Here is a 57,486-nt window from a genome sequence, read left to right on the forward strand (position 1 = left end):
GATCCAGCCACAAAAACATTAGCTCCTGCTCTGGCACAATCGACAATTGTTTTTTCATTGATGCCGCCATCGATTTCGATATCGATATCAAGACCTTTTTCTTTAATGATTTTAGCAAGCTGTTCAACTTTCGGCAGAACTGAAGCGATAAATTTCTGTCCGCCAAAGCCAGGGTTGACTGTCATGAACAACACTAAATCAATATCTTCCAAAATCGGCAGAATCGCCTCCACAGGAGTGTGCGGATTTAAGACGACACCCGGTTTCACACCAAATGAACGGATCAATTGGATGGTCCTGTGCAGATGCGGGCTTGCCTCCACATGAACAGTGATGTAATCCGCTCCCGCTTTAGCAAAATCTTCTATATAACGGTCAGCGTTTTCAATCATCAAATGGACATCGAACGGCAATTTCGTCAGCGGGCGTACCGCTCCCATAACGGCTGCGCCAAATGAAATATTCGGCACAAAATGACCATCCATCACATCGATGTGAATCCAGTCTGCTCCAGCTTTTTCAACTTCCAACACTTCTTGGCCCAGCTTCGAAAAGTCTGCGGCCAATATCGACGGTGCAATTTTAATCATTGGAATACCTCGGCTTTCTCGTCATGATTTCTTCCAGGAATTTCAGATAATGCTTATAACGGTATTCCGGAATTTCTCCGGAATCAACTGCTGCCTTGATGGCGCATTTGGGTTCATTCAGATGCAGGCATTCCCTGAACTTGCAGGCGTTCGACCTTTCCACCATTTCAGGGAAGCAGCCTGACAACTCTTCTTTTTCAATCGTATCAAAATCGAAAGAACTGAAACCGGGCGTGTCCGCCAGCAAGCCGCTGTTAACTTCAATCAATTCAACATGGCGGGTCGTGTGTTTACCACGGTTCAATGCTTTGGAAATGTCATCCGTCTTTAATTCCAGCGACGGCAGAATCGTGTTCAGCATGGTCGATTTGCCGACACCGGATTGACCGGCCAGCACACTGGTTCTGCCTTCCAATACCGGCATGAGCCGCTGCTGAAGATCTGGATCATCGATGAAAGTCGGAATGACTTCATAGCCGATTTTCTCATAATCCGCTACGTAATCCATAATCGCCGATCTTTCCTCTTCATTCACCAAATCCATTTTGGTCAGGCAAATGACCGGCTGAATATCGTGAGATTCGATGGCAGTTAAAAACCGGTCCAATAATAATGGATGGAAATCCGGTTGTTTTGCCGAAAAAACAAGAATTGCCTGGTCGATATTTGCTATCGGCGGACGGACAAGTTCGTTTTTGCGCTCATATACGTGCAAAATCGTCCCTTCCAAATCATTGTCCGCTTTATAATCCACAAAATCTCCCACCAACGGCGAGATTTGCCTATTGCGGAATACTCCGCGGCCACGACATTGGATGTAACGCTTTCCGTCCTCGTCCAATACATAATAAAACCCGCTAAGCGCTTTTCTTATTTGACCTTTCGGCATACGTTTCCTCCTTCTTACTCCACATTATTGTATTCAATCGTTTCTTCGATAATCACTCTTTCATCTCGCACAATACGGTAAACCGCCCGATTGCCTTCAGCGATCTGCAATTGGATCCGCCGCTCGGCATCTTCGGTGATTGTAAATTCTTCGACAGGTTCAGCCATTGTCCGCGTTTCATCCTGGATATAAATCTGAACTGTCTGCTCTACTGGTTCTTCGCCTTCTTCCGCTGGCGTTTCAGGTTCATACGGAATGCGGACAGTATGGATATAAGTTTTTTGCGGCAATGCCGGCGGCCCTGATGACAACACTACATCAATTGCACCGCCTGCTTCCAGTTCACTCTCAGGCGCCGGCGTCTGTGACAGCACCGTTCCAGCTGCAACGTCACTTGACGGTTCATCGCCTACAATATTGATATGGAAACCTGTAGAACGCGCATATTCACTGAGCGCCGCTTCATCGTAGCCTGACAAATCATCGACTGAACGCATGTCTTTTCCTTTACTTACCGTAAACTCAATTTCAGTTTCACTTGGAATGATTTCACTTCCGGCTTCAGGACTCTGTTCCAAAATTTCTCCAGCTGGCCGATCCGAAAATTCTTCTGTTGGCGTGACGGAAAGAAAATCACGCGAATTAAGAAGTTCCATTGTCTGGTCGATATTACGGCCGACATAATCCGCCATTTCAGCAGATTCTTTGCCCAGACTTAAATACAATTGAATTTCTGATTCCACGCTTCTCATTTTACCGGCTTCCGGAATAGTGCGTATTACTGCGCCTTCTTCAACATCCTCGGAATAACGTTCCCGTTCTTCACCAATAACGAAACCATAAGATTCCAGTTCCTCTATCGCTTCTTCCCGTTCCATACCGGAAACATCCGGAACAGCTGCCTGTTGTGGACCGAAAAGATCCGGGAATGCCAAAGCGACAGATAAACCGGCTATGACGAGAAAGAGCAATATGCCGATAACCCATGGCAATTTCTTTTTCTTTTCTTTCTTGGGCGGTGCTTGTTTTTTATTCGCCTTGGTCCCTTTTGCTTTAACAGGGCCGTTGGTGATCGTTTCTTCCGCGTTGACATAAGGCGACGAATCTTTAATGGCCGGCATCGCGCGTGTTGCGTCTTCATCAATAGGAACCGCGAACTTAGGTTCATTCAAACGCTCAGGCAATAAAACAGTAGACAGATCCTCGTCCATTTCATCCGCTGACTGATAACGATGCTGCGCATTTTTCGCTGTAGCTTTCAATACGACATTTTCAAGGCTTTGCGGAATCGTAGGTACGATTTCGCGAAGTGACGGTGTTTCAGTCTGAAGATGCTTCAGAGCGATGGAAACAGCTGATTCCCCTGAAAACGGCAGTCTGCCAGTCAGCAATTCATACATCACAATACCCAGGGAATAAATATCCGATTTTTTTGTAGCGTTGCCGCCGCGCGCCTGTTCAGGTGAAAGATAGTGGACAGTGCCCAGCACCGAATTGGTTTGCGTATAAGAGGTTGCACTAAGAGCCATCGCAATACCGAAATCGGAAATCTTCACATTGCCTTCTTCGTCCATCAGAATGTTCTGCGGCTTTATATCGCGATGGACAATTTGGTTATGATGGGCATGTGCCAAAGCGGACGCCAATTGTTTCATAATCTTCACTGCGCGCTCCGGCGCAATCGGTGAATGTTCGATTATGTATTCTTTTAATGTTTTTCCTGGAACGTATTCCATGACCAAATATGGAATTGCACCATCTTCCCCTACATCGAAGATATTTACGATATTCGGATGGGCAAGGCTCGTAGTCGATAAAGCTTCCCGCTGGAATCTTCTGCGGAGCTCTTCTTCATTTGAAAAATCATAGCGCAGCATTTTAATGGCGATGTCGCGGTCCAAAATCATATCATGGGCCAGATAGACATTCGACATGCCGCCTCCGCCGATCAATTCCTTTATCTTATAACGGCCATTGATATTTCTGCCGATTAACATACTTACACCTCCCCAGCTTTCGAGGCAAGAAGAACAAACGAAATATTGTCTTCTCCTCCCTTATCATTGGCGAGATCAACGAGGTCTTTCCCTTTTTGCGATAAAGCTGAACGGGAACTGATTATTTCCGCTATTTCTTCTTTAGAGACTTTATTGCTGAGCCCGTCTGAACAGATCAGCAGGTAGGAAGAATCGCTGAGTTCCAGCTCGATCATCTCCCCTTCGATGCCTGCTTCTGTGCCAAGCGCGCGCACAATCCAATTCTTTTTCGGATGGTCTTCCGCTTCTTCTTCACTGATTTCACCATTATCAACCAGCACATTGACATAGGAATGGTCCCGCGTAACCTGCTCGGCTTTGCCATTGAACGTATACACACGGCTGTCTCCGATATGGCAGATTATACAAAAACTTTCTTCTATCAAAGCGGCAATCAGTGTTGTTCCCATCCCTTTGCATTCGGGATGGTCCCCGGCGTAATTGTAGACTTCACTGTTAATGAAACGGATTTTTTCATCAAGCCAGCTTTTTTTGCTCGCTGAAGAAACGAAATTTTCGCTGTCCGCTTCCAAAAACAATTCACTCAAAGCAGCCACAGTCATTTCACTGGCGACATCACCTGCGTTATGGCCGCCCATTCCATCAGCAACCAGCGCCAGCAGCAGCCCATCAGGCCTTTTGAGGACCGCGACACGGTCCTCATTCACTTCCCGCTTTTTTCCTGTATCACTTTCCATGACATATTGAAACAACAATTTCTACACCTCATCCCACGTCAATTCGATTTGCTGACTATTCAACAGTTCCAGTTTTCCGGAAAGCGGCGATGAAAAATCCGTCGCTTCCGAAATCCTGCGGAAATACCTGGACGAAACCGCTATGTTTTACGCCAAGTGCTTCCGGCAATGACACTTGGATTTTCTCCATGTTCTGATGCTCTTTCAGGAATCTCTCGGCTGTTCCGCGATTTTCCATATTGTCTACTGTACATGTACTGTAAACCAGAATACCGCCGGGTTTCAGCAATTGAGCCGCCTGGTCAAGCAGTTCTATCTGGATTTCCTGCAATCTGCTGAAATCCTCTTCTCTTTTTGTATATTTAATATCAGGTTTCCGTTTTATGACGCCAAGGCCACTGCAGGGCGCATCCACCAGCACACGGTCGAATTGCTCTGTGCCAAAGCGTTCAACACTTTTTTTACCGTCTCCCACATCCGTTTCTATAACAGTATGGCCAAGACGGTCAGCGGATTCCTTTATCAATTTCACTTTATGCGGATGTAAATCCATCGAATAGAGGACACCTTTATTGTTCAGTTTTTCAGCGATATGAGTTGATTTCCCTCCGGGTGCGGCACACATATCCAATACTTTCATACCCGGTTCAAGCTGCAATGCATATGAAGGCAGCATTGAACTTTCATCTTGAATCGTGATGAACCCTTTTTCAAAAGTGGTTGTTCTGGCGGGTTGGCCGCCTGTTACGACAAGACATTCCGGGATGATTTTACTTGGAACCGCTTCAAGCCCTTCGGATTCGAGCATTTCAATTGCTTCATCCACAGTTGCACGGACGGTGTTTACCCGCACTGTCTGTGATGGTATTTTATTGTTTTCCAGAGCCATTTCACGCGTTTTTTCCAATCCGAACTGTTCGGACCAGCGTTTGATCATCCACGCCGGATGGCTCGTCTCGATGGAGATTTTCTCGATCGGATCGGAAATCACGTTAAATGACCGGACACCGGAACGCTGCACGGACCGGAGAACACCGTTCACTAAAGAAGCGACTCCTCCATGCCCGCGCCGTTTGGCGATTTCGACCGCTTCATGGACGACTGCGTGGGAGGGGATGCGGTCCAGGTAAACAATCTGATACAGCGACATCCGCAATAAGGTTTTGACCCAGGGCTCGACTTTACCTTTTAAATACGGTTCCAGATAATAATCCAATGTCATCTGATGCTGCAATGTGCCATAAGTGATTTCTGTCAGCAAGCCGCGGTTTTTTGCTGAAATGCCGTAGCTTTCAATTGTTTGATGCAGCAAAAGGTTGCTGTAGGCTTGCTTGTTTTCAACTGCCCAAAGAATCGAAAATGCAGCGTCGCGGACATTGCCGTGTAATTTTTTATTTTTCATTCAAATAAATCTCCTGCCTGAATTTTAGGTCCGGTTAAATAATCCTTAGCCGACATCCGTTTTTTGCCTGCCGGCTGTAATTCCGTTATTGCCAGAATTCCCTTGCCGGTCTGGACATGGACAGCGTCTTCAGTCACTCTGACCACTTCGCCCGGAGTTCCTGTTTTGGATTCTTCGGCTATTTCGGACCACCAGATTTTCATGTTGTCCTGTTTAAAACTTGTATAGGCAACCGGCCACGGGTGAAGCCCGCGCACCTGGTTGTAGATGTCTTCTGCTGAGCGATTCCAGTCAATCCGCTCCTGCTCTCGTGAAATATTGCGCGCAAACGTGACGAGCGATTCGTCCTGCGGAATGCGCTTGTTCGTTCCATCTAGAATAGAAGGCAAAGTCTCTTTCAGCAATTCCATTCCAGCTGCGCTGAGTTTATCGAACATGCTGCCGGTATGGTCGTGCTTTTCAATCGGCACAACTGTCTGGGAAATGATATCTCCCGCATCCAGCCGGTCCACCATATACATGATGGTGACGCCAGTTTCTTTCTGTCCATCGATAATCGCCTGATGGATAGGTGCGCCTCCGCGGTACGCAGGCAATAAAGAAGCGTGTACATTGATGGCACCGAGTTTCGGGGTTTCCAATATTTCAGATGGCAGAATCTGACCGAACGCCGCGGTTACGACTAAATCCGCTTCCAAATCCAATACGGCTTGCAGTTCTTCCGGGTTTTTCAGTTTTTGCGGCTGATAAACCGGCAGCCCCAGACGCAGCGCCTCTTCTTTTACGGGCGTCGGTGTCAGCACTTTTTTACGTCCAACAGGGCGATCCGGCTGTGTCACTACAGAAATGACATTGTAGCCTTCTTCAACCAGCATGCGGAGAATCGGTACAGAAAAAGCCGGGGTTCCCATAAATACGATTTTGGTCAAGCCTGTTCCTCCTCTTCTTCCTGCAAACGGATCATTTCATCCAGTTCTTCCTGAGTCACATATTTAGTGATTTTGCTGGTGAATAAAACGCCGTCCAGATGATCCATTTCGTGCAGAATCGCGCGGGCTTCATAGCCTTCCGCTTCAAGTTCATACCACGAACCATCCCGTTCCTGCGCTTTTATCTTGATATGGTCATATCGTTCCACTTCACCGAATACACCCGGGAAACTCAAACATCCTTCGATATCGGTATCAGACCCTTCATATAATACGAGTTCGGGATTGATCATTTCGATCGGATCCTGGCCTTCACGGAAATCGACGATGGCGGCGCGGACCGCCGTCCCTACCTGGGGAGCCGCAATTCCAACGCCATCCGCTTCGATCATCGTTTCGTACATATCATCCAATAGAACAGCCAGATTTTTGTCGAATGTTGTTATAGTTTCACAAGATTTTTCCAGCACATCGCTGGGGTGTTTTACGATAGGTCGTATAGCCATTTTCAGTTCCTCTTTTCTTTTACATCACCGAAGTCGGATTCATATCGATTGCCAATGTGGCGCCTTTTTTCAGCCAATCGGAACGATAGATTTTGATCAATTGCTGCATCACTTCTGTCAGTTTCGGTTCTTTTTTGTATTTTATCAAACATTGATATCTATATCTATTGTTGACGCGGGCGATCAGCGAGGCTGAAGGGCCGATGATGATCGTCCCTTCCGACAATTGTTCTCGTAAATATTCAACTGTCTGCCCGGCATATTCCGCCACTGTCATCAAATCTTCATGGGTGAACTGGATATTCACGACATAATAATAAGGCGGATATCCGCTTGCCCTGCGCATGGCCATTTCCTGATCGTAGAACGGTTCATATAATTGATCCTTCGCCAAGGTAATTGCATAATGCTCAGGCGTATACGATTGCACAAAAACGGTTCCCGGCAACACGTCACGCCCTGCACGGCCGCTGACCTGCGTCAGCAATTGATACGTTTTTTCGGCTGCGCGGAAATCCGGCAAATGCAATGTTGTATCAGCGGACAGCACACCAACCAAGGTAATGTTAGGGAAATCAAGTCCTTTGGCAATCATTTGTGTGCCCAGCAGAATGTCGGCTTTGCCTTCCCCGAAGGAATTAAGGATTTTTTCATGCGCGCCTTTATTGCGCGTCGTATCAACATCCATCCGCAAAACCCTTGCTTCCGGCACGAGCTTCGCCAATTCTTCTTCCACTTTTTGTGTGCCTGTTCCAAAGAAACGGATATGCTCGCTTTCACATTCCGGACAAGTATGCGGCACCCGCTCATCATATCCGCAATAATGGCATTTCATCATTTCGCTCGACCGGTGATAGGTCAATGAAATATCGCAATTCGGACATTGCATGACAGTCCCGCAGTCCCGGCAAAGAACAAACGAAGAATAGCCCCGCTTATTCAGGAATAAAACCGTTTGTTCCTTCTTCGCCAATCGATCCCGTATTGCATCCGCCAATTGAATTGAGAACATCGACCGGTTGCCGGTTCTCAGCTCTTCGCGCATATCGACGATGTGGACTGCAGGCAAAGGTTGATTTCTTGCTCGTTTTTCAAGCACCAGCAATTCATAAACCCCTTTTTGCGCGCGTGCATACGATTCGAGCGAAGGCGTCGCACTTCCCAATATGACCGGGCAGCTATGATATTCTCCGCGCCAGATCGCGATGTCGCGAGCATGATAACGAGGAGAGTCATCCTGTTTATAACTGGATTCATGCTCTTCATCGAGAATGATCAATCCCAGGTTTTCAAACGGCGCAAAAATCGCCGATCTCGCGCCGACTGCCACTTTCACTTCGCCGCGTTGGATTTTACGCCATTCATCGTATTTTTCACCGGCAGATAAGCCGCTGTGAAGCACGGCGACCATATCACCGAATCGTTCCTTGAAGCGCAAAGTCATTTGAGGGGTCAATGAAATCTCGGGAACCAGCATAATCGCTTCTTTCCCTTCCTTCAGGACCTGATCAATGGTCTGCAGATAGATTTCCGTCTTGCCGCTTCCCGTTATACCGTGTAAAAGGAATGTTCTGGGTGTATTTAACGACTTATCGATCGCATCAAAGGCTCTCTGTTGTGCTTCTGTCAACACTAGGTTGTCTTTTTTCTCGATTTCCGTCAGCATTTTCGGATCCCGGTACGTTTCCACATTCGATAAATCAGCTGCGCCTCTTTCGGCCAGACTGTAGATTGTCGGCAGCGTAACGCCCGCTATTTTTTGCAGTTCGGAAGATTCAATAGAGAGTCCCAGATTTTTTTTCATGAAATCCATCAGCTTCAGCTGTTGTTTGGCATTGCCGCGGATATCAATGGAGTCTAGTTTCTCAACAGAATCTGAAATATGGATCATCCGTACTTTTTTCACAGCGGTCTGCTGTTGAATATTGGTATCTGCAATGATTGTCCCTTTATCCATCTCTTTTTTAATCAACCCGAATACATCCTCAGCCTCTTGGCTGCGGATGAAAGGCTTGTTTCCGAAATAAGGATGAAGCCGTGAGTCGATTTCCTCCAGCCCGCTTGCCAGCACAAAACGTTTTTCATATTTAGCCCGCAAGGCGGCCGGCACCATCACTTGCAATGCATCAATTTCAAAACAAACCGTATGTTCTTTCATCCAAGCCGCCATTTCCAGCAGCTCTTTATTCAGAACCGGAACAACGTCCATCAATTCATGAATGGGTTTCATTCGTCCTGGATCAAAATCGGATGTTTCTTTGATATTGGTGATGAACCCAAGCACTTTTCTGTTCCCAAAAGGCACTTTCACCCGCATGCCCGGCTCAGCCAAAGCTTCCAATTTTTCAGGAATCAAATAGTCGAACGGCCGGTCAATGGGATGCGCAGCAACATCAACAATAACTTCAGCGATCATTTCGCATTTCCCTTTCAACAATCAGCTTCAGCAATTGGCGCGCCAATTCCTGTTTCGGAAGAAGTTCGAAAGATTTCTCGAAATTCTCTTTTCCATAAATCGTCACTTTATTGGTATCCGATTCAAATCCCGCCTGTGACTCAGTCACATCGTTGGCAATAATATAATCGGCATTTTTTCTTTCAAGTTTGCTTTTCGCATAATGGCTTACGTCATTTGTTTCAGCCGCAAAACCGATCAAAACTTGTCCGCCTTTTTCAGACCCGAGGTAATGGAGGATATCTGTCGTACGCTCAAGTTCAAGCGAAGCGTCACCTTCCTGCTTCTTCATCTTTTGACCATGCAGAGTTTTCGGCCGGTAATCGGCGACTGCCGCTGTTTTGATGACAAAATCTGAATTCGCATATTCCGCTTTTACCGCCTGCAGCATATCTTCAGCACTTTCCACAGAAATTCGTTTCACGCCTGACGGTGCCGGCAATGACACCGGACCGCTGATCAGGATGGTTTCCGCTCCAAGTTCAGCTGCCGCCTGCGCCATGGCATATCCCATCTTGCCGCTCGAAAAGTTCGTCAAAAAGCGGACCGGATCGATGCGTTCCCGTGTCGGTCCTGCTGTCACCACCACTTTTTTGCCTTTCAGCAGCATTTCACGGCTAAAAAAACCATTCACCAATTCCGTGATCTTTTCAGGTTCCTCGAGACGCCCTTTGCCTACATAACCGCAGGCCAGGAATCCTTCCGACGGTTCGATAAAACGGATGCCGTCGTCATGCAGCCGCTGGATATTCCGCTTAACTGCCGGATGGTCATACATATGCACATTCATCGCCGGTGCGATCCAGATCGGAGCAGTCGCAGCAAGCAATGTTGTCGTCACCATATCATCGCCGATGCCGTTCGCCAGCTTGCCGATGACATTGGCAGTCGCCGGAGCCACAATAACGAGATCCGCCCAATCCGCCAGATCGATATGGGCAATGACAGAAGAATCCTTTTCATCGAATGTATCGTAAAAGACATCGTTCCGGGACATGACCTGGAATGTCAGCGGCTGAACAAATTGCCGCGCCGATTCCGTCATGATGACTTTTACATCCGCTCCTGCCTGAGATAATTTACTGACAAGTGCAACCGCTTTATAAACAGCGATTCCTCCGCTCACGCACAATAAAATCCTACGATTCGCCAACAACGCAAACACCCTTTCTAAACAACAAACTCCCAAAGAACAAATTTGCTCTGGGAGTCGTAGGTTGTGATTAATGGTTAAATTTCGTCTTCATAGATAGCAGCTTCGTCCTGGCGCACTTGCGTCAAAACACCTTCTGCAATTTCTTCAAGCGCTTTGCCTACCGGTTTAGCGGATGTGTATTTAGAAAGTTTCTCATCGCCATTTTCGTGCAATTGGCGTGCCCGTTTGGAAGCAAGAGCCACCAAAGAGTATTTCGAATCGATACGGCTTTTTAATTTATCAACGGATGGGTATAACATCATGCATTCTCCTTTAGCATATCAAAGTATCTTTTTTCTACACGTTCGCGCTTGCAATGTTCAGCAATAATAATGGCGTTGATGCGGTCACAGGCGTTTTCCACTTCATCGTTTTCAACTACATAATCATACAGATTCATCATTTCCAGTTCCTGTCTTGCCGCCCCTAACCGAGAAGCGATCACTTCATCGGATTCGGTTCCGCGGCCGACCAGCCGTTCCTCAAGTTCGGAAAGACTTGGCGGCGCCAAAAAGATGAACAGGCCATCCGGCACCTTGTCCCGCACCTGTGCAGCTCCCTGCACTTCGATTTCAAGGAACACATCACGTCCCGCGTCACGCATCTTATTGACGTATTCGAGCGGAGTGCCGTAATAATTTCCGACAAACTCTGCGTATTCAAGCAATTGACCCTGTTCGATCAATTCCTCGAACTCGTTGCGCGTCTTGAAAAAGTAATCGACTTCATCCACTTCGCCTTCACGGGGCGACCGCGTCGTCATCGATATGGAGTATTCATAATTCGTATCCGGCTGTGAGAACAGCTCTTTTCTGACTGTGCCTTTGCCGACCCCGGAAGGCCCTGATAACACGATCAGCAGTCCGCGTTGTTTTCTCATTTCATTTACCACCTTAACCACCGCCATTACATCCGGTCTATATTCTTCGTTTTGTAACTAACTGTCTTATTATATCATAATACACGCCAGAAATGATAAGATGGAACAAAACGATTTGAAAGAGGGATTTTCATGGCATTTGATGGATTATTTACAAAAGCGATGACCAGTGAACTGCAACAGCTGGTCAGCGGAAGAATTTCAAAAGTTCATCAGCCTAATCAGCTTGAACTGCTGCTCCACATCCGCTCACAAGGAAGCAACCATAAATTATTGATCTCGATCCATCCTTCGTATTCCAGGATTCATTTAAGTAAACAAGCGAACACCAACCCTTCTGAACCCCCGATGTTCTGCATGCTTCTCCGCAAGCATATCGAAGGCGGCGTCATCACAGAAATTTCCCAGCACGGAATGGACCGGCTTATCATTTTGAAAATCAAGGCGAAAAATGAAATCGGCGACGACATCGAACGGGAACTTCATGTCGAAATGATGGGACGGCATTCGAATGTCATCCTGGTCGACTCGGAACGAATGATGATTCTCGACAGCCTCAAGCACCTGCCGCCGAGCGTCAACTCTTTCCGTACAATTTTACCGGGACAGCCTTATATCTTCCCGCCGTCCCAGGACAAAAGGGATCCGTTCACTAATGCGGACGCGTTGGTAAATCTGGATGAAAAGGAATTGGTCCAGCAGTATGCCGGATTTTCTCCGCTGACTGCGCGTGAATTGCATCACCGAATGACAACGGCAGGCGACAAGGAATCGGCCGCTGAAAAATTTCTAGAAGATTTCAGCCAAGAGGATCCTGTCGGCTATTATGTCGAGCAGGACAGCAAAAGCTACTTCTCCGCGACTCCTTTAGAACATTTGGATGCCCAGGGTCTGAGCTTTCCAAATCTCGGTGAATTACTCGACCGTATGTATTACGCTAAAGCGGAGCGCGACCGCGTCAAACAGCAGGCAGGCGATTTGGAGCGCTGGCTGCAAAACGAAATTTCAAAACTGAAACTGAAATTAAAGAAATTGAAAAAAGAGCAGGATCAGGCGGAAAAGCGTGACCTTCTCCAATTGAACGGCGAACTGATCATGGCTAATCTCCACCGCATCCAAAAAGGCATGAAGGAAATCGAAGTGGACAATTATTATAATGAAGAAAAAGTTTTGATTCCCCTCGACCCGCGGAAGACGCCTATCGAAAACTCCCAGAAGTTTTATTCGCGTTACCAGAAAGCCAAAACCGCTGTGATCAAGACCCAGGAACAAATCGAAAAAACCGAGGACGACATCGCTTATTTCGAAACATTGATGTCACAGGTGCAGCAAGCCGGCATTTCCGATATTGAAGAAATCCGCGAAGAGCTGGCCGAACAGGGTTATATGAAGGCGCAGAAGTCGAAGAAGAAGAAAAAGCCGACAAAACCGTCTGTCGAGCCTTATGTTTCAAGTACCGGCATTCCGATCTCGGTAGGCAAAAACAATAAGCAGAACGATTACGTCACGTTCAAAGTGGCTTCCAAATCCGATACTTGGCTCCACACGAAGGATATTCCAGGTTCACACGTCATCATCCACGATGCGGAGCCGGACGAAGAAACGATTCTTGAAGCTGCCACGATTGCTGCCTATTTCAGCAAGGCGCGGGAATCATCATCGGTACCCGTGGACTACACAGAAGTTCGGCAAGTAAAAAAGCCGAACGGTGCAAAACCAGGATTCGTGATCTACTTCGAACAAAAAACAGTTTTCGTCACACCGGATGAAGAACTCGTCATCAAACTGAAAAAATGATTTTTGGAAACAGCCGTCAGCATTTTGGAGACGGCTGTTTCTTGTTTACATAAGAATATTATTTAGATTAAGTTGCAGGAATCTTCTGTGTTTTAAAATTCAGTATCTATGTTATTGCCCTCTTACACGCTTAATGCTATGTTTTTAAAGGACTATAAAATATGGAGGTTATTTATATGGCGAAAATGAAAAAAATGTTCTTTGCCCCTGCTCTATTGGCAGCTTCAGCGCTGGTTTTAGCTGCATGCGGCGGAGATGAAGATACCGCAACTGAAGAGAAAACTGCATGGGATGAAATTCAGGAAGAAGGCACATTGACTGTTGCGACTTCCGGAACTTTATTGGCAACATCATTCCGCGACGCGGAATCTGATGAACTTACCGGTTTTGAAGTGGAAGTTGCCCGTGAAGTGGCCGAACGCCTCGAACTTGATATCGAATTCAAGGAAATGGGCTTTGATGAAATGCTGACAAGTGTGCAGACTGGCCAAGTTGATATCGCAGCCAATGACATCGAAATTACAGAAGACCGCGCTGAAGAGTTCACCTTCTCGACTCCTGTAAAATATTCATATGGTACAGCAGTAGTTCGCGAAGACGATCTTTCAGGAATTTCCTCACTGGAAGATCTTGAAGGCAAAAAAGCGGCAGGCGCTTCCACTTCCATCTACATGGAAATCGCCCGCAGTTACGGCGCTGAAGAAGTTACTTATGACAACGCGTCAAACGAAGTCTACTTGCGCGACGTTTCAATCGGTCGCACAGACGTCATCCTGAACGACTACTACCTTTCAACTTTCGGTGTAGCTGCATTCCCGGAACTCAATATCACAATCCACCCGGACATCAAATACGCTCCATCTGAAGTTGGCCTTGTCATGAATCAAGACAACGAAGAACTGGCTGAAAACGTAAACCGCGTTCTGGATGAAATGCTTGAAGACGGCACCATCACTGAAATTTCCGAGGAATTCTTCGGCGGTGCTGATGTATCGGTTAAGCCTGATATTGAGGAGTAGAGAAAAGCGACGGCGCCCGTTAAGCTCTGAAAGGCATAAGACGGATTAGCGGAGCGGCGCTCTTTGCCGCATAGCTAAGCTGGCTTATGACCCGAAGAGCTGGGCGGTTGGAGTCTAGACACTAAGAAACAAGATGAAACAAATGGAGGGGTTCGATGAATGAAATTGAATGGGGATTGTTATTCGATCCGGTTTTGGCGATCGAATCCCTCCCCTATGTGCTTGAAGGCATATGGTATACATTACTCATTTCGGTCGTCAGCATGCTCTGCGGATTGATCATCGGATTTTTCCTCTCGCTTGCCCGGACATCTCCGGTCAAGCTCATGCAATATCCGGCGAGGCTTTACATCTCCTTTATGCGCGGCGTGCCGATACTCGTGATTTTATTTCTTCTGTATTTTGCATTGCCCGTCATCGGCATCGAATTTACAGCGGTACAGGCCGCATTGATCGGCTTCAGCATCAACAGCGCAGCTTATATCGCGGAAGTATTCCGGTCTTCACTCGCGTCAGTCGACAAAGGCCAATGGGAATCTTCCACCGCGCTCGGGCTCACTTACTGGCAGACAATGCGGCGCATCATCCTTCCGCAATCTGTGCGGATTGCCGTGCCGCCGCTGTCCAACGTCTACCTGGACCTGATCAAAGCGTCTTCTTTAGCCGCGATGATCACCGTGCCGGAAATCTTCCAGAAGGCGCGGACAGTCGGCGCCCGTGAATACGATTTGCTGACGCTGCTGATCCTGGTCGCATTGATCTACTGGGCAATCTGTTCAGTCATGACGGTGCTGCAGAATTATCTCGAGAAACGCTATGCGGATTATTTGTAGAATAAATGAGGCGGTCGCGTGAATTCGCGGGCGTCTTTTTTATTTGGTGATAAATTGTTTTTGAGATTGAATAAAAACTCCTGACATTCTCCTATAATTTCCAATATTATTTATGCGGTGGCGTTGGTTTGAGACATTTAAATTTTATCAGCGATTTTCTGGAGTTTATCGGCGATTTCTGGAGGTTTATCAGCGATTTTTTTTAGTTTATCAGCGATTTCTCAACGTTTATCAGCGATTCTTTAAATTCAGCATTAAAAAGACATAGAGAAAAGTTCTCTACATCACCTCCGTCAAATAGAGAACTTTTTCTGTTAAATAATGGCTTGGGCTTTTTTAATAGTCCCTTATATGTGAAAAAGTTCTGGCTAAATCTCAATATTTTCCATTAATAATTTCTGAATCATAATCTTCAATAACTGCTGCGATTTATCGTCGATTTTCGAATGTTTATCGTCGATTTCCCGAAGTTTATCGTCGATTCTCAACCGTTTATCGTCGATTCCTCAATTCCAGCAATAAAAACACAACAAAAACAGCACTCGAAATATCGAGTGCTGTCCTTTTATTTCACTATGATTTTAGCTTAATGCCTGTTCAAGATCTTCGATTAAATCTTCTACTCGCTCTTACCAAAAATCCCATCCCACTCAAAACCCTCACCCATAAAACTCATCATCACCCTCATCTTCATTTTCCGGCATATACATGACTTCCCATAAATGTCCGTCGATGTCTTCGAAACTCCAACCGTACATGAATTCGTTATCCATTTTATCGTTGGAGGCAGAACCGCCGGCCGCCAGCGCATTTTGAACGATTTCGTCAACGCCCGCTCGGCTGTCCGCCGTGATCGAGACGATCACCTCCGTGCTGGCGGCTGAGTCGCATAACTCTTTGCCGGTGAAGCTTTTGAAATAATCTTCAACCAGCAGCATCACAAATATATTGCGGCCGACTATCATGCACGCAGCGTTTTTATCCGTCATCTGTTCGTTGAATTCAAATCCGATATCACCAAAAAACTGCATTGATCTGTCCAGGTCTTTTACTGGCAAATTAATAAAAATATGATTGGATTGAATCGCCATGGTTTTCTCCTTTCATTTTCAGCTATTGCCTATAGTATTCGAGGGAAAGCGAAAGTGTCCTGCATAAGCCGGCAAATTTTACATTTCGTTCGGCGCCTGGATACCGAGCAAACGGAGGCTTTCCTTCAGCACCACAGTAACGGCAAAAACCAAAGCCAGTCTTCCTTCCAGCTGCCCATCATCTTCCAATACTTTCACGTGGCTATAGTATTTATTGAAATCCTGTGCCAGTTCGATTGCGTATCTTGCAATAACGGAAGGTTCGCTTTGCTCAAAGCTTTTCAAAATCACCTCCGGAAATGCCATCAAATCCTTGATGACTTCCCAACTGTAGCTGTCGTCCAGTCCAACAGCCTTAATCTCATCCACCGAAATTCCTGATTTCCGCAAAATCGAGCAGGCTCTGGCGTGGGTGTACTGGACGTAAGGTCCCGTTGCACCTTCAAAACGCAGCATTGCCTCCAGTGAAAACTCGACGTTATTCTGCCGCTCCGTTTTCAAATCGTGGAAAATCACTGCACCGACGCCCACCATTTGTGCGGTTTCCGTTTTATTCGCCAGTGCCGGATTCCGCTCTTCGATATTTTTTTCCGCCAGCTGGATTACGTCTTTTAACACCTGATCCAATAAAACCACTTTCCCTTTACGGGTCGACATCTTTTTCCCGTCTTTCAATATGAATCCGAACGGAATGTGTTCCATATCATCCGACCAGTCATATCCCATCTTTTTCAGCACCAATTTCAATTGCCTGAAATGCAGCGTCTGTTCTTGCCCAACCACGTAAAGCGATTTTGCAAAGTGATAATTCACTTTTCTGTATAAAGCGGCCGTCAGATCCCGTGTGCCGTAAAGCGTTGCGCCGTCACTTTTCCTGATCAGAAACGGCGGCAGCCCTTCTTCAGTCAAATCCACCACTTCCGCGCCTTGGGACTCCGTAAGCAAATCTTTCGACCTCAGCAATTCGATAGTCGCAGCCATCTTATCGTTATAAAAGGCTTCACCGGCATACGAGTCGAAATCCACTTCCAGCAGTTCATAAATTTTGCTGAATTCCTTCAGCGATTCATCTTTAAACCATGTCCATAATTCTTCCGCTTCCACGTCGCCATTCTCCAGTTGCCAAAACCACTTTCTGGCCTCGTCTTCCAGGCCAGGGTCACCTTCAGCTTCCTCATGGAATTTAATATACAGCGACAATAATTCCGGTATCGGATTTTCCTTCACCGCCGCTTCATCGCCCCATTTTTTATATGCGACGATCAATTTTCCGAACTGCGTGCCCCAGTCTCCCAGATGATTGATCCCCACTGCTTTATATCCAACCTTTTCAACGATTTTCGCCAATGAATTCCCGATCACCGTCGACCTCAGATGTCCCATCGAAAAAGGTTTTGCAATATTGGGGGATGAAAAGTCGATGGTGATATTTTTGCCTTGACCGAGCCCGCTCCCGCCATATGCCGCCTTTTCTTCCACGATCGTTTGCAGCAACTCTTTACTGACGGCTGATTTTTTCAAGAAGCAGTTTACATATGGTCCTGCAGCAACGACATCCTCGAACACAGGATGTTTTATCCGCTCCGCTAACTCCACTGCAATCAAATGCGGTGCCTTGCCTTGGATCTTCGCCAATGAAAAACAGGGAAACGCCAAATCACCCTGGCCATCAAACTTCGGTTTTTCAACTAAACCCATTATCTTCCCTAAATCCATTCCACCATCCAGATTTTTCTCGATTTCCTCTGCAAACAATTTGTTATAATCCATCGTTCCACTCCTCCTGTTTCCCGGTAAAAAAGAAAAAACCCCGTCTCTAATATGAATTAGAGACGGGGTTCCCGCGGTACCACTCTGATTGCCCGATCATCGGACCTGCTTAAAGCGGTAACGGCGCCAGCCGACCTGCCCTACTCGAGTTCAGGCGGTTTCTCAGATATGCGGTTCGGTATACTTCGGCCGCCAGGCTTCCACCATCCCCGGCTCGCTTCGACACTCCATATACCTACTCTTATCTTCCCAGAATTTAATGTATTTTTGTTATCTTACCGATTTCCATAATTTGTGTCAATGCTTGATTCGACTTTTTCATATTTAAGGAGAAATGGCAGGCCTGTTGAAACCAGGGCAATCACAGCCACAATCGGCAACATGACTCTTCCCAGCTCCAGATTCTGCATAAAAATCGAAATATAAATCACAGGCACCAGCAGCAATAAAACCGCCAATAGCCGAGAGGCACTGGCTACTTTATGCACTGTACCGCATTTCCGGCAACTAACCGGCCGAAAAGCGAGCCATAACGATTGATAAAGCTGGTTCCATTTGAAAGCTTGCTTACAGTTTTCGCATCTCTGCATTCTTCCGGCTCCTTCTAGCTAAAAAACGATCTTTTATTCGCGTAAATTTTTGCCTCTTTCGTACATCGCCTGCATATTTTCCTCAGGCACCAAGGCGCCGCCGGTAGACCAGGCAATGTGTACAGCCTTATCTGGATCCACACCGCGCGTGGACAGATATTCCTCTTGACTCAATTTAACCGGTCCGAGTAAAGATGAAGCTGCAGATGGCTCGACAAAAATGTCATCGCCATCGGCCAGAATTGCCAATAACCGGTATAGTTCTTCGTCTTCAAGTGTATAAATGCCGCTGATCAATTTTTCACTGATTGACGAAGCGAAACTCGATGGCCTGCCGACTGCAAGGCCGTCGCCTTCAGTCAAATTATCGATTCCGAAATCCTGGACGCAGACTTTTTCTTTCTGCCCCGTCATCAAACCGATCAGGACAGACGGCGAATGCGTCGGTTCCACAAAGAAGCAATGGACGGCATCGCCATAAATCTGTTTGAGCCCGAACGTGATGCCGCCCGGCGACCCGCCAACACCGCATGGCAAATAAACGACCAGAGGATGTTCCGCATCAATAGTCATATCCAGATCATCCAATTGTTTTTTCAGGCGGAAAGCTGCAGTGCTGTAGCCAAGAAACAGATGCTTCGAATTTTCATCATCGACAAAATAAGCCATTGGGTTCTCTTTGGTCTGTTGACGTCCCTCCAGAATGGCTTCACCGAAATCGCCTTCAAATTCATGGACGATGGCGCCTTTAGCGCGCAGCAAGTCCTTCTTCCACGCTTTTGCATCAGCCGACATATAGACGGAAACGGAAAAGCCGAGCTCCGCACTGATAATACCGATGCTTAGTCCCAAATTGCCTGTCGAACCCACGCCGATTGAATATTGGCCGAAGAAATCCTTGAACTCCTTGGATGCAAACTTGCTGTAATCATCGCCATCAGTGATCATGCCACTCTCCAGCGCCAATTGCTCCGCATGATGCAGCACTTCATAAAAGCCGCCGCGCGCTTTGATCGATCCCGCGACCGCGAGTTCATTGTCACATTTCAGGAACAGTCTGCCGGGAATTTTTGTGCTGTAAGTGGTTTCTAAAATGTCTTTAGTTGAGGAAATTTCTTTCAATGGTGACTCGATGATTCCTCCAGCTTCTGCCGTTTCAGGAAACGCTATCGCCAAAAAAGGCGCAAAGCGCTGCCATAGCTCCTCCGCTCCTTGCATATCCTCTTTCGTTACCGCCAGTTGTCCGAGATCCGAAGTCTTCGTTTCATTCGGATTCAGCCATAACACCGGCCGAAAATCCATCACGTCGGATAATAAAGGGTACTTCTGCTGCCAATCGTTGAGTTGCTGTTGCGTAACTGCCATTGGAATCATCCTTTCTGCTGAGTGACTGCTTCTCTCCTCATCATACATGAAATAGTTGATGATTTCAGTTTCTGATCTGAATGCATTTCGGGGAATCCATATTTAGATTTAAAATGCAGCTTGCCCCATCTTTAACTCTCTGTATAGTTCAACATTTCCCGATGCCCTTACCCCATTCCTCAAAACCAATGTATCCTCCAGGCCGATTCGCACTCCGTAATCTTGGGACAGGGCATTATCAATTACCCCCCATGTATTTATCCCTTCTCCCTGATGCACCTGTTCCAATGAATGATTATGCTCGGCTATAATATCGCTGATCTGGTTAGCTTGGCGAATTGCTTCCTCTTCTTCTTCGAAGAACATCTCAATCAGAACTCGTTCACAAAACAGGTCCAGCTTATGCTTCACAAAAATTTCGGCGTCGTTGAGATTCCATATCCCCGCTTCCGGTTTAATCCCTTTATTCTTCAGCAAATTCCAAAGTTCTACGCTTCCAGGCTCTGAGAGATTCACTGAAGTATAATCCGGCCGGAATTCCCATTCTCTGATATTCCGGTATCGCCTCTCCGGAGTCATCCCGTTGAACAAATTCGAACTTAAGCCGATTTTTATATCCGGAAAGCGCTGCCTTAAAATCCGCATTTGCGGTGCAAGCAGACGGTTTTCGAATGTCTCCATTCCCTCGCTGTCCCTTAAATGAACATGAAAATGCTGCACTCCAAGCTTCCTCACTGCATGAATATCGGCTATAACCTCATCGAGCGTAACAGGGATTCCAGCGTGCTCCCGTTTGGTCCGTCCCCCGTTTAAACAAACTTTTATGACCACGCTTAAACACTCCTTTTATAAAATGAAGAACCACTGTCAATCAAGGAATTGGCACAATATGAAATAAATTCTATAAATACTTTTCGATTTCCTTCCTGGCATTCGATTTATGTAGCCATTCAAAATTAAGCCTTTAATAAAAAGCAGAAACTTAATTTCTAAGTTTCTGCTTCACTAAACTATAAAATACAGTAAGACAGCTCCGATAAAATTTGGCAAAGCAATGAGTATGATTGTATTCGATAAATTGATTGTATTATCCAATTTAATAACAGCTAAATTTCCCAGTATTGGTGCAGATGAACTGATGAAACCCGTTTTTAAAAAGCCTCCCAGTAAGATGCCTCCCAGACCAATGATCCCTGTTATATTCATTGCAATCTCCCAGTTATTTTGAAAACTTAAAAAGCCTGTTATTAAAACAAAAACTGCTGCTCCCAGGATAAATCTTTTCATTTAAGGGCCTCCTGCCAGTGTGATTATTACTCTATTGAATAAGTTTACCACTTGTTTTTTCCAAATAGTTAAAACTATCAGTATTTTACCCCGTATACTCTTAAGTATACTTTTTTTACTCTCATCATTTACTCCTCTTCATTTCAGCAATAAAAATATATAACCTATAGGAGGAAAAAAGATGAAGCAAGCAATTATTTTCACTTTAACTTTCTTGGTTCTTGGAATCTTAAATTCATTGATCTCGATCCTGTTCGACTTGAATTTCGTCGATGTATCCATTCCGTTAGGCGTGGTCTGTATTGGTTTTGCTCATAGTTTCACAGGAGGAACCAGTCCTTATATGCGGCAGTCAGATATGGAAACGCGGGGCGAAACCGGCATTCGAATGCCATTCATGAATAAAGCAGCACGCACTTCATTTATCTTTTTCGGCTCTCTTGCTTACTTTCTGTTTGCACTCATTATGACGCTCTTTTTTTACAGGGAATATTTCATCGGATAATTACAGCTGTTTAAAACCCATTCACCGAAAGGAGGGCTCTTCTTGAAAAATCTCTTACTTCTGCCTTTGAAGTACTTGCTTGGTTTACTCGGAATCCTGTTGATCAGCTGTGCCCCTATTCTTTTTACACCTGGTCAATTATTCGACTTCCGGCTCTTTTTCCTGACGTGCTGGCAAGTGCTGAAAGAATTGTTGAATCCTGCAGCTTGGCAGCTCAATTACCGCGTCCCGGGCACATTCGATACAATTGACGTGTCATTTTTCGACTATTTTACCGGTCCTTATCTATATTCGATGCCAATTTTGATTGCTTCGCTTCTTCTTGCACTTTTGCTGTCATATATCCTGGCCGTCATGGCTATGCTGTCGAAAGGACACGCAAAACCACTCTTTCTGCAAACTACAAAAGTGTTGGAGTCGTTCCCGGATTTTTCATACATATTCCTGATTCAAATCGCGGTTGTCCAATTCTACACGGTAACCGGCTTACTAGTTCTTAATTTCTACAGCTTAGGAGATGCGCTGGTCTACTTGGCTCCGATCCTTTGCTTGTCGGTGTTGCCTACCCTATTGTTTTTCAAGCTCTTTATTTTGCTGTTTGAGGCTGAATGGAAAAGACCATATGTTGACCTGGCTAAAGCCAAGGGATTAGGCAATGCAGAGATATTACTGAAACATTGCACATCCAATGTTTTAAAGAGCTTGTTCTTTCAATCCAAATCCATTGTATGGCTCACCATCTCCTCTTTGCTCATCATTGAGCACCTGTTTGGGATAAACGGAATCCTTTACTATCTAAGAAGCGATTTTTCACCAATAGGAATCACATTTATACTCGTGACTGTTTTTACTCCGTTCTTTCTATTTTATAGTCTTGCTGAAATTTTGATTCATAAAGAAGGAACCGAAAGAAATGCTATATTCGGTAAGTTTAATTTAGCCTTTTTGGATGTTACTCAGCTGCGTTCTCTCATTTCCAGGATTTTCAGGATTTTCAGGAAAAAAGAGGCTTCAAATCCATTAGAAGGATTCCTATCTTTTTTCGGTAAACGATTGAAAATCACGATCCCTTTTTTAATTGTTCTGGGGCTCTTTTTCATCAGTGTCGGCTACTATCTCTTTTTCGATGACCAGGTTGGGCAAACGCCGTACTTGTATGCAGCTGATGGCGGCATGTTGGGCAGTGCGCCGCATCCTCCTTCTTCCGAACTTCCATTCGGTACAGATCCTTATGGTTATTCGATTTTCCAGCAATTGCTCGTGGGCATAAAATACACCATCGCTATTACGCTCATTACTGCAACGGTCCGTGTCGTTGCTGGTTATGTGTTCGGCTTTATCTATGTCTTTTATTTAAACAATAAATTCAGAAAAGCCGTGACGTCAATTGCCGATGGAATGCATTTTCTGCCATTAAGTCTGCTGGTCTATGTACTGCTCGTGCCCATACTCATCGGCCATGGTGAATGGACCACCACTTTAACCGAGCGTCTCGCTATCCAAGTACTGATTATGGCATTAATTGTGCTGCCGATTACTATGAGTTCGATCGGCAATGAAATGAACGAAACGTTGAAGAAAGATTATGTGCAGAGTTCTGTCCTGATGGGAGGTTCTCTGATATGGATTTTGGTTAAGCACATCAATCCACAGCTATGGCCAAAGCTTGTGCTGAACTGGACACAGCATGTTGTGCAGGTGCTTCAAATGTTTATACATTTGGGTATTTTATCGATTTTCGTTGGCGGTGCAAAAGCTCAAGCAGATTCTCCTCGACTCATTCCGGAAATATACGAGTTATCCGGAATGATTGCTATTTCCAGAGAGGCGTTTCTGACACAGCAATTCTGGATGATCCTCCCACCAATTTTTATCTTCATGCTGCTGATGTATTGCTTCAACACAATGGCCGAAGGAATGGCAGAGAACAAGCCGGTTCCTTCAGTCAGTAAAAATGAGGAAGTTAAAAGTACTCAACCGACTGTTGACTCGGGATCTCCAAATTTCGCCAGGTTAAAGGAAAGGAATCAATTAGGATAGTGTTTAAGATTGAAGGAGGGACAGCTAAGATCAGCTTCCCCTCCTTCATTTATGTTTTCTGAAATTTTTCCTGTCTCTACTAGTCACCAACCTGATTCCACTTCTTCGGATAGCTCAGTTGTAGAAATGAGAATGAATATTCCGAGCACGATTGTCAGTATGGCGACGGTAAAGAAAGGAACAGCAGCTAATTCAAATTCTCTCCATGCCAGAAATGTAATGATCATATACCCCAGTGTAATAAAACCCTGCAGCTGTTTTGTTTTTCTGGAGACATACTGAACTTTCTTACAGTTCGGGCATGCAGTCCCTTGATTATGATCACCATGGGCTTTAAATGTTTTCTTCAAATTCCATTTCTGCTTACAGTTTGGACAATGCGGCATTCCTCCACCTTTTGTAATTAGACAGAATAAGGCTGATTGTATTCTATAAAGCATAGAATTTCTATGCTCTGATAATGACAGAAACGGTCCTCAATCAACTACTACCGAGAAAGCATAGTTGCCGTCCCCTTCTTTCCAAAGTGCCTTTATATGATAAACATAGATGCCTTTTTCTTGCGGCGTTGAAATGGAATCATTTATAAGTTCGATTTCTTTGATATTATTTTCATCAATCCATTGCTCTATTACCAATGTTTCAGAAAGAGGTTCCTTATGAAAATCAATTCCGATTTTTTCTTGCGGTGAAATCAAAGTGGGATTATGTTCTTTTGCCATATCTAAAGGAGTCGTATGAATGAAATCCACACATTGTGAAATTATAATTCCACGCCAGCAATAGGAACCTTGCGTAGTCGGAATCTCTTTTCCGTTCACTGTAACATTTGGTGTGGGCGGTTCCATTCGAAAGGGCTCAATAATTAGTATTGCCAATATCAATACAGCAAAAATAACTGGTTTGGGAAATTTAGTCATTATCCTTTCCCCCTTTTACTTCTATTAGACAGGCTTAGTGGCAAGAAGTTACAAGATTAAAATTATAACTTGAATCTATTTTGCTTTTTGCATAGTTAAAAGAAAAGGTATTTTAAATGTAACTAGTTTCGCTTTCGCCTACCATTCCAAAACACTGATATCTTCCGGAAGTGTGCTTATAAAAAATTCTTTTTGTTCGACGTTTAAGCCGCTCCCTGTGAACTCGGTTCCATAATGCTCAGAGGAAAACAAAATATTCCCGTTGCAGTAGAGAAAGACTGAAAACCATTTTAACTGTCCAGCAGCATTCAACGGATTGCTAAGGAGAAAGTTCTTCGCTTTGTCAGTCATCTCTCCTTTCACGATTAGAACCTTCCCTTCTATCCGGCATATAACGTTCTTCATTTGTTGAATGATTTCATCAACCACAGCCCGCTCGTCCTCCCAGCAATGGATTTCAAAAGTATCCATTCCACTTAGAAAATGTTCGATAAGCGGCTTCCAAAATGAATAGTCTTCAGCGTAATGCATACCATTATCTGACTCACTATATGTGGTGATCTCGAAGTGCATATTGTATGTAGGCATCGGACTTCTCCTTCAGAATGTAATTCATGTAACTGCATTAAAAACGTAGACGGCAAAAAAATTATACCTATCAGCTCAAGATGAATTCTGGAAATGATTTTCCTATTTTGCTTTATTCTTCTTGAATCCATAAATCTCCTTTATTCATTTATCATTCGACCTCTAAGTGATCTCGAAAAACAAATATTTTCATGCAAAATAAAAAGAAGAAACTCCATTTAAAGTTCCTCCTCATCGAAGAATTATACTGCTAGTTGAAAAACAGACTGTATACGACGTACCCAAAAAATAACACGATTATTAGTACACCTGTGCCTTTCCATCCCATTCCACCTGCTGAATCCGTTAAATTCCCAATGCCGGATCCCCTGTCCATTCCATCACGAAATGAGCCGCAAGGATTACTGTTTAATTCATTCTGTCTTAAGCGCTCTCTTCCATCTTCAGGTGTTTTTTTAGATTCCAATTTGGGTCCTCCTTTTCCATTAATGATCATTCAAGCAAAATATACTCATACTTCTGAAAGGATCCTTTTAAATATGGATTTAATGATAATTTAATTCAATACTATAAAATACTTAAATGCTGCTTTATTAAGTACAAATGGTGCTCATGCAAAAGATTCTTTTCCATTTCATCGTAATCAACCCAGCACATTATTTCTTTTTCAACCGGTTCAGCCACCTTTTCCAACAGTTCAGCTGCGTATAAAAATCCGATATTGTGCTGAGAATCATTAGGATATTTTGATGAAACCCAATGTCTCTCAGCTTTGCCTATGCTTTTAACGATTTGAATTTCATGGCCTGTTTCTTCTATACTCTCTCTTAATAACGCATTTTCAGGAGATTCCCCTTCATCAACCCCACCTCCAACTAAAAATAAAAGACCATCCAAATCTTTGACACATAAAAATTGCTGTTGGTCATTTTGAATGACAGCATATGCTCCAATTCTCTTCCAATAATTCAATTTAAGATCACGTTCACCAAATGTCTTCATTCTCTGCCTCCAAATAAAATAGAAAGTTGTTAGCTCTTCTTGTTTTCCAAAAATATTAAGTAAGTTTTATAGTTAAGGTATTAAAGATTAATATGCAAGTTGCAATTAGTGTATTAATTAGTAGATATAATTATTTTTACAGTCAAAACTTATCAAAGAATGGGAAACCAAAAACAACTATAAAAGGAAGAGGTATAATTATTAACCTGATAATTAGAGACTCAATTCCGTTTGCAAATAAGAACGTCAGTGAACCAACAATTGATGCCATTAAAAATCCTATATAGTGCCCGTCTGCCACTACCCATTCTAATACAATCCCTAATACTAGACCTATCGCTAAGAAGACTAAAAAATTTTTATTAGTTAAATGCGATTTATTCTTTTGTAAGTACAAATATAAAAATCCAATTAAACCTCCTATATAAGCAAACATTAGCACAGTCGCAGTGAAGATATAAAAAGTGCTGAAGTTAATAAAACTGCCAAAGCTGATTAAATGATAAATTGCAAATGTAAAAACGGATAATACAGCAGCTAAAGAAGAACCAACCAAATATTTCAAAAAGCTCTCCCCCTCTATATCATAAATCTTGAAGCAAAGGGCCTGCAGCTGCATGCCCATTATTCTTTTAAGTCGAAGGAGTCGATTGCACGAATTTCAATTTCCCATCCAAGCTGTTCTCCTCGACTGACCTGTACAGTGGGGTGCAACGAAGCTATTTGAACTGCTTTTTCAATGTTTTCTGCTTCCAGTATAAAAGCACTGCCAATTATTTTCTCCAGCTGGGTTAACTGGCCTGTACCAACTTCTATCTCCCCATCCACCCGTCTTAAGCTCTTTACTTCTTCTCCAACTCCAGTATCTACCAACACATGACCACTGTTGTATAATTCCTTGAGATGAGGCTGGCACTCCAGCATGATGTCATCCACTTCATCCTTTTGTAATACATCCATCTTCTCCTTATTCAAGTAACCCAAGCACAGGTACTTCATCCAAAAACCTCCTTCTTTAACATATTTATTACTTTAATAAGTTTGCTGATTAATCGATGCCGTTCATAGAAAATTTTCCAGCTCTTTTTTCTGGCGCAAGTGGTGGCGGGAATGCATTTCTATCAGTTCAAGCCATTCCTTAGCATTCAGCCAGCCAAAACCTCCATGTTCAACTTTTTTATTTGGATGGATTAAAGCCAAATTGGACTCCCATTGCACCAACCTTTCAATGACTTCTTCCATTCTTGTCTCCAGTATTTCTTTACTATCAGTATTGTTTGGAGGAGCATTCATTTCATCAGGAAGTCTAATCTTAATTGGCGGGAATCCACCATCTTCAAATAATCGCTCTCCAGCTGGAGTTTTACCGAATGGCTGGCATTCAGATAATGAAGCACAAATTTGTGCATTATCAATATACTCATGCGCTACTAGAATAATATGATCATACATCTGCCCGATGGACCACACACCTTCCCGAGGTATATGCCGCAACTGTTCTTGAGAGTACTTGCCCAACTCGTTTTTGAAAATGGAAAGCACTTCTTTCCCGTTCATTTTCTTCCTCCTAGATAGTCCTTTAAAAATTCCAATATTCAGACTTTGTTTTATCGATAATTGTACCATAATTATTCTGGAGTCTTCTTTTGAACATGTTTAATATAATATTGGAGTTGTACAGAATACAGTGGAAAACCGATGCTAAGTTGCAATGATTCCCCCCCTTTATTTTACAATTAGTTTTATTGTTGCTTCTGGCAAGCAACAATATGGTCCCCATTCATTTTCATGAAGAATTACGAAATGATAGAAGAGCTTTTCCATCCATAGCAACAAAGAATAGGCAGGATAAAATTTTCTTTTCGAGAATCTAATTAGTGAATGGAGGCAGAAAAATGAAAACGGAGATTTTAACTCAGAATCAAAAAAGTTGGAATACAGTTGCCGGCCACTTTAATGGCATTGATGCTTTACCGAGCTTCGGTCCCTTTACCCAAACCGACGAAGAACTGCAATTGTTTGAAGCAATTCAAGATAAAAAGGTGCTGGATATCGGCTGTGGCAGCGGCCATTCCCTCGCTTATATGAAAGCACAAGGTGCTGAAGAATTATGGGGAGTTGATTTTTCAGAGAAGCAAATCGATACTGCAAAGGAAACTTTAAGAGGACTTCAGGCAAACTTGCACTGTGCAGCGATGGAAGAAGATATCGCTCTTCCGAAAGAATATTTTGACGTTGTTTACTCCATCTATGCCATAGGATGGACGACAGATTTGGACAGCACGTTTAAGTTAATATATTCCTACTTAAAACCCGGCGGCTATTACCTGTTTAGCTGGGATTATCCGTTTTACCCTCATCTAAATAGTAAAAATGGGCTTATTTCACTGACAGGCTCCTATCAGGCAGAAGGTATGACACGATACGACAATTTTAAAGGGGAAGATGCGCCGGTTGTTATTCCACAGCGTAAGTTCAGTACATATTTGAATTCATTGATTAAATCAGGCTTCACCATTGAAGAAGTCGTCGAGACGGACGTGCCGCTCCAACTGAAGAACATAAAACCGGAAGTATCCGACCGCTATTATTCACTTTACAAAGCACAAAAGTTTCCAACCACGATGATCATTAAAGCGAGAAAGTAAATACACATATAGGCGAAAGAGGAAGAGCAGTGCTGAATTGCACTGCTCTACTTTTTATATTTGCAATTAGTTCTGGTAAGCAATTATAGGTGAACTAAAATTCTCCCAATATACTTCAACATTTTCGTCTGAAAGGTTATTAACCCAGTCGGATTTTTTCTTATTAGATTTATAAATAATGCCTTCAAAATCAAAGGATTTATTGCAATAGCCTTTTAATAATCAAATGTGCACACTGCTTTCCTTCAGTACAATCCGGTTGTTTCTTCCTCTCACTCAATTACCTGGATTTTAACCGCTAACATTTCTTTTGATTCATGCAGAATTCCTTCTTCAAGTAAAACTTCTACAGTTTGGTTTAGTTTCAAATCTGTTAACTCTTTTTCCTGTTCATTAATTATCACGCGTGTCTCATCGCTGACTTTCACAATAAAAGAAGGATATTCTGCTGTAAGATCTTGTAAGTCCTTATATACCACCAATTCATCTCCGTTAATTTCAGAAATAACAACTTCCTCTCCATTGTTTTCTGTCACGGTTTCCAAAGTTTTATTCGTTGTACACCTAGTTAAGACTAGTAGAGCCAGAAGCAAAATACTTACAGAAAACCGTTTCATATTAACACTCCAATTTTATTATATATGGAATAATTTAGAATGATAAAAAGAAGAATGGCTGGGCCAGTCATAACCCTTAAGAAGTGAACAGTTCAATTTTCCTTCCAATTAACCCAAGGTATGTAAAATAAAATTTTCCGATGAATCTTATATAATTATTTCTTAAATAAGGCTTAAATTCTTAGTGGATTTTGATTGAAGCAGTATAAAGTTTCTGACGGTGATCATTAACAAATTGAAGCTTCAATCATTTCAATATCACCATTTTCTCCATCAACAGAATCAATGCCCTCCTCACAATTTTCTTCATTTTCCCACTCGACTATATAATTATTCTTTTCCAGTTCTATTGAAAGTATTTTGACGTTGCCGATGTGTCCAGCGTGGTATTTAATGACACTGGATTTCGCCTGTTCTTCTGACACTTTCAATTCAGGGCTGTTACAACCGCCTACAATAAAAATTAGTAAGACAAATATAGCAGAAACTGTTTTCTTCATTTCCTGTCCCCCTAGCTACTTACTTGAACTTAATCTTAAAACAAATAACTTTTAGTAAATATTTTTTCTTTTCTATTTTCAATTAGTCGCTACAAAACCAGTAATGTTTCATTTTTATAAATCATTTTACTAATGAGCTTAGCCTGATCATTTTAATGTAAAAACTGTTTGAAAAAGTATACTTATATAGACTAAAAAGGAGAGAAGACCGAAGTATTCGTATCTTCTCTCCTTGATGTCTTAAATCAGCTTCAGATAATAGCTTGTCTGTTAACTAACTTATTCGGCATTCTGTTTATAAGATAATAAGAGGCGCAGTTTTAATGTTTCTCAGCCGCCACTAAGGAATTGGAACTTTGAACAATCTTCATATTGAGTTCTTTACCATCTTTTATCATATTAGACACCCTAAAGCGAAATTTCTTATCTTTTTCCTGCCATTTCAATCTTACCTTTTATAGTGGCCGCTTATTATAAGTTAATAAATCACTCGGTCTTCTTCATTTTTTAAACTAGAAAGCTCATTTCCTTCCTGATTACTTTTTAGCATTCTTTCTATCGGAAGGTAAAGCATAAACAAAGGTGCCAACAGGTATACGAATTCTCTAATCAGACTAAAATTTACCGGTGTCCAATTAACTGCCCCCACTGTCACCCCAATTAGCATACCTGCTATTATGGAACTTATGGCACCACTCTTCACAACATTCATTTTCCATTGATAAAAAACATTAATTGCTCCGACTACTACTAGAAATGCCCAAAAATAGGTTAAACCAGGTGATGATATTCGATCAAAAAAAGAGTCCCATAAAAAGACTGGCAGCACATACAATAAACTCACTACAAGATACAACCATTTCTTCATAGTTTTTGCTCCTTTCTGTAATAATTTTTCCAGAACTAAATTCTTCCATATTTCTACTTTATCAAAGATTTATAGTAAATCCCACAACAAGATCAGAATTATCAGAATATATGTATGGAAATTGATAACCGTATATAAATAGGCAAAGTAACTCGGGCTTTAAATATACTGTGCCTTTTTCCAACGCCAAGCTACAAGATTTTTATCCTTTCATTAAATTGCAGATAAAGTGACTAATTTATTTTGTCTTATAGCTAACTCTTGAGTTCCTTTTTAAATACTGAGTGTAACGAAAGATCGTTTTAAAAAAAGTATATTTTCACAAAAAGTACGAAGGGAGAGAAGATATACAGCTTCCGATAAATTGATGATGTATAAACCTATGTACTTAGAAATTCGAACGTTAAAACATAACAAAACAGGCTCAGGTTTCGCTCCCTTAGTATTTTATTAACTTAACTATTCTGGGTGGGAAAATGTCTTTATTAGTAGAAAAAAATTTCAAAAGTGCTCTGAGGCAATATTATCAAATGCCGGATTTCTTCAAAATATCGATTACCCATGCTGTAACCAGTATGTTGAAACTCTTCTTCAGTCGGCTTTAATCTGACCATCTATAAAAAACCTTCTATTTTATCTTCTAAGTGAACTTCATTTAAAAATGGAATTCCAGAAATCCCCGCTCTTCATTATATTCAAATTATAGAGGAAAAAGGCAAGGCGACTCGAATATGCCGGCCTTGCCTTTTTGTTTAATTGTATGTATTTAAAAAAACTTTTATATAAATCCTTAATTGGATTAGGTGATTGTCCCATTAAAGCACCCGTTTAATAGACTTGAAAAAATATAATTCTAAAACGGAACTTAATATCCTCCATTAAACCAATAGATGAAACCCGCTATACAATATATTATCACTGAAGCCGGCACTGCAAGACTGAATAAAATCAGTGTTTTCTTTTCTTTATTCTCTTTCAACGCATTAAAGTGAATTCCTAATGTAATGACAGATAATATAATAGTCGCATTTTGATAAAATGAAGTTAATTTATAGATCGGTTCCCAGGCTAATAAACTGTAAATAACAGATATTAGAATAAAAATGGATGTTACTATTGCTAAATGAGTGTTAGTGAATTTTTTCATATATCGTCTCCTTATCTTAGAATTCTATTCAACTATCCTGCCCAGATCTACGAAAAGGTTCTAATGAAAATTGCATATAAGAATAACTGTTCGTAAAAGGACACTTATACTAAAAGGGAGAGAAGATGTGATAGTGTTCGCATCTTCTCTGCTTCCTTTTAATTTTCCCTTTTCTCTCCTGCCTTCATAGCAATTAGGGCCAGGGTGCTTACAAGGGCTATTCCATACATAATAGTTTTACTTGTTTCTCCCCAGGTGTCTATGGCCGCAATAGTAATTGCTATCATTAAAAAAATATAGATTAAATAAGTTTTCATATTATAAATCCCCCTTAATCACAGAAATTTTTATCTAGTCAACGGTAGCGTGGTTCTAAATTCTATCTAATTGCACTTAATTTAAATTTACTTTCTAGTCTTTGCACCAAAATCCCATCAGAATTTTTTAAAAAAGATTTTTAAGTTTTTATATCTTTAAAACTAGAATTTAACGTCTTAGGTTAAATATACTTAGAATTCTAATGAATAGCTAGATAATTCTGGAAATATAACCGCTCGTAAAAGTACACTTTTACAGACAAAAAAGGAAGAAGCTTTTTCTAGCTCCTTCCCTTCCAATAAGTGCTGATATATGGTGTCTGTTTCTGTAATATGAACGAGCTGAAGCCATTACTTTTCCAACTACTGCTCATGCACTTCCACATATACCGTGCCCATGATCTTGTCATTAATAACCGCCTCTAACTTCCACATCCCCGTTTCCGGCAGGGACATAAGAGTCGGAACATGGTGATCGGCGCCATTATTCGGGCTTGGAATCAATACATCTCCCTCAGGAACCACTTCAATTCCCTCGATGCTGTTCTCATGCGTTCCAACCACTTTGAACGGACCGGTAAGCTCTGTCTGGCTTCCCCAGAAATGCCACATGTACTTTTGGGGTTTATTTTCATAGAAGCGGACCACTTCACCGCCATCATAAATAAAGCCTGCTTTTTCTTCTTCACCGATCATCGTATAGCTGCCCGATTCAAATAAAGGGCTTTCTTGCCATTTCGAATCATCGGTTTTTGTCAGTATCAGGCTTTCCTGTTGACCTTCCCATTCAATTGTTCCAGCGATTTCATCCTCTTTCGAATACAACGTACAGGTCGTACACGTCCCAAAATCTACGTCTGCATAACTACCCTCTTCACCCAATAAAAGTGAGCCACCAAAGGATTCTTGGTCTTTATTGTATACAAACCGATAAGTGGCTTCCTCAGGCTTAGTTCCTTCCCCGATATACTCAATGGTCATAAACGCTTCCCGTCCATCATCTTCTATCCCCTTTTGGGTATAGGTTACTTTCAAGCTGTTGCTCTCATCGGAAAAGTTCATCACAGCTCTTTCCCCTTGTCCCAATGGTGCAACCGAGGACTCCTGTCCTTCTTGGATAAGCGTAACAGCGAGGAATGACGCGACTGCAATCAACAGGAGTGCAAAAATGGCAGCAAACCGAAACGTATTCATTTGTCTTCGTGGAGTGTTAAAAACGGCACGCCGCATTTTTTCCTTCGATTCCTTGGACAGTGAAACAGCGTTCGACAGCCGCTGGAACTCCTCATCTTGTCGATTGTTCATAATTCACCCCTCCTTGCTTCTTCATGGAATCCTTCAATGACACCAAAGCTCGGGAAAGCTGCATCTTCACTTTGCTTTCGCTCCATCCAAGAACTTCAGCGGTTTCTTTGACAGACAGCAGTTGGATTTTCCGGAGAATGATCACTTTCTGATGGCTCATCTTCAACGTGGAAATCGTCCGGTACAATTCCTTCAGATCATCTTGCTCCAGAAAAGCGGCTTCTGCGCTTTTCATGTTTATGGGCGAATCGAACAGAGTGGAAACCGGGTGCTTTTTCCGGAAATGATTCATCGTCGTCGTATAGGCAATCCGGTACAGCCATGTCCGGACTGCGGAATCTCCCTTAAATTTCCCTGAGTGGAGAAAAGCTTTAATAAAGGTGTCCTGCGTCAGGTCTTCTGCCGTTCCGCGGTTCTTTACCATAAACAAAATGTATTTGTATATCTCTTCCGCATAGTCTTCGAACCACGATTCTGTTTACATAAGATCACCGTCCTCTTATCTAATTAGACACATAAGTGCATCCTTCCGTCACAGCTTTTTAAATTTTTTTATAAAAGTCTTGTATTCATCCATAAAGAAATATTCAAAGAAGTCCAGATATAACTGTAAAGGGAGAGAAGATGTGGTTAACCATCTTCTCTCCCTTCGTATTCAAAAAACTTCCGATAAGCGATCATATGTTAACTCTTTTTTCACCTTCGAGTTTTTTGTTTATTCAATTTTCTTCCTCCCTCTTATGCTATACTTAAAGGACTTTCTTTAAATTTTTAGCAAAATATTTATAAAGGTGGAAAAATATTGAACAGATTAAAAGAAGATATATTTAAAAGTAATTTTGAGAAATACGAAAATCCGGAATATTACGATTTAGAATATCAAGATTATCTAAATGATTTGCCATTCCTTGTTGAGTGGGCTAACAAACAAAAAGGTACAATAGTCGATTTAGGATGTGGGACTGGAAGAGTAACTATTCCTTTAGCTCAACAAGGTCACAAACTAATCGGTGTAGATCTTCACGAAGGAATGCTGAATCAGGCCAGAAAAAAAACTGCAAATAATTCTTTATCAGTGGAATGGACTTTACAAGATTGTACAAAACTCTCTCTCAATGTATTAGTCCCTCTAATGTATATGACAGGAAATTCATTTCAGCACTTTCTCACGAATGAATCGCAAAATCAATTATTGCAGTCCATTCATAATCATCTAGAAGAAAACGGTGTTTTTATTTTTAATACTAGATTCCCTATTTTAAATGAACTGGCTGAAGTCGAAGAATCTACACGGGTTTATCTAGATAAACGCAGCAGAAAAATCCGGGAAAAAACTATAGAAACTTATCGTCCATTAACTCAGATTTTGCACTGCACATCAGTCCGAGAAATACTTGAAGGAACTGGAGTCGGCTCAATAGAACAAGACAGCATTTCTTTACGCTACGTATTCCCTCTTGAAATGGAGAGGTTACTCACGCAAAATGGTTTCGCTATACTTGAAACCTATAGTTCGTGGAAAAAAGAACCCCTAAAAAATTCTAGCACCGAAATGATTTATGTTTGTATAAAAAAATAAAGCCAGGAATAGTTTATTTTATCCCGACTTCAATCGCATAGAATATTTGAAAGTTAAAAGGCTCAACCTAGAGCCTTTTTTTCTTATATTAGGTGGGTAAATTCTCCAACTTCCGATAACCTCATGATATGTAAACCAATTACCTCATTAGAAAATTGTTTTGGTAAGTAAAAAAATTGCAGTGAATGGCAGTTAAAAATGTCGCTTGCCAAAGCACCTTTTTCTACTTGTTTAATTTTGCAGCAAAGGCCAGTTCACCCGTTGTCTTAGCCATTTAAAAAACAGTTTCTGCCCCCAGTTCAGTCCCTTTAATCTAATTCATCGTGTTAATCCTAAATGCTCACGGAAAGTATGCCCTTCATATTGCTTTCTGAAGATGCCTCTTTTTTGCATTTCAGGAACAACGAGTTCAACAAAGTCCTCTAAACTACCGGGCAGTGTAGGAGGCATAAGGTTAAATCCGTCAGCAACACCCGCCTCAACCCAAATCTCCATCTGATCCACAATTTTCTCAGGCGTACCAATAAGCGTGAAATGCCCACCGCCTGCATTAAGATATCCTAATAGTTCTTTTACTGTAGGTTCGGTATCCTTAATAATTTCAAGTATTGTTTCGTATCGGCCAATTGGACCTGTGAATTCTTCTACAGGAGGCAATGGGGGCACTTTTAGATCAATTTCCCAATTAGAACAATCTTGCTGGAGAAAGAAACCCAACTGTTTTAAAGCGGTTTCCACAGGCAACTTTTCATCTAATGAAGATTTTTTGGCAAGAGCTTCTTCATTCGTACGGCCCACATAAGTGACTAAGCCCGGGAATACTTTGATATGCCGATCACTGGCCTCATTTTGCTTAATCTGTTCATCCAACTTTTTTCGGTACTTCTTTGCTTGATTTAAGTTCCATGACACTGAATAGACTGCATCTGCATATTTCGCAGCTAATGCAATACCTTGTTCAGAGGCTCCTGCTTGCATGGCCACCGGTCTGCCTTGAGGGCTTTTTGGCGTCGTGGATGGTCCCTTCACTTTGAAATAAGTGCCATTATGGTTGACTGGCCGTATATTGTCAGGGTTTATCAACTGTCTTTCTGATCGATCGTACAGAAACTCATTGCTGTCCCATGATAGAAATAATTTATTCATGAGAGCAGCAAATTCATCAGCCTTTTTATACCGTTCATCACGGGGAGGCAGTTTGCTCATACTGTGATTTAACGCTTCCTCATCCCTCATTGAAGTGACCAGATTCCATCCGACACGGCCTTTAGTAATATGATCCAGACTCAACAGCTGCCTTGAAGCAGTGAAGGGGTTGGAAAAGGTGCTAGAGATTGTTGAAACTAATCCCACGTAATTCGTCACTTGTGAGATGGCTGTTAAATTGACCACTGGATCCAGCCAAAATGCCGGCATTTCATTTGAATCTTTGGCAAGGAACGATTGATTGTCAGCAAAAAACACTGCATCAAAGCACCCTTTTTCAGCCAACTGCGCCAAGGATTGGTAATAAGAAATGTCCCCAACGCGGTCCACACTTGAGTCAGGCATTAACCAAGCAGCCTGATGATGTCCGCATCCATACAGTAAGATTCCTAAATGGAGTTGTTTCCTTTGAGTTTCTTTCATTAGTTATCTCGCTCCCTAAGTCATGGTTGGCTGTTTAAAAAACCTCTTTTTATAAAGCTATCCTTTGTAAGTGAAATTATTAGTTCATTGTCAACCCACCGTCTACTGTTATATTCTGGCCTGTAATACCGTCAGCATTTTCTGAAGATAAATAAGCGACCATATTGGCTACATCTTCAGGCGTTGTTACTTTCTTCAATGGCGTTGATTGAGCAATTAAATCGAATACTTCCGGGGTTGTAACAGAACTTGCATCAGTCGTTTTTAATAAGCCACCTGAAACCACATTTGCTTTTATGCCGTATTGTCCCAGTTCCGAAGCGAGATTACGTGTAAAACCAATTAATCCAGCTTTAGCTGTTGTATATTCATGGTAGGGTACAACAGGGTTTTGATATAAATTGGTGCCGATACTTATAATGCTTCCATTTTGCCGTTCCATAAATTGAGGCATAACGCTTTGAACTACATTAAATGCTGCCTTTAAAGTACCATCCAGCTGTTTTTGATAATCTTCCCAAGTAAGTTCAGTAAAAGATTTCTGTTTGGTTGGATCAAATTTGAAGTCCACCAATGCATTGTTGACTACGACATCTATTTGGCCAAAATATTCCGTTGCTTTTTTTACTAGCGCATCAACTTCTTTGCGGTTTGTGACATCGGCACAAATTGCAATAGCATTATCCTTCCCTAGCTCAAAAACAAGCTCTTCAGCAGCATCTTTGCTCTTATAATAATTGATAACCACTTTAAACCCTTGTTGCACCAATGTTTTTGCAATAGAAGCTCCTAATCCTCTACTACTACCTGTTACCAATACTGTTCTGTTCATTGTAACCACTCCTTCTTTTTAGTCTTTCTGAATCTTAAATAATTTAGTAAGAGATCAATAAAGAATTTGCAAGCACACTTAAACATTCAGATAAATGCACATTAACCTAGATATCGGTGATATAAAGATTTAGCTTCAGGAATGCTTTTCGTTCCATGAATTAAAACACGGCCATCCTTAAAAATGACAAGGCGATGCTCTGCGGTCGAGAAAGACAGCAGATATGGGTTGCGTGAAACCTTTCCCAGCTGTCTGGACAAGGCTGTATCCAAGCTTTCCAAGTCTCTGTCTATCGGTTGGGAAGGACGGATCTGAACCGTATCCCTACCGCATAAAACGGCGGTTTTTGTTTGGTTTGAGAAAGAAAGATAAGGATAAGAACGCTCCGCTCCGCAAGAAGGGCAATCCTCTCTTTTAATCTTATCGACGTTAATAGATGATTGGTGATTTTGCCATAGATCGAAGGAGACCAGCTTGTTCCTTAAATGAAGTCTATCTTCAACTAAAATTTTTAATGCCTCTGAAATTTGGAAAGACAGGACCATTTGGACAGCAGGGCTGATGATTCCCACCGTATCACATGTAATTCCTCCCATAGGCACCTTCTCTAATAAGCAATTTAGACAAGGGGTTTCACTCGGAAGAATGGTATAACTGATTCCATAACTTCCAACACATGCACTGTAAATCCAAGGAATCTGATATTTTTGGGAAATATCATTGATAATCATCCGGATATCAAAATTATCGCTGGCATCAAGAATCAGATCAACGCCTTCCACCAACCGTTCCATTTCTTCGACTGAGACATCCATGACATGACAGCAAATTTCCACTTCAGAATTAATAGCCGTTAGTCGTTTTTTAGCCGCCACCGCTTTTGGGATTCGCTGTTCTGCCTCCTCTTCGGTATAAAGCTGCTGACGCTGAAGATTGCTCCACTCCACATAGTCCCGATCTGCGATGGTAATTTTGCCGATCCCTGCCCGTACCAGCATTTCGGCACTTCCAGTTCCTAATGCGCCAGCACCGATTATCAAGACATGCTTGTTCCTCAATTTCTCTTGTCCTTTTATCCCTATCGGGGCAAAAAGCTCCTGTCGCGAGTATCGTCCATTCAACCGATGCTCATCCCTTCAAGCGGACTGCTGGCAGTGGCATACCGTTTTTTTGGAATTCGTCCCGCCTCAAATCCCAATCTTCCTGCTTCGATTGCAAGTCTCATGGCTCTAGCCATTTTTACTGGATCGTCCGCTCCAGATACAGCTGTATTTAGCAAAACGCCAGCCGCTCCCATTTCCATTGCAATCGCAGCATCAGATGGCGTTCCAATGCCGGCATCGACAATCACAGGAACATTTGCCTGTTCTATAATGAAAGAAAGATTCAATGGATTGATGATTCCCTGGCCAGAGCCTATGGGAGATGCACCGGGCATTATGGCGTGACAGCCCAGTTCTTCGAGCCGTCTTGCCAAAAGAACATCGTCTGATGTATACGGCAAGACAATAAACCCTTCTTTTAATAGTTGTTCTGATGCTTTTAACGTTTCAATTGGATCCGGCAGCAATGTTTTTTGGCAGCCGATTACTTCCACTTTAATCATGTCACAAAGGCCTGATGCCTTAGCCAGTTTTGCAATCCTTACCGCTTCTTCAGCAGTCTTGGCCCCAGCTGTATTTGGTAGTAAGGTATACTTTGAAATATCCAGGTTTTCTAGGAAATTCGGCTGGCTCGCTTCAAATATATTCATTCGTCGGACTGAGAACGTTAGAATCTCTGTACCCGACACATCTACCGCTGCTTTTTGGATCTCAAAGTCTGGATATTTGCCCGTGCCTAATAATAATCTTGATGAGAATTCATGGTTTCCTATCTTCAACATGTTCATCCGCCTCCTACAAAATGGACTAATTCAATTTTATCTTTATCGGAAATCAGAGTTTCTGCATGCTTTTCCTTCTCCAATATTTCAGCGTTTTTTTCAACAATTACTACTTTATTGTTCAACTCAAAATGCTGCAGCAGTTCGGCTATCGTTTTCACTGTATTGGGTACTTCTACTTGATCTCCATTTACCGTCAATATCATTTTCTTCACCTCATTATTGGATTGTTTTCCTGATTGACCGATCTACACGAAAAGGAGATATATCAATTGAAGGAGATTTTCCTTCAATCAAATCAGCCATCACCTCTCCGGTAATCGGAGACAGCAATATCCCATTTCTAAAATGGCCTGTCGCTATAAACAGCCCTTTGTACTCAGGATGTTCACCTAAATAAGGCAAGCCATCTGCCGTTTGCGGACGAATCCCGGTCCACGCTCTTTCCCACTCGCTCTGTGATATGGAAGGCACCAATTTTTTTGCATTCTCCATTAACGAAAAAATCCCCTCTAAAGTGACTTGTTGATTAAATGTATTCGGTACAGAGGTTGCTCCTATAATGATTCTTCCGTCTTTTTTCGGAACAAGATAGCAACCTGGCGTAAAGATTGTACTTGATAATAAGGGAAACTCTGTCCGTACAGAAAAACACTCACCTTTCACAGGATACATTTTGAGCTGTAAGCCTATCTTCATCAACAGCTTCTCGCTCCAAGCCCCTCCTGTTACTACAATGTTGCTGCTCATAAAATCGCCTTCATTCGTAACAACGCCATTGACTTTTCCATTTGCAATATGAAAGGAATGTACTTCTACATATTCTATAATCACGCAGCCAAGTGCTGAGGCAGATTTTAAAAATCCTAAAGCCAACTGCGGAGCTTCTACTTGTCCATCTCTCTCAAGATACATTGCGCCAATTACGTCATTGGACAATGCCGGCTCTCTTCTTCTCGCTTCTTCACCTGTAAGCAACTCGGCAAGTTCCCCGTTCTGTTTATGGATTCCACTGATCCGATGGTGTTCCTGCTGCTCCCGATCAGTTAAGGCAACCCTTAGCATTCCCTTTTTCACAAGTTCAATATCAACACCGCTGATCATATTCAGTTCATCTGCCAAGTCGTTAAACAACGCTCTGCTGGTTCTGGCTAATTGAAAAAGCGGCCCCTCTCCATCCAACTCGGCTTGGGCACCCAGCATCCCGGCTGCCGCTCCAGATGCTTTACTTGCAAGCCGGTCTTTTTCCAGCAATAAAACCTTCATTCCTCTTTTCGCCAAATTAAAAGCTATTGCTCCGCCATTGACTCCGCCACCGATTATAATGGCATCATACGGTTTATTCATTTAAATCTCTCCTTAACCATTGCAAGCGAACTATTATTTAGTTAAATAGGAACGATATTGCAGTACCGCCTGCGAAGGGTTTTCTGCTTCCAATATCCCTGACATTACAGCGACTCCTTGTGCTCCCGCTTCGATAACATCCCTACTATTTGTCGGTTTTATTCCACCAATCGCTATAACTGGGATAGAAATTGATTCAGAAATGAACCTCAACTGTTCTAAGCCTTTGGGAATGAGTCCTGATTTGGATTGAGTTGAATATACATGGCCGAATATTACATAATCAGCACCTTGATGCTCGGCAATTTGAGCTTCTTCAAGGGAATGAACGGAACAGCCAACTGTCAAATCCTCAAATTTTCGTTTTACAATTTCAACAGGCAGCGAATGATAGGCTAAGTGAACTCCTTTCACATTTGAAACACAGGCAACATCCGCCCGGTCATTAATTATTATTTTTGAAAGAGGAACTTTTTTGCTTTTTAAAAGCTCCACCGTCTTATATACTTCTTTTGCTGTTTTCGTTTTTTCACGAAGATGGATGAAATCGATGTCAAAATGAATCCTGCCGATGATATCTGCTAATTGTTCCGGCTCTTGCCTTCCTGTAGAGATAATATGCAACTTTTTAGTTTTCATGTATTTTTTCCTTCACTCCCTTAATGCATAAAAAATACCTGGCAAATAAAAAAACCACTCCAGCGACGGAGTGGTTTCGATCATATTTTAAGAATAGATAAAATACATAGCAACCACTTCCCTACGCTAGTTTCAACTAGATCAGGTTCAAAGGGTCCGGATTGCTCCGTCTCAGTCTCAAAAGACTCCCCTAGTGTTTTTATATTCAGTTTTTTTATGATGCCTAAAAACAGCCTAACATCTCTCCAAATATTTATCTAGTTATTATAGGAAATATGGTAATATATAAGTTAACCAAATTATTTTTTTGGTTAACTTAAAAGGAGAGTGTGACATGACAGAATCAAATGTAAAATTGAGAATGATGATTATTACGGCATTATTTGCGGCAATCATCGGAATCCTGGCGCAGGTAACAATCCCATTGCCGTTAGTTCCCATTACAGGGCAAACACTGGCAATCGGACTGGCCGCAACGATTTTAGGGGCTAAGTACGGAACTTTATCTGTCCTGGTCTACTTGGGGCTGGGGGCAGTTGGAATTCCCGTTTTCGCTCAAATGTCAGGCGGATTAGGCAGCTTATTCGGACCGACTGGCGGCTACCTCTTCGGCTTTATTCCAACTGCTTTTATCATAGGCTATTATCTCGAGAAAACGAGTTACACATTAGCCAATGCCGTAATCGCTAATGTCCTTGGCATGTTTATGGCATTGGCGTTTGGAACAGTCTGGTTGAAGATATTCGCTGATCTTTCATGGACAGGTGCGTTAATGGGTGGATTTGTCCCGTTCATTTTAGTCGGTCTTATTAAAGCCGCGCTGGCTGCGTGGATTGGGATCACAGTAAGAAATCGCTTGAAATCAGCTAATATTTTATATTTGGAAGAGAGAAAGGCTGTTTAAATATAGGCTGGCTGACCATCAACTTACCAATAATAAAAACTGCCGATCTGATTTTAGATCGGCAGTTTTTATTGCTGTAACTATGAATGGTGAACATAAACTCGCTGGAATCTTCGTTTGCATTCACGAGTTTCTTCTATATAAATGTTATCTGTTCAAAAACCACTTTTCTGATTATGCAGTGTTCTGTCTCAGCTGTTTATTTTGCTAAGCTTAAATCCGGCAGTGTTTTAGCCAGGCTCTTATAGAATGGCAATTTTTCAGGGTCTGCATTTCCACCACTGATAATGCAGCCGACCTTTTTTTGGTCAATGGAGATTTTGTTGCATAAAATGGCAGCCAAAGCGGCGGCTCCCGCCCCTTCTGTCAGCATTTTTTCCCTTTCAAGCATAAACATGATCGCATAGGCGATTTCTTCATCAGCCACCGTTACGATATCATCCACATACTTCTCAATGATTGGAAAAGTTACCGCTCCCGGCTCTCTGACTAAAATCCCATCCGCTATCGTGCTGATCGGCAAATATGGTTCCATTTTTTGCCCGGTGAATTTTCGATAGGCAGCAGATGCGCCAGACGCCTGCACACCGATTACCCGAATGGATGGATTGATGGATTTAACAGCGAGAGCAACCCCTGATATCAAACCGCCTCCGCCAACCGGCACAAAGATGATGTCCAATTGGCTGTTTTGCCGAAGCATTTCAAGTGCAATGGTCCCTTGCCCTGCAATTACTTGTTCATCGGCAAATGCATGGACAAACGTGCTGCCGCACCGAATCTTTTCTTCTGCCGCAAATTGATAGGATTCATCATACGTTTCTCCAGCCATTACGATTTCTGCACCGTACTCCTTTGTGGCATTCACTTTCGAAAGCGGAGTGTGCCTCGGCATGTAGATTTTTGACTGGATCCCTTGCAGTGCTGCTGCCAGTGCGACTCCTTGCGCGTGGTTGCCGGCAGAAGCTGCTATAATCCCTTTTGCTGCTTCCTGTCCGGTTAAAGAAGTAATTTTGTTCATGGCTCCCCTTACTTTAAAAGAACCCGTTTTCTGCAGATTTTCCAATTTCAAAAAGATCTTCGCATTCGTCAAGTGATTTAATGTTGCACTTTGCTTTAACGGAGTTTGATGAACTTTCCCCGTCAGATTTCCCATCGCTTCACCAATTTTCACACTCGCCAACAAATCCCCAATAGGCTCACCTCTGACTTGATATTAGAATCTATAAAAGTTGCATATAAATTACGTTTCCACCAACTCTTTCTTCAGCTTCTGCTGCACGAAAGGCATCATTTTCCGCAAATCTTTGCCGACCACTTCGATCGGATGCTGTTTTTCGCGATTGGCGACTGCATTGAACACAGGGCGGTTTGCCTGGTTTTCAAGGATCCATCCTTTTGCAAATTCACCTGACTGGATATCCGCCAGCACTTCTTTCATACGCGCTTTTGTTTCCGTATTGATCACTTTTGGCCCGGAAACGAAATCTCCCCATTGGGCGGTGTCTGAAATGGAATGGCGCATCCCGTCAAGACCTTGTTCATACATCAAGTCAACGATCAATTTCAGCTCGTGCATACATTCGAAATAAGCCACTTCCTTCTGGTATCCTGCTTCAACCAGCGTTTCGAATCCCGCTTTTACAAGTGACGTCAAGCCGCCGCAAAGAACCGCCTGCTCGCCAAAAAGATCGGTTTCGGTTTCTTCTTTGAAATCTGTTTCCAGCACACCTGCGCGAGCCGAACCGATGCCTTTTGCATAAGCTAAAGCAAGTGCTTTTGCCTGGCCAGTGACGTTTTGATGGACGCCAACCAGCGCCGGGACGCCTGCGCCTTCTTCAAATGTCCGCCGCACCAAGTGGCCGGGACCTTTCGGAGCCACTAAAAAAACATCAACATTAGCAGGCGGAACGACTTGATGGAAGTGAATGTTGAAACCGTGGGCGAACGCAAGCGCTTTTCCTGCGGACAAAGAAGGTTTAATTTCATTTTCATAAACGGCAGGCTGGTTTTCATCCGGCAATAAAACCATGATGACATCCGCTTCTTGGCACGCGGCACTGACAGGCAATACGCGGAATCCATCCTTTTCTGCCTGAGCCCATGATTTCCCTTGGCGCAATCCGACCACTACCTGATGGCCGCTGTCACGCAAATTCTGCGCATGTGCATGCCCTTGCGAACCATAGCCAATGACCGCCATTGTTTTGCCTTTCAACTCGTCTTCATTCACATCTGCTTCATAATAGACCTTTACCATTCCAGTCATCTCCTCTTTTTTCATTCCTTTAAATGCACCAATACTTTTGCTGAGTTGTGCGCTTTGATCAATTCGAATTGTTCTTCAACCACTTGTAAGTCTGTTCCTTCCATGACGAAAAGCACTTCAATTTGCTTTTCGACTTGTTTCACCAGCTGCCTGAATTTATGGCCAGTCTCTTCTTTAACGATAACCGTCACTTTTGAAACGTCTTCCACTTCGGTGCAGCCGACCCACAGACTTTCGATTTGGAATTGGTGTTTTGCTAACAAAGCCATAAGACGCGTCAGTACACTGTTCTGGTTTTGCACGAATGCAGTGATTGTTCCTTTTTTCATGTTTTCACCCCGATCATTTCATGCAATCCTTTGCCTGGCGCCACCATTGGATAGACGTTTTCAGCGGGGTTGACACGGCAATCGATCAGAACCGGCTCCCGGTCTGACAGCACTTCCCCGAATAACGTCTCCGCTTCCTGTTCCGTGCTGATGCGGTAAGCTTTTATTCCATAAGATTCTGCGAGCTTCAGAAAGTCAGGCTGGAGGGAAAAGACCGATTGTGAAAATCGTTTGCCGTAGAACGTTTCTTGCCACTGGCGAACCATTCCCAGTGATCCGTTGTTGACAATAAGAACTTTTACAGGCAAGTTCCATTCCTTTAATAGGATCAATTCCTGCAAAGTCATTTGAAAACCGCCGTCTCCAGCCAGCGAAACGACTGCAGCCTCAGGTTCAGCCAATTGCGCTCCGATGGCTGCCGGGAAACCGAACCCCATGGTTCCCAGTCCGCCGGAAGTTACCCAACGGTTCGGGCGTGAAAAAGCGTAATACTGCGCAGCCCACATTTGATGCTGGCCGACATCTGTCGTGACAATCGCATCGCCATTTGTATGCTTGTGCACCAATTCAATCAAACGCTGCGGGGAAAGGAATTCCTCCGTTTCGGTATGCCAATAAGGGTAATCTCTTTTATAGTTTTCCAAATGCTCTAACCAGCTCTGCAAATCCTGATTTTTCGCTCTTTGGTTCAGAATTGCCGTCAACACGGCTTTTGCATCACCGGCAACCGGCAAATGCGTCTCGACGTTTTTACCGATTTCCGATGGGTCGATGTCGATGTGGGCAACTTTAGCGAATAGCGCAAACGAAGCCAAATTCCCAGTCAACCGGTCATCAAAACGCGCTCCGATATTTATCAATAAGTCACATTCTGAGATAGCCATATTGGCGGTGTAGCAGCCGTGCATTCCGGCCATCCCCAAAAAGAGAGGGTGCTCCGCCGGAAATCCGCCAAGCCCTAAAAGTGTATGGGCCACCGGCAAATTATAACGCTCCGAAAATAAGAGCAATTCTTCGGAAGCTTTTGCATGTAAAACGCCTGCACCCGCTAAAATAAGCGGTTTGCTGGAATTTCCAAGTGCTTCCATCAAATGTTTTACATGCAGCGGATCCGAATCGGAAAGAGGCTGGTATCCCGGGAGTTCCACTTCGATTTTCAGCAGCGGTACAGCCGGATCCGCTGCTAAATCTTTGGGTATGTCCACTAATACGGGACCTGGCCTGCCGGTTGAAGCTATATGAAAAGCTTCTTTCACGATTCTGGGCAGATCCCCGATTTTTTTCACCTGGTAATTATGTTTGGTGATGGGTGTCGTCATGCCGACCACGTCCGCTTCCTGAAAAGCGTCCGTCCCCAGAACATGCGAAGCCACCTGGCCGGTGAAAATGACAAGCGGCAGCGAGTCCATCATGGCATCGGCGATTCCGGTCACTAAATTGGTCGCTCCAGGACCTGAAGTGGCCAGGACGACACCCGTCTTTCCGGAAACGCGGGCATACCCTTCTGCCGCGTGGATGGCGCCTTGTTCATGGCGGGCAAGAATGTGCTTGATCGGCGACTTGTATAACGCATCGTAAATACCCAAAACAGCGCCGCCAGGATAACCGAACAAAATCTCTACGCCTTCCTGTTTCAAAGATTGGATGAAAAGATCCGCCCCATTGCCTGTCACTTCTTCAGTTGCCAACATTGCCATTGCCTCTTTCGCTTCCAAATTTGCCTCCTCCTTTTCATGTCATTAAATTTTCATAACTCCACCTGTACTCGCAGAAGTCACAAGTTTTGAATAACGGGCTAAATACCCTTTTTTAATTTTTGCCGGCGGCTCCGTCCAACCCGCTTTTCTTGCTGCCAATTCCGTTTCGGAAACAACGAGAGTGATTGCACGGTTCTCCAAATCAATGAAGATCTCATCGCCATTTTTGACGAATGCTATTGGCCCGCCTTCAGCCGCTTCCGGTGAAATGTGGCCGATGGAAATGCCTCTTGAAGCTCCTGAAAATCGTCCATCCGTGATCAACGCCACTTTCTTTTCAAGCCCTCTTCCTGCAATAGCGGCGGTCGGTGCAAGCATTTCCGGCATTCCTGGCCCGCCTTTTGGCCCTTCAAGACGAATGACCACAACATGCCCTTCCTGGACATCGCCATTTTCAATTCCGGCCATCACTTCATCTTGAGAATCGAAGACAATCGCTTCGCCCCGGAAAGTCTTGATGGCGGGATCAACTGCACCCACTTTGATGACACAACCGTCCGGTGCAATATTTCCGAACAGAATCGACAGTCCGCCAACCGAGCTATGCGCCGTTTCTTTGTTGCGAATGACATCATCATTCAAAACTTCTGCATCTTTCACATTTTCATAAAGTGATTTCCCGGTAATCGTAATCCGGTCCGGGTGAACCGCTCCTTCCATTTCACAAAGCTGTTTGATGATGGCGCTGACACCGCCTGCATTATGTACATCCTGCATGGAATAATCGGATGCCGGGCTGATTTTGGACAGATATGGAATACGCTTCGCCACTTCATTTATTCGGCTCAGGTCATACTCGATTTCCGCTTCGTTTGCTATCGCAAGCGTATGCAAAACAGTATTCGTCGATCCGCCCATCGCCATATCAAGCGCAAACGCATCATCGATCGTATCTTTTGTGATGATATCTCTCGGTTTGATGTCTTTTTTTATCAAATCAACCAAATGGCGCGCAGCATCATAGATCAGTTGATGCCGCTCTTTTGATGTCGCAACAAGCGTTCCGTTCCCCGGCAGCGCAACTCCAAGCATTTCCATGAGCGAGTTCATCGAGTTGGCCGTGAACATCCCGGAACAGGAACCGCATGTCGGGCAGGCATTCTGTTCCACATCCAGCAATTCCGCTTCAGACATTCTTCCCGATTGATAGGCTCCTACCCCTTCAAATACAGAGACAAGCGACAACGGTTCGCCGGCGCTTGAAACGCCGGCTTCCATCGGGCCACCTGAAACGAATACAGAAGGCACATTCGTCCTCACTGCCGCCATCAGCATCCCCGGCGTAATTTTATCGCAGTTCGGAATATAGAAGACTCCGTCAAACCAATGGGCATTGATGACAGTTTCCGCCGAGTCTGCAATAAGCTCCCTGCTTGGCAGCGAATACCGCATGCCGATATGCCCCATCGCAATGCCGTCATCCACTCCGATTGTATTGAATTCGAACGGAATACCTCCGGCTTCCCGTATGGCATCTTTGACGACATCGGCAAATTGCCTCAAGTGCATATGTCCTGGGATAATATCGATATAAGAATTGCAGACCCCGATGAATGGTTTTTCCATGTCCTTAAGCGTTACTCCCGTGGCATAAAGCAGGCTCCTGTGTGGAGCCCGGTCGATGCCTTTTTTGATCATGTCACTGCGCATGCTGAATCCTCCTTCTTAAACAACTTGAACATTTTCCTGTCCATATACTTTTGTGCCATTTTCAACGACTGTTTTCCTGAATTCTTCGAGGAGCCGGTTCGTGCAATCGCCCGGTCTGCCATCGCCGATGACTCTGCCATCCACTTTCACGACTGCAATCACTTCTACGGCTGTTCCGGTTAAAAAGACTTCATCCGCGACATAGACGTCGTGCCTGGTGAAAACCTGCTCTCGCATCGGGAAGCCCAGTTCATGGGCAATTTCCATGATGGCGTTTCTTGTGATTCCTTCCAGTGCTCCCACATAGCCTGGCGGCGTCAAAATTTCACCGTTCTTGACAATGAATACGTTGTCCGCTGAACCTTCAGCCACATAGCCTTGGTCGTTCAACATAAGCGCTTCGCTTACCCCTGCTAAATTAGCTTCAATCCGGACCAGGATATTGTTTAAATAATTCAATGACTTAACTTTCGGCGACAGCACATCAGGCCGGGTTCTTCTCGTCGCCACAGAAACGATGTCGATTCCCGTCTTGTACAATTCTTTCGGAAACATAGCCAGTTCTTCAGCAATGACGATGACTTGGGGCCGTGCACAGGAGGAAGGATCCAGTCCAAGATTTCCCACTCCTCTTGATACGACTACGCGGATATAAGCATTCTGCAACTCGTTTTTCCTTAAAGTCTCTACGACCAGATCGCTCATTTCCTGTTTGCTGTAAGGAACAGATAACATGATTGATTTCGCGGAATCATACAGCCGGTCAATATGTTCTTTAAGCCGGAAGACATTGCCTTCATAGACGCGTACCCCTTCGAACACACCGTCTCCGTATAAAAAGCCGTGGTCATACACAGAAACAACAGCGTCTTTTTTGCTGACAAACTGGCCATTCAGGTAAATCAATTGTTCTTTCATCATCCATTCCTCATTCCTCATTGAATTTTTTGTGCTTCAAACAATTTTTGAAAAACAAAAAACCCGTCCCTTAAAAAGGGACGAGTTTAGCTCGCGATACCACCCTAGTTCCGCAAATGGATAATAATATCCACTTACGACACTCGATCAACGTACAAACATACGTTGTTCCTTGTAACGGGGGACAGCCCGACAATGCTTAAATAAGATCTTTCAGCATTGCATCTCGGAGATGATTTTCGGATAAGTTCTGGACATCGGCTCGCACCATCTACCGACTCTCTGTGGAACAGGGCACTTATCTTACTCTTCTCGTCAACGATTTTATTTTTCAAAAATTCTTAATTCCAAAACTATCAGCAATATTTCAAGTTGTCAAACACTTTTTTGTTTCAGCCTTTAAAAAATTGGAATGTTTAATCAAAAGAAGATTTTATCCTTGCAGAATTATATGGCTCATGCATGATTCAAGCAAAAGTTTTCCCAACCGCAAAGCAAGCTTGTGAATGAAATGAAATCCACTCCTTCCCCTTTGATATAAACCGTAATTTTGTAAGGAACACAACAAAAACACCTTCTGGAAAATATGGGCGCCGAGATGCATACCCGCTATTTATAAAATCCTAATTACTATTTTATTATACTCAATTGTTTTGTGAATATTTTTATATACGCCGAATTTCCGACCACAATCCTGCTCCCTATTCATTGCCTCAGCGAATTTTTAGCTTTATAGTCTATTTATCATAAGCAGCAAAAAAGATATATAGGAGGGATAACTTGATACGGATACTCGCAGTGGATGACGATTTACATATGCTGAATTTCGTTTCAGCCGAACTTCGCCAAATTGGTTACGAAGTAATTGAGGCCGAGTCAGGTGAACAAGCTTTAGAGTGCTTGGATTCCAAGACGGTGGATTTAGCGATAGTTGATGTCATGATGCCAGGAATGGATGGTTTTGAACTCACGAAAATATTGCGGAAAGACTACAATCTCCCCGTCATCCTGCTGACGGCCCGGCATCATATTGAAGATAAAGAGCGCGGATTCTTAGCCGGTTCTGATGATTATTTGGTTAAACCTTTTGAATCGAAGGAATTATTGTACCGCGTCAAAGCCATTCTGCGGAGATATGACCAGCCTGCGGATGACACATTGGCCATCGGTACGTTAACCATTGATTTTAAAAGTTACGAAGTCCAATCGGATCAAGGGATTTTAATCATTCCGCTCAAGGAATTTGAATTGCTGACCCTGCTCGCCTCCAAACCCAGACAAGTACTGAGCAGAGATCTGATAATCGAGCGAATTTGGGGAATTGATTTCCAGGGAGATGAACAGACCGTAAATGTTCACATAAAACGGCTGCGCCGGCGATTGGAAAGTTTTGCTCCCGATGTGCAGATTGTCACTGTACGCGGTGTAGGCTATAAACTTGAGGTGAACGCATGAGCCTTTACGTCAAATTTGTCTGGTTCACTTTTGCGACGATGCTGATCAGCAGCATCATCTCTTTTTTTGCAATGAACACTTATTACGACCAATACCTGAAAGCAGAAAATAATGATAAAAATCTCGCTATCGCCACTTCGATTGCAGAGTTCGCGGAAAGTGTACCGGCGGATCAAATCGAAGCCACATTTCAGATGCTGGGCGATGCGGGTTACCAGCTGTATGTCACAGACGGGGACACTGTCAACCGCTATGGCGCAAAGTTTCGTGACGAAACGATTGATGAGGCAGACATCAAGCAAGTTCTTCAGGGAGACGCCTTTAACGGCATACGCGAATTTCCGCGGGAGACTTTTGTCACCGGATTTTTCGCCAATGAGCTGGAAAATTCCATCGGTGTGCCGTTGGAATTGAATGGTGAAAACCATGCACTCTTTTTGCGTCCGGATATAAAGCTTCTGTTCCAGGAACTTCGCTTCTTATTCGGCGGATTAGCAGTCGGCATCATTATCTTGAGTTTTATTGGCATGCTGCTGGTGGCACGTTTATTGATTCAGCCGATTACCAAATTAACGGAAGCAACGGAAAAAATGGGCACGGAAACCTTCGATGTCCCTCTTTCCATTAACCGAAAAGATGAAATTGGCCGACTGGCCGATCAGTTCGTCACAATGCGCAATCGCGTTGAACAATCCACATTAAAACGCAAAGAATTCGTTCACAATGTTTCACATGACATTCAATCCCCTCTCCATACCATTCAAAGTTATTTATCTCTTCTGCAAAAAATCGGAAGCAACGAAGAAGAGAAAAAAAAATATGCGGACATCATTCAGGAAGAAACGACGCATTTGTCGCTGTTGACCAATCAATTGCTTACGTTGGCATCTTTTGATAAAGAAGTGCAGGAACTCAGTGAAGTGATTTCCATCGACCAGCAAATACGGGACACCCTGTCTCATTTGCGCTACGCGTTTGACGAAAAAGAGCTCGGGATTTCAGCGCAATTGGCATCTGTTAACGTAAAAGGAAATGCCGTCCTTCTTCAGACAGTCTGGGAGAATTTATTGACCAATGCGATTAAATACAGCGAGCCGGGAGGCGCCATTGAACTCAGTTTAAGTTCTTCGCCAAAAGAGATGGTACTGGAAATACGGGATGAAGGGATCGGCATGTCGGCAGAGGAAACTGTCCGTGCATTTGACCGTTTTTACCGGGCGGACCAGGCTCGGGTGCGGTCCGTAAAAGGCTCAGGATTAGGATTGGCCATTGTTAAAGAAGTTGTCGAATTGCATAAAGGGTCGATTGAAATCACCAGTTCTCCCAAAGCCGGAACAACCATACATGTAGTGTTGCCGCGATTGTAATACGCTTTGGCTTTTCATTTCTTCACAGAGGGCAGCCTTGTATGAATTTACTTTCGAAATGTAATGGCTTGTTCACCTTCCGTTCATCTAAGCCCTATAAACTAAGGGTAATAAAGAAATCGGAGGCTTACAGATGAACATTGCATGGAAAGAAATTAAAAAAAGCAAAGTGAAATTTATGATTCTAGGTTCGATTGTGTTTCTTGTCAGTTTTTTGACTTTCATCATATCAGGGCTTGCGAACGGGTTGTCCCAGGACAATGCAGCATTGATTAAAGATTTGCCGGACGGCCAATTCTATATGAATGAAGACGCGGAAGAGACATATAATCTTTCGCTGATCGACTCTAATGTCCAAGAGAAAGTTTTAAACGAACATGAAAACGCTGCTGCGTTATCCATTCAAATGGGATTTTTGAATGATGAAGAAGACAAACAGCGCAGTGTGGCGTTTGTCGCTTCAACGGGCTCGGAGTTGTTTGAAAACGTCAAAGCGGGCGAAGTTATCCTGGACCGTTCTTTGGAAGAAGAAGGGTTAAAAGTTGGGGATACACTGACCAACAACCAATTCAGCGGCGAATTTGTTGTGAAGGGATTTGTCGATCAGCAAAAGTATAGCCACACCCCAGTCGCTTTCATCAATATGGAGAACTACAAAGAGATGTACCGGGTAAATGAAATGCAATTGATTTTCATTCCAGATGGAGACGAAACCCCAGTCATCGAAGGACTGCAATCGTTTACGAACAGCGAGTTCCTCAATACGATTCCCAGCTACAGTGCAGAACAGCTGTCTCTCAACATGATTGTCTGGTTTCTCGTCGTAATCAGCGGACTGCTTTTCGCCATATTCTTCTATATGATGAATGTGCAAAAAATCGGATTGTATGGCATTTTAAAAGCGATTGGCGTGAAGACGAGTGCATTGTTCAAAATGATGTGGACGCAGATGTTCTTCATCACCGCCATTGCGCTGGCGTTATCGATTGCGCTCAGCCAGAGTTTCAATTTTATCGCACCGGACGGTATGCCTTTCAGCTTAACTGCAGTCACAACGGTCCAATTGTCCATCGTTTTCCTCCTCATCGGTTTTGTCGGCGCTACGCTTTCAGGCATCCAAATCAAAAAAGTCGAACCGCTGCAGGCGATTCAACAAGGAGAAGTGTAATATGACAATTTTTACGATCAATGAACTGAGAAAAACGTTTACAACGGGTGAAGTGGCAGAAGAAATATTAAAGGGAATTGACCTGACGCTTCAACAAGGCGAAATTACCGCACTTGTCGGTGCTTCCGGATCCGGCAAAAGTACTTTGCTGACAATTGCCGCTGGCCTACAGCCGGCATCGGATGGAAAAATCCTGTTCAATGGCAGGAATATGACCAGCATGAACCAGGAGCAAATCCGGAAAATCCGTGCCAGCGATTTCGGCTTTGTCTTCCAGTCAGCGCATCTTGTCCCTTTCCTTACCGTGGAAGAACAACTTTTTCTGATGCTCGAAGTGTCGGAAACGACATTAAACAAAGTGCAGCAAAAAAAGGAGATTGCCGATATCCTGAAACTGATCGGCATGGAACATCGAAAGTCCGCCTACCCCGCGTCCTTATCAGGCGGCGAAAGACAGCGGGTAGCGATTGCCCGGGCTATCATCCACAAACCTCAAATGCTTTTTGCGGACGAACCGACGGCCAGCCTGGATTCAAAACGGTCAAAAGATGTCATGGAGCTGATCCGCAATTTGACGAAAACTTTGAACATCACCACCTTAATGGTGACTCATGACGAGGAAATGCTGGCGTATGCCGACCATATCATCACGATGAAAGATGGTTTGGCCGAGTGACGTGAAGCGCTATTCTTTTAATTTCTCACTTAAGCAGTTGTAACGGTATATTAGGAGAACCAAAAGAAATAGAAACAAATCCATTTCGAACCAATAAAGTATATTGACTTTTCCGATTAGCATTTGCTAAGTTAAGTTGTATAAATAAGAATCAATGACGAGAAAGAGTAAGAGAAGATAACTGTTCCTCAGAGAGTCGGCGCTTGGTGAAAGCCGATGGACGAATCTTATCCGAAAATCATCTCCGAGATGCAAAGCTGAAAACAGTAAGATTTGCCGGATTTCCACCGTTATCGGGAAGACGTATGATTGTACGTCGACTAAGCGCCGGAATGTTTCTTTTGTATGGAACTTGCGGAATATGGGTGGTATCGCGAGCACAAACTCGTCCCTTTTCAGGGACGGGTTTTTTTATGCAAAAAATTGAGTATGGCGATAACAACGCAGCAGCCACAGTAGTTTTGAAGCTGTGGAAGCTTCGAGTATCCAACTAAAATTCAGGAGGAATTATGATGAGTCGAACCAATGTAGTATTTGCAGGATTTATGCTTTTTTCTTTATTTTTCGGAGCAGGGAATCTTATCTTTCCCCCTCTTCTAGGTTTGGAATCCGGGAGCAGCTTTGGATCAGCGATTGCCGGTTTCCTTATCACGGGTGTTCTATTGCCATTTATGGCCATTATGGCTGTCGCTTTGTCCGATAACGGATTAGTATCCATGGGCAACCGGGTGCATTACGTTTTCGGCATGGCCTTTGCTATTATCATCTATCTCTCGATCGGCGCTTTCTACGGGATACCCCGAGCTTCAAGCGTTGCTTATGAACTGGGCTTCAAACAAGTCTTTCACGTTGACGGCGGATTTGCGCTCGCTGCATTCTCCCTGGTGTTTTTCGGTATTACTTATTTGATCAGTTTAAATCCGAAGAAAATCGTGGATCGCATCGGACAATACCTGACGCCTCTTCTGTTGCTTGTTTTAGCTGTGCTTGTCATCCGTGCTTTCTTTACATTCGATAATGTCTCTTCACCCGCTGCTGGAAAGTATGCATCATCTCCCTTGGTCACTGGAATCCTGGAAGGTTATTTCACGATGGATGCGGTCGCTGCCCTGGCATTCGGAATCGTCGTTGTCAATGCATTGAAAGATAAAGGTGCCACATCTAAATCGGAACTGGTGAAAGGCACATTTGGAGCCGCCCTCATCGCCGGCCTGGGATTGGTTGTGGTTTACTTTTCACTGGGCTGGATTGGGCGTGTCATTCCAAATGAGAACGGCTTTGAAAACGGAGCTGAGATTTTAACTTTTGCAGCCAGCCTATTGTTCGGAGGGGGCGGAGCTTTCTTGTTCGGTATCATTGTCATCCTTGCCTGTCTCACCACATGCGTCGGTCTGATCAATGCCTGTTCGAGATTCTTCAACGAGATTTATCCGAAAATAAGTTACCGATCCTACGTAGCTGTTTTTGTAATCGTTGGCTTACTCGTATCTAATTTGGGCTTGAATTTAATATTGCTACTGGCAATCCCTTTATTGGTATTTATTTATCCGATCGCCATTGTCCTGATCATTCTTTCTTTATTCGAACATATTGCAGGAAAAAGCCAGATGATGTTCCGCCTCTCGGTAGCCGTGACATCCGTTTATGCGCTATACCAGGTATTGGTCAGTATCGGATTCCAACTGGAATTGGCAACTAACTGGTTAGGGATTACCCCGTTTTTTGAACAGGGACTGGGATGGGCCCTGCCCGCTTTTCTTGCAGCCATGGCTGGGTATGGAATTGATAAGTTCAAGGACAAGTTCACTGAAGAATGGAAAGAAAATTCTTCCCTATAAAAAGATATGGCCAGATAAAGATAAAGAGGAGTGCTAATTGAGCAGCACTCCTCTTTATTTTTTCTAGTTAAACAGTTAGTACTTCCGATAAGGGATCATATGTTAACTTTAAATACAGGCTCTCGAGGTTTTACTCCATACCATAAAAGATATGGTTGAACAAAATAAAGCGTCTAGAGAGTTCTTCTCATAGACGCTGGATGATGTTAGACCAATTATAAATTTTAGTGTTTTCATCAATATTATTCGTTTAAGATTCTACTGGTTTAATCTGCTCCATATAGCTTTGAATGTCTTCCTCCGACATTTCACCTGTAATGATCTTCTCTATTTTCCCCTCCGGATTAACCAATAGAGTGGTCGGCAACGGGCGAATATTATAGGCTTCCATCACACTTTTGTTCTTGTCGATGACGATCGGGAACGTCAGATTCCGCTGTTCGGCATATTGTCTCACTTCATAATCCGACTGGGCAATGTTGACGGCCAGTATCTGTACACCTTGATCCTTATACACCTGATATTGTTTTTCCATCAGCGGAAATTCTCTCTCGCACGGTTTGCACCAGGTCCCCCAAAAGTTCACGAACACCCCTTGTCCTTTATAATCCGACAGCTGATGCCGTTCCCCGTTCAAGTCAGTCAACGCAAAATCGGGGGCCATATCTCCAACCTGCAGCAAGTCATTTTTTTCCTTCGTTACCCCGTTATAAATGGTAAAGGCAATAGCCCCTACCATGACAAGCAAAATGGCGGTCCTTATTATCAAGCGGTTCTTCTTTTTAGTAGCCATGCAATGTCACGCCCTTTCTAAACATTTAACGTCCCGTCTATTAAAATCCGGTGAATCCACCCGTAAATTGCGATAAAAAAGCGATAATTTCTGTCATCATGTCAAAGTAAAGTAAAAGCCCCATTAGAATCATCAGTGCCCCGCCAATTGACATGAAAAGCGCACTTCTCTTCTTTAGGAAACTCATTTTCTCTATAAATAGCGACATCAAGAGAAAAGGAATGGAGAACCCGAGGACGTAAAACAGCATGTAGAGGAGTCCCCGGTCCGGATCCGCTACGCCGAGCGCAATCACGCCCGCCAGTATGGGACCGGTACATGGCGTCCATCCAGCCGCAAAACCGATGCCGATCAGAACAGAACCGGCATATCCGGAAGGTCTTTTCTGAAATTGGATTTTTTTATCCGAAAGCAGGAAATCAAATTTCAAAACACCGGTTAAGACCAACCCGAAAAACACCATCAAAATGGCGCCCAGTTGGCGTAAAAGGACTTGATATTCCAAGAAGAAGTTTCCGAGAAGCGAAGTTGACAAGCCCAACGCTAAAAAAATGATGGAAAATCCAATTAAAAATAAAATCGTGTGAATCAAAGCGGTGCTTCTCATCATTCCCTTGCCTTCTTTTAAATCATTGACCGAAACTCCGGTAATATAGGATAGA

Annotated in this window: 59 protein-coding genes, 1 pseudogene, 1 riboswitch and 3 other annotated features (2 of these 64 cut by a window edge); of the genes and pseudogenes, 13 read left to right on the forward strand and 47 right to left on the reverse strand. The window is 43.3% G+C overall.

Annotated elements, in window-relative coordinates:
• The 11 genes from rpe to gmk all read right to left on the reverse strand — a co-directional run.
• A protein-coding gene (gene rpe / locus AC2Q9J_RS01690; protein ID WP_499036770.1) for a ribulose-phosphate 3-epimerase crosses the window boundary here: on the reverse strand, positions 1-590 show its 5' portion. 76 nt of this gene lie to the left of the window's left edge; only the first 590 of its 666 coding nucleotides appear in the window; it begins with the start codon at positions 588-590; its stop codon lies beyond the left edge, outside the window.
• Positions 583-1,479: a ribosome small subunit-dependent GTPase A gene (gene rsgA, locus AC2Q9J_RS01695; protein WP_499036772.1), complete on the reverse strand. Its 897-nt coding sequence runs from the start codon at positions 1,477-1,479 to the stop codon at positions 583-585. Before rsgA ends, rpe begins: the two co-directional genes overlap by 8 nt.
• A gap of 14 nt (positions 1,480-1,493) precedes the next feature.
• Positions 1,494-3,476, reverse strand: a complete 1,983-nt coding sequence (gene pknB / locus AC2Q9J_RS01700; RefSeq protein WP_499036774.1) for a Stk1 family PASTA domain-containing Ser/Thr kinase — start codon at positions 3,474-3,476, stop codon at positions 1,494-1,496.
• A 2-nt stretch (positions 3,477-3,478) separates the two neighbouring features.
• Entirely contained in the window at positions 3,479-4,228 is a 750-nt protein-coding gene (locus AC2Q9J_RS01705; protein ID WP_499037326.1) for a Stp1/IreP family PP2C-type Ser/Thr phosphatase, read from the reverse strand.
• A 40-nt stretch (positions 4,229-4,268) separates the two neighbouring features.
• On the reverse strand, positions 4,269-5,615 hold the full coding sequence (gene rsmB / locus AC2Q9J_RS01710) for a 16S rRNA (cytosine(967)-C(5))-methyltransferase RsmB (protein WP_499036776.1): 1,347 nt from the start codon (positions 5,613-5,615) through the stop codon (positions 4,269-4,271).
• The gene (gene fmt / locus AC2Q9J_RS01715; RefSeq protein WP_499036778.1) at positions 5,612-6,544 is read right to left on the reverse strand and encodes a methionyl-tRNA formyltransferase; all 933 of its coding nucleotides are present in this window, start codon (positions 6,542-6,544) and stop codon (positions 5,612-5,614) included. The genes rsmB and fmt overlap by 4 nt, the downstream gene beginning before the upstream one ends.
• Positions 6,541-7,050 carry a peptide deformylase gene (gene def, locus AC2Q9J_RS01720; RefSeq protein ID WP_499036780.1) on the reverse strand — a complete coding sequence of 170 codons (510 nt, stop codon included), beginning with the start codon at positions 7,048-7,050 and terminating at the stop codon, positions 6,541-6,543. Before def ends, fmt begins: the two co-directional genes overlap by 4 nt.
• A 19-nt stretch (positions 7,051-7,069) precedes the next feature.
• Positions 7,070-9,466: a primosomal protein N' gene (gene priA, locus AC2Q9J_RS01725; RefSeq protein WP_499036782.1), complete on the reverse strand. Its 2,397-nt coding sequence runs from the start codon at positions 9,464-9,466 to the stop codon at positions 7,070-7,072.
• Complete coding sequence (coaBC, locus tag AC2Q9J_RS01730; protein ID WP_499036784.1) at positions 9,456-10,661, reverse strand: bifunctional phosphopantothenoylcysteine decarboxylase/phosphopantothenate--cysteine ligase CoaBC; 1,206 nt, start codon at positions 10,659-10,661, stop codon at positions 9,456-9,458. Before coaBC ends, priA begins: the two co-directional genes overlap by 11 nt.
• A 74-nt stretch (positions 10,662-10,735) precedes the next feature.
• Positions 10,736-10,960, reverse strand: a complete 225-nt coding sequence (gene rpoZ / locus AC2Q9J_RS01735; protein WP_341202483.1) for a DNA-directed RNA polymerase subunit omega — start codon at positions 10,958-10,960, stop codon at positions 10,736-10,738.
• Positions 10,960-11,580: a guanylate kinase gene (gene gmk / locus AC2Q9J_RS01740; RefSeq protein ID WP_341202482.1), complete on the reverse strand. Its 621-nt coding sequence runs from the start codon at positions 11,578-11,580 to the stop codon at positions 10,960-10,962. Before gmk ends, rpoZ begins: the two co-directional genes overlap by 1 nt.
• A gap of 132 nt (positions 11,581-11,712) precedes the next feature.
• Between gmk and AC2Q9J_RS01745 the strand changes: the two genes are divergently transcribed.
• From AC2Q9J_RS01745 to AC2Q9J_RS01755, 3 genes are all read left to right on the forward strand, one after another.
• Positions 11,713-13,377: an Rqc2 family fibronectin-binding protein gene (locus AC2Q9J_RS01745; protein WP_499036787.1), complete on the forward strand. Its 1,665-nt coding sequence runs from the start codon at positions 11,713-11,715 to the stop codon at positions 13,375-13,377.
• Positions 13,378-13,562: 185 nt separating this feature from the next.
• Positions 13,563-14,396 carry a transporter substrate-binding domain-containing protein gene (locus tag AC2Q9J_RS01750; protein WP_341202487.1) on the forward strand — a complete coding sequence of 278 codons (834 nt, stop codon included), beginning with the start codon at positions 13,563-13,565 and terminating at the stop codon, positions 14,394-14,396.
• 155 nt (positions 14,397-14,551) lie between these two features.
• A complete protein-coding gene (locus tag AC2Q9J_RS01755) occupies positions 14,552-15,229 on the forward strand; it encodes an amino acid ABC transporter permease (protein ID WP_112222842.1) in 678 nt (225 codons plus the stop codon).
• Positions 15,230-15,888: 659 nt separating this feature from the next.
• On the opposite strand, the gene AC2Q9J_RS01760 is transcribed toward AC2Q9J_RS01755, so the two are convergent.
• From AC2Q9J_RS01760 to AC2Q9J_RS01785, 6 genes are all read right to left on the reverse strand, one after another.
• Entirely contained in the window at positions 15,889-16,320 is a 432-nt protein-coding gene (locus AC2Q9J_RS01760; protein WP_341202480.1) for a VOC family protein, read from the reverse strand.
• A gap of 78 nt (positions 16,321-16,398) precedes the next feature.
• Positions 16,399-18,090 carry an arginine--tRNA ligase gene (argS, locus tag AC2Q9J_RS01765; protein ID WP_499036790.1) on the reverse strand — a complete coding sequence of 564 codons (1,692 nt, stop codon included), beginning with the start codon at positions 18,088-18,090 and terminating at the stop codon, positions 16,399-16,401.
• A 55-nt stretch (positions 18,091-18,145) separates the two neighbouring features.
• Positions 18,146-18,350, reverse strand: a binding site (T-box leader).
• Positions 18,351-18,365: 15 nt separating this feature from the next.
• Positions 18,366-18,680: a TIGR04104 family putative zinc finger protein gene (locus AC2Q9J_RS01770; protein WP_117312448.1), complete on the reverse strand. Its 315-nt coding sequence runs from the start codon at positions 18,678-18,680 to the stop codon at positions 18,366-18,368.
• A gap of 33 nt (positions 18,681-18,713) precedes the next feature.
• Entirely contained in the window at positions 18,714-20,045 is a 1,332-nt protein-coding gene (dsdA, locus tag AC2Q9J_RS01775; protein WP_499036792.1) for a D-serine ammonia-lyase, read from the reverse strand.
• Between the two features lie 108 nt (positions 20,046-20,153).
• Complete coding sequence (locus tag AC2Q9J_RS01780) at positions 20,154-20,876, reverse strand: 3-keto-5-aminohexanoate cleavage protein (RefSeq protein WP_499036794.1); 723 nt, start codon at positions 20,874-20,876, stop codon at positions 20,154-20,156.
• Positions 20,877-21,050: 174 nt separating this feature from the next.
• Complete coding sequence (locus tag AC2Q9J_RS01785; protein ID WP_341202475.1) at positions 21,051-21,332, reverse strand: hypothetical protein; 282 nt, start codon at positions 21,330-21,332, stop codon at positions 21,051-21,053.
• A gap of 181 nt (positions 21,333-21,513) precedes the next feature.
• On the opposite strand from AC2Q9J_RS01785, the gene AC2Q9J_RS01790 reads away from it, so the two are divergent.
• Positions 21,514-21,837 (forward strand): hypothetical protein, encoded by a 324-nt coding sequence (locus AC2Q9J_RS01790; protein WP_499036796.1) that lies wholly within the window; start codon positions 21,514-21,516, stop codon positions 21,835-21,837.
• Positions 21,838-21,879: 42 nt separating this feature from the next.
• A complete protein-coding gene (locus AC2Q9J_RS01795; RefSeq protein ID WP_499036798.1) occupies positions 21,880-23,877 on the forward strand; it encodes an ABC transporter permease family protein in 1,998 nt (665 codons plus the stop codon).
• An 83-nt stretch (positions 23,878-23,960) separates the two neighbouring features.
• On the opposite strand, the gene AC2Q9J_RS01800 is transcribed toward AC2Q9J_RS01795, so the two are convergent.
• From AC2Q9J_RS01800 to AC2Q9J_RS01835, 8 genes are all read right to left on the reverse strand, one after another.
• Positions 23,961-24,317: a TIGR04104 family putative zinc finger protein gene (locus AC2Q9J_RS01800; RefSeq protein ID WP_499036799.1), complete on the reverse strand. Its 357-nt coding sequence runs from the start codon at positions 24,315-24,317 to the stop codon at positions 23,961-23,963.
• 36 nt (positions 24,318-24,353) lie between these two features.
• Positions 24,354-24,797 carry a hypothetical protein gene (locus AC2Q9J_RS01805; RefSeq protein WP_499036801.1) on the reverse strand — a complete coding sequence of 148 codons (444 nt, stop codon included), beginning with the start codon at positions 24,795-24,797 and terminating at the stop codon, positions 24,354-24,356.
• Positions 24,798-24,935: 138 nt separating this feature from the next.
• Positions 24,936-25,385 carry a hypothetical protein gene (locus AC2Q9J_RS01810; protein ID WP_499036803.1) on the reverse strand — a complete coding sequence of 150 codons (450 nt, stop codon included), beginning with the start codon at positions 25,383-25,385 and terminating at the stop codon, positions 24,936-24,938.
• Positions 25,386-25,635: 250 nt separating this feature from the next.
• Positions 25,636-25,851 carry a DUF6366 family protein gene (locus AC2Q9J_RS01815; protein WP_499036805.1) on the reverse strand — a complete coding sequence of 72 codons (216 nt, stop codon included), beginning with the start codon at positions 25,849-25,851 and terminating at the stop codon, positions 25,636-25,638.
• Between the two features lie 101 nt (positions 25,852-25,952).
• Positions 25,953-26,387 (reverse strand): NUDIX domain-containing protein, encoded by a 435-nt coding sequence (locus AC2Q9J_RS01820; protein WP_499036807.1) that lies wholly within the window; start codon positions 26,385-26,387, stop codon positions 25,953-25,955.
• A 142-nt stretch (positions 26,388-26,529) separates the two neighbouring features.
• Positions 26,530-26,952, reverse strand: a complete 423-nt coding sequence (locus tag AC2Q9J_RS01825; protein WP_499036809.1) for a hypothetical protein — start codon at positions 26,950-26,952, stop codon at positions 26,530-26,532.
• 59 nt (positions 26,953-27,011) lie between these two features.
• Complete coding sequence (locus tag AC2Q9J_RS01830; RefSeq protein WP_341202465.1) at positions 27,012-27,386, reverse strand: YciI family protein; 375 nt, start codon at positions 27,384-27,386, stop codon at positions 27,012-27,014.
• Between the two features lie 63 nt (positions 27,387-27,449).
• The gene (locus tag AC2Q9J_RS01835; RefSeq protein ID WP_499036811.1) at positions 27,450-27,944 is read right to left on the reverse strand and encodes a DinB family protein; all 495 of its coding nucleotides are present in this window, start codon (positions 27,942-27,944) and stop codon (positions 27,450-27,452) included.
• 338 nt (positions 27,945-28,282) lie between these two features.
• Between AC2Q9J_RS01835 and AC2Q9J_RS01840 the strand changes: the two genes are divergently transcribed.
• Positions 28,283-29,035, forward strand: a complete 753-nt coding sequence (locus tag AC2Q9J_RS01840; protein WP_499036813.1) for a class I SAM-dependent methyltransferase — start codon at positions 28,283-28,285, stop codon at positions 29,033-29,035.
• A 272-nt stretch (positions 29,036-29,307) separates the two neighbouring features.
• Here the strand turns inward: AC2Q9J_RS01840 and AC2Q9J_RS01845 are convergent, their stop codons facing one another.
• The 7 genes and pseudogenes from AC2Q9J_RS01845 to AC2Q9J_RS01875 all read right to left on the reverse strand — a co-directional run.
• The gene (locus AC2Q9J_RS01845) at positions 29,308-29,652 is read right to left on the reverse strand and encodes a hypothetical protein (protein ID WP_499036814.1); all 345 of its coding nucleotides are present in this window, start codon (positions 29,650-29,652) and stop codon (positions 29,308-29,310) included.
• A 227-nt stretch (positions 29,653-29,879) separates the two neighbouring features.
• Positions 29,880-30,152, reverse strand: coding sequence for a hypothetical protein (locus AC2Q9J_RS01850; protein ID WP_499036816.1), 273 nt, complete (start codon positions 30,150-30,152; stop codon positions 29,880-29,882).
• 478 nt (positions 30,153-30,630) lie between these two features.
• On the reverse strand, positions 30,631-31,020 hold the full coding sequence (locus AC2Q9J_RS01855; RefSeq protein WP_499036818.1) for a hypothetical protein: 390 nt from the start codon (positions 31,018-31,020) through the stop codon (positions 30,631-30,633).
• Positions 31,021-31,885: 865 nt separating this feature from the next.
• A complete protein-coding gene (locus tag AC2Q9J_RS01860; RefSeq protein ID WP_341202459.1) occupies positions 31,886-32,167 on the reverse strand; it encodes a hypothetical protein in 282 nt (93 codons plus the stop codon).
• Between the two features lie 158 nt (positions 32,168-32,325).
• Positions 32,326-32,484: a hypothetical protein gene (locus AC2Q9J_RS01865; protein ID WP_341202458.1), complete on the reverse strand. Its 159-nt coding sequence runs from the start codon at positions 32,482-32,484 to the stop codon at positions 32,326-32,328.
• 363 nt (positions 32,485-32,847) lie between these two features.
• On the reverse strand, positions 32,848-33,789 hold the full coding sequence (locus AC2Q9J_RS01870; protein ID WP_499036820.1) for a DUF4871 domain-containing protein: 942 nt from the start codon (positions 33,787-33,789) through the stop codon (positions 32,848-32,850).
• Positions 33,770-34,246 (reverse strand): annotated as a pseudogene (locus AC2Q9J_RS01875) (RNA polymerase sigma factor); the annotation flags it as partial. The gene AC2Q9J_RS01870 and the pseudogene AC2Q9J_RS01875, both read right to left, overlap by 20 nt.
• A gap of 345 nt (positions 34,247-34,591) precedes the next feature.
• On the opposite strand from AC2Q9J_RS01875, the gene AC2Q9J_RS01880 reads away from it, so the two are divergent.
• Positions 34,592-35,368: a class I SAM-dependent DNA methyltransferase gene (locus AC2Q9J_RS01880; protein WP_499036822.1), complete on the forward strand. Its 777-nt coding sequence runs from the start codon at positions 34,592-34,594 to the stop codon at positions 35,366-35,368.
• A gap of 318 nt (positions 35,369-35,686) precedes the next feature.
• Here the strand turns inward: AC2Q9J_RS01880 and AC2Q9J_RS01885 are convergent, their stop codons facing one another.
• The 7 genes from AC2Q9J_RS01885 to tenI form a co-directional block, all read right to left on the reverse strand.
• A complete protein-coding gene (locus AC2Q9J_RS01885; RefSeq protein WP_499036824.1) occupies positions 35,687-36,997 on the reverse strand; it encodes an LLM class flavin-dependent oxidoreductase in 1,311 nt (436 codons plus the stop codon).
• 79 nt (positions 36,998-37,076) lie between these two features.
• On the reverse strand, positions 37,077-37,829 hold the full coding sequence (locus AC2Q9J_RS01890) for a 3-oxoacyl-ACP reductase (protein WP_499036826.1): 753 nt from the start codon (positions 37,827-37,829) through the stop codon (positions 37,077-37,079).
• 101 nt (positions 37,830-37,930) lie between these two features.
• Entirely contained in the window at positions 37,931-38,950 is a 1,020-nt protein-coding gene (locus tag AC2Q9J_RS01895; protein WP_499036828.1) for a thiazole biosynthesis adenylyltransferase ThiF, read from the reverse strand.
• Positions 38,947-39,714, reverse strand: a complete 768-nt coding sequence (locus AC2Q9J_RS01900) for a thiazole synthase (protein WP_203334440.1) — start codon at positions 39,712-39,714, stop codon at positions 38,947-38,949. The genes AC2Q9J_RS01895 and AC2Q9J_RS01900 overlap by 4 nt, the downstream gene beginning before the upstream one ends.
• A gap of 2 nt (positions 39,715-39,716) precedes the next feature.
• A complete protein-coding gene (gene thiS, locus AC2Q9J_RS01905) occupies positions 39,717-39,920 on the reverse strand; it encodes a sulfur carrier protein ThiS (protein ID WP_154750182.1) in 204 nt (67 codons plus the stop codon).
• Positions 39,921-39,933: 13 nt separating this feature from the next.
• Complete coding sequence (thiO, locus tag AC2Q9J_RS01910) at positions 39,934-41,061, reverse strand: glycine oxidase ThiO (RefSeq protein ID WP_499036831.1); 1,128 nt, start codon at positions 41,059-41,061, stop codon at positions 39,934-39,936.
• Between the two features lie 33 nt (positions 41,062-41,094).
• Entirely contained in the window at positions 41,095-41,700 is a 606-nt protein-coding gene (tenI, locus tag AC2Q9J_RS01915; RefSeq protein ID WP_499036833.1) for a thiazole tautomerase TenI, read from the reverse strand.
• 101 nt (positions 41,701-41,801) lie between these two features.
• Positions 41,802-41,902: riboswitch (TPP riboswitch) on the reverse strand.
• A gap of 132 nt (positions 41,903-42,034) precedes the next feature.
• Here tenI and AC2Q9J_RS01920 point away from each other — a divergent pair.
• Positions 42,035-42,604 (forward strand): biotin transporter BioY, encoded by a 570-nt coding sequence (locus AC2Q9J_RS01920; RefSeq protein ID WP_499036835.1) that lies wholly within the window; start codon positions 42,035-42,037, stop codon positions 42,602-42,604.
• Positions 42,605-42,803: 199 nt separating this feature from the next.
• Here the strand turns inward: AC2Q9J_RS01920 and ilvA are convergent, their stop codons facing one another.
• The 6 genes from ilvA to ilvE all read right to left on the reverse strand — a co-directional run bounded on the left by ilvA (position 42,804) and on the right by ilvE (position 49,527).
• Positions 42,804-43,778, reverse strand: coding sequence for a threonine ammonia-lyase (ilvA, locus tag AC2Q9J_RS01925; RefSeq protein WP_499037328.1), 975 nt, complete (start codon positions 43,776-43,778; stop codon positions 42,804-42,806).
• Positions 43,779-43,847: 69 nt separating this feature from the next.
• Positions 43,848-44,864 carry a ketol-acid reductoisomerase gene (ilvC, locus tag AC2Q9J_RS01930; protein ID WP_499036836.1) on the reverse strand — a complete coding sequence of 339 codons (1,017 nt, stop codon included), beginning with the start codon at positions 44,862-44,864 and terminating at the stop codon, positions 43,848-43,850.
• Between the two features lie 20 nt (positions 44,865-44,884).
• The gene (gene ilvN, locus AC2Q9J_RS01935) at positions 44,885-45,202 is read right to left on the reverse strand and encodes an acetolactate synthase small subunit (protein ID WP_499036838.1); all 318 of its coding nucleotides are present in this window, start codon (positions 45,200-45,202) and stop codon (positions 44,885-44,887) included.
• The gene (gene ilvB, locus AC2Q9J_RS01940; protein ID WP_499037330.1) at positions 45,199-46,899 is read right to left on the reverse strand and encodes a biosynthetic-type acetolactate synthase large subunit; all 1,701 of its coding nucleotides are present in this window, start codon (positions 46,897-46,899) and stop codon (positions 45,199-45,201) included. Before ilvB ends, ilvN begins: the two co-directional genes overlap by 4 nt.
• A 42-nt stretch (positions 46,900-46,941) precedes the next feature.
• A complete protein-coding gene (gene ilvD / locus AC2Q9J_RS01945) occupies positions 46,942-48,609 on the reverse strand; it encodes a dihydroxy-acid dehydratase (RefSeq protein WP_499036839.1) in 1,668 nt (555 codons plus the stop codon).
• Between the two features lie 15 nt (positions 48,610-48,624).
• Positions 48,625-49,527, reverse strand: coding sequence for a branched-chain-amino-acid transaminase (ilvE, locus tag AC2Q9J_RS01950; RefSeq protein WP_499036841.1), 903 nt, complete (start codon positions 49,525-49,527; stop codon positions 48,625-48,627).
• A gap of 73 nt (positions 49,528-49,600) precedes the next feature.
• Positions 49,601-49,855, reverse strand: a binding site (T-box leader).
• A 452-nt stretch (positions 49,856-50,307) separates the two neighbouring features.
• On the opposite strand from ilvE, the gene AC2Q9J_RS01955 reads away from it, so the two are divergent.
• The 5 genes from AC2Q9J_RS01955 (at position 50,308) to brnQ (ending at position 56,031) form a co-directional block, all read left to right on the forward strand.
• Complete coding sequence (locus tag AC2Q9J_RS01955) at positions 50,308-50,982, forward strand: response regulator transcription factor (protein WP_499036843.1); 675 nt, start codon at positions 50,308-50,310, stop codon at positions 50,980-50,982.
• Entirely contained in the window at positions 50,979-52,349 is a 1,371-nt protein-coding gene (locus AC2Q9J_RS01960; protein WP_499036845.1) for a sensor histidine kinase, read from the forward strand. The genes AC2Q9J_RS01955 and AC2Q9J_RS01960 overlap by 4 nt, the downstream gene beginning before the upstream one ends.
• Positions 52,350-52,482: 133 nt before the next feature.
• Positions 52,483-53,517, forward strand: coding sequence for an ABC transporter permease (locus tag AC2Q9J_RS01965; RefSeq protein WP_499036846.1), 1,035 nt, complete (start codon positions 52,483-52,485; stop codon positions 53,515-53,517).
• Between the two features lies 1 nt (position 53,518).
• A complete protein-coding gene (locus AC2Q9J_RS01970; RefSeq protein WP_499036848.1) occupies positions 53,519-54,193 on the forward strand; it encodes an ABC transporter ATP-binding protein in 675 nt (224 codons plus the stop codon).
• A 145-nt stretch (positions 54,194-54,338) separates the two neighbouring features.
• Positions 54,339-54,589: a binding site (T-box leader), on the forward strand.
• A gap of 116 nt (positions 54,590-54,705) precedes the next feature.
• The gene (brnQ, locus tag AC2Q9J_RS01975; RefSeq protein ID WP_499036850.1) at positions 54,706-56,031 is read left to right on the forward strand and encodes a branched-chain amino acid transport system II carrier protein; all 1,326 of its coding nucleotides are present in this window, start codon (positions 54,706-54,708) and stop codon (positions 56,029-56,031) included.
• A gap of 250 nt (positions 56,032-56,281) precedes the next feature.
• On the opposite strand, the gene resA is transcribed toward brnQ, so the two are convergent.
• A complete protein-coding gene (gene resA, locus AC2Q9J_RS01980) occupies positions 56,282-56,824 on the reverse strand; it encodes a thiol-disulfide oxidoreductase ResA (RefSeq protein WP_404337693.1) in 543 nt (180 codons plus the stop codon).
• 40 nt (positions 56,825-56,864) lie between these two features.
• Positions 56,865-57,486 carry the 3' portion of a cytochrome c biogenesis CcdA family protein gene (locus AC2Q9J_RS01985; protein ID WP_404337691.1) on the reverse strand. It continues 86 nt past the right edge of the window, so the window shows 622 of its 708 coding nt (coding positions 87-708); the start codon falls outside the window, past its right edge; it ends in the stop codon at positions 56,865-56,867.

This window comes from Planococcus sp. RAB007_Raresut, assembly GCF_057369535.1.

What these genes read in the sequence shown, in the direction of transcription:
- rsgA (WP_499036772.1), bottom strand. Translation starts at nt 1,479, where the DNA reads ATGCCGAAAGGTCAAATAAGAAAAGCGCTTAGCGGGTTTTATTATGTA.
- pknB (WP_499036774.1), bottom strand. Translation starts at nt 3,476, where the DNA reads ATGTTAATCGGCAGAAATATCAATGGCCGTTATAAGATAAAGGAATTG.
- rsmB (WP_499036776.1), bottom strand. Translation starts at nt 5,615, where the DNA reads ATGAAAAATAAAAAATTACACGGCAATGTCCGCGACGCTGCATTTTCG.
- def (WP_499036780.1), bottom strand. Translation starts at nt 7,050, where the DNA reads ATGGCTATACGACCTATCGTAAAACACCCCAGCGATGTGCTGGAAAAA.
- priA (WP_499036782.1), bottom strand. Translation starts at nt 9,466, where the DNA reads ATGATCGCTGAAGTTATTGTTGATGTTGCTGCGCATCCCATTGACCGG.
- rpoZ (WP_341202483.1), bottom strand. Translation starts at nt 10,960, where the DNA reads ATGTTATACCCATCCGTTGATAAATTAAAAAGCCGTATCGATTCGAAA.
- gmk (WP_341202482.1), bottom strand. Translation starts at nt 11,580, where the DNA reads ATGAGAAAACAACGCGGACTGCTGATCGTGTTATCAGGGCCTTCCGGG.
- AC2Q9J_RS01745 (WP_499036787.1), top strand. Translation starts at nt 11,713, where the DNA reads ATGGCATTTGATGGATTATTTACAAAAGCGATGACCAGTGAACTGCAA.
- AC2Q9J_RS01750 (WP_341202487.1), top strand. Translation starts at nt 13,563, where the DNA reads ATGAAAAAAATGTTCTTTGCCCCTGCTCTATTGGCAGCTTCAGCGCTG.
- AC2Q9J_RS01755 (WP_112222842.1), top strand. Translation starts at nt 14,552, where the DNA reads ATGAATGAAATTGAATGGGGATTGTTATTCGATCCGGTTTTGGCGATC.
- AC2Q9J_RS01760 (WP_341202480.1), bottom strand. Translation starts at nt 16,320, where the DNA reads ATGGCGATTCAATCCAATCATATTTTTATTAATTTGCCAGTAAAAGAC.
- argS (WP_499036790.1), bottom strand. Translation starts at nt 18,090, where the DNA reads ATGGATTATAACAAATTGTTTGCAGAGGAAATCGAGAAAAATCTGGAT.
- AC2Q9J_RS01770 (WP_117312448.1), bottom strand. Translation starts at nt 18,680, where the DNA reads ATGCAGAGATGCGAAAACTGTAAGCAAGCTTTCAAATGGAACCAGCTT.
- dsdA (WP_499036792.1), bottom strand. Translation starts at nt 20,045, where the DNA reads ATGGCAGTTACGCAACAGCAACTCAACGATTGGCAGCAGAAGTACCCT.
- AC2Q9J_RS01785 (WP_341202475.1), bottom strand. Translation starts at nt 21,332, where the DNA reads ATGAAAAGATTTATCCTGGGAGCAGCAGTTTTTGTTTTAATAACAGGC.
- AC2Q9J_RS01790 (WP_499036796.1), top strand. Translation starts at nt 21,514, where the DNA reads ATGAAGCAAGCAATTATTTTCACTTTAACTTTCTTGGTTCTTGGAATC.
- AC2Q9J_RS01800 (WP_499036799.1), bottom strand. Translation starts at nt 24,317, where the DNA reads ATGCTTTATAGAATACAATCAGCCTTATTCTGTCTAATTACAAAAGGT.
- AC2Q9J_RS01805 (WP_499036801.1), bottom strand. Translation starts at nt 24,797, where the DNA reads ATGACTAAATTTCCCAAACCAGTTATTTTTGCTGTATTGATATTGGCA.
- AC2Q9J_RS01810 (WP_499036803.1), bottom strand. Translation starts at nt 25,385, where the DNA reads ATGCCTACATACAATATGCACTTCGAGATCACCACATATAGTGAGTCA.
- AC2Q9J_RS01820 (WP_499036807.1), bottom strand. Translation starts at nt 26,387, where the DNA reads ATGAAGACATTTGGTGAACGTGATCTTAAATTGAATTATTGGAAGAGA.
- AC2Q9J_RS01830 (WP_341202465.1), bottom strand. Translation starts at nt 27,386, where the DNA reads ATGAAGTACCTGTGCTTGGGTTACTTGAATAAGGAGAAGATGGATGTA.
- AC2Q9J_RS01835 (WP_499036811.1), bottom strand. Translation starts at nt 27,944, where the DNA reads ATGAACGGGAAAGAAGTGCTTTCCATTTTCAAAAACGAGTTGGGCAAG.
- AC2Q9J_RS01840 (WP_499036813.1), top strand. Translation starts at nt 28,283, where the DNA reads ATGAAAACGGAGATTTTAACTCAGAATCAAAAAAGTTGGAATACAGTT.
- AC2Q9J_RS01845 (WP_499036814.1), bottom strand. Translation starts at nt 29,652, where the DNA reads ATGAAACGGTTTTCTGTAAGTATTTTGCTTCTGGCTCTACTAGTCTTA.
- AC2Q9J_RS01850 (WP_499036816.1), bottom strand. Translation starts at nt 30,152, where the DNA reads ATGAAGAAAACAGTTTCTGCTATATTTGTCTTACTAATTTTTATTGTA.
- AC2Q9J_RS01855 (WP_499036818.1), bottom strand. Translation starts at nt 31,020, where the DNA reads ATGAAGAAATGGTTGTATCTTGTAGTGAGTTTATTGTATGTGCTGCCA.
- AC2Q9J_RS01860 (WP_341202459.1), bottom strand. Translation starts at nt 32,167, where the DNA reads ATGAAAAAATTCACTAACACTCATTTAGCAATAGTAACATCCATTTTT.
- AC2Q9J_RS01865 (WP_341202458.1), bottom strand. Translation starts at nt 32,484, where the DNA reads ATGAAAACTTATTTAATCTATATTTTTTTAATGATAGCAATTACTATT.
- AC2Q9J_RS01870 (WP_499036820.1), bottom strand. Translation starts at nt 33,789, where the DNA reads ATGAACAATCGACAAGATGAGGAGTTCCAGCGGCTGTCGAACGCTGTT.
- AC2Q9J_RS01885 (WP_499036824.1), bottom strand. Translation starts at nt 36,997, where the DNA reads ATGAAAGAAACTCAAAGGAAACAACTCCATTTAGGAATCTTACTGTAT.
- AC2Q9J_RS01890 (WP_499036826.1), bottom strand. Translation starts at nt 37,829, where the DNA reads ATGAACAGAACAGTATTGGTAACAGGTAGTAGTAGAGGATTAGGAGCT.
- AC2Q9J_RS01900 (WP_203334440.1), bottom strand. Translation starts at nt 39,714, where the DNA reads ATGTTGAAGATAGGAAACCATGAATTCTCATCAAGATTATTATTAGGC.
- thiS (WP_154750182.1), bottom strand. Translation starts at nt 39,920, where the DNA reads ATGATATTGACGGTAAATGGAGATCAAGTAGAAGTACCCAATACAGTG.
- thiO (WP_499036831.1), bottom strand. Translation starts at nt 41,061, where the DNA reads ATGAATAAACCGTATGATGCCATTATAATCGGTGGCGGAGTCAATGGC.
- tenI (WP_499036833.1), bottom strand. Translation starts at nt 41,700, where the DNA reads ATGAAAACTAAAAAGTTGCATATTATCTCTACAGGAAGGCAAGAGCCG.
- AC2Q9J_RS01920 (WP_499036835.1), top strand. Translation starts at nt 42,035, where the DNA reads ATGACAGAATCAAATGTAAAATTGAGAATGATGATTATTACGGCATTA.
- ilvC (WP_499036836.1), bottom strand. Translation starts at nt 44,864, where the DNA reads ATGGTAAAGGTCTATTATGAAGCAGATGTGAATGAAGACGAGTTGAAA.
- ilvN (WP_499036838.1), bottom strand. Translation starts at nt 45,202, where the DNA reads ATGAAAAAAGGAACAATCACTGCATTCGTGCAAAACCAGAACAGTGTA.
- ilvB (WP_499037330.1), bottom strand. Translation starts at nt 46,899, where the DNA reads ATGGCAATGTTGGCAACTGAAGAAGTGACAGGCAATGGGGCGGATCTT.
- ilvD (WP_499036839.1), bottom strand. Translation starts at nt 48,609, where the DNA reads ATGCGCAGTGACATGATCAAAAAAGGCATCGACCGGGCTCCACACAGG.
- ilvE (WP_499036841.1), bottom strand. Translation starts at nt 49,527, where the DNA reads ATGAAAGAACAATTGATTTACCTGAATGGCCAGTTTGTCAGCAAAAAA.
- AC2Q9J_RS01960 (WP_499036845.1), top strand. Translation starts at nt 50,979, where the DNA reads ATGAGCCTTTACGTCAAATTTGTCTGGTTCACTTTTGCGACGATGCTG.
- AC2Q9J_RS01965 (WP_499036846.1), top strand. Translation starts at nt 52,483, where the DNA reads ATGAACATTGCATGGAAAGAAATTAAAAAAAGCAAAGTGAAATTTATG.
- AC2Q9J_RS01970 (WP_499036848.1), top strand. Translation starts at nt 53,519, where the DNA reads ATGACAATTTTTACGATCAATGAACTGAGAAAAACGTTTACAACGGGT.
- brnQ (WP_499036850.1), top strand. Translation starts at nt 54,706, where the DNA reads ATGAGTCGAACCAATGTAGTATTTGCAGGATTTATGCTTTTTTCTTTA.
- resA (WP_404337693.1), bottom strand. Translation starts at nt 56,824, where the DNA reads ATGGCTACTAAAAAGAAGAACCGCTTGATAATAAGGACCGCCATTTTG.